Origin of the sequence: Motilimonas pumila (assembly GCF_003596335.1) — a bacterium.
In the GTDB taxonomy this organism is placed as follows: domain Bacteria; phylum Pseudomonadota; class Gammaproteobacteria; order Enterobacterales; family CBDFNC01; genus Motilimonas; species Motilimonas pumila.
In genome coordinates this window covers 57,672-115,342 of record NZ_QZCH01000011.1, presented here as the reverse complement: position 1 = coordinate 115,342, position 57,671 = coordinate 57,672, and the positions used below count along the sequence as shown (strand labels likewise).

The 57,671-nt window shown below is 45.7% G+C and carries 48 protein-coding genes (1 of these 48 only partly in view); 27 read left to right on the top strand and 21 right to left on the bottom strand.

Annotated features, from left to right (window positions below; translation table 11 throughout):
* The 4 genes from D1Z90_RS10210 to malT all read right to left on the bottom strand — a co-directional run.
* Positions 1-320, bottom strand: partial view of a MalM family protein gene (locus D1Z90_RS10210; protein WP_119910647.1) — the start only. It extends 607 nt beyond the left edge of the window; the window shows 320 of its 927 coding nt (coding positions 1-320); its start codon is at positions 318-320; its stop codon lies beyond the left edge, outside the window.
* Positions 321-390: 70 nt separating this feature from the next.
* Positions 391-1,677, bottom strand: coding sequence for a maltoporin (locus tag D1Z90_RS10205; protein ID WP_232525235.1), 1,287 nt, complete (start codon positions 1,675-1,677; stop codon positions 391-393).
* A 101-nt stretch (positions 1,678-1,778) separates the two neighbouring features.
* The gene (gene malK / locus D1Z90_RS10200) at positions 1,779-2,930 is read right to left on the bottom strand and encodes a maltose/maltodextrin ABC transporter ATP-binding protein MalK (protein WP_119910668.1); all 1,152 of its coding nucleotides are present in this window, start codon (positions 2,928-2,930) and stop codon (positions 1,779-1,781) included.
* A gap of 353 nt (positions 2,931-3,283) precedes the next feature.
* The gene (gene malT / locus D1Z90_RS10195) at positions 3,284-5,980 is read right to left on the bottom strand and encodes an HTH-type transcriptional regulator MalT (RefSeq protein ID WP_158587100.1); all 2,697 of its coding nucleotides are present in this window, start codon (positions 5,978-5,980) and stop codon (positions 3,284-3,286) included.
* A 314-nt stretch (positions 5,981-6,294) separates the two neighbouring features.
* On the opposite strand from malT, the gene malE reads away from it, so the two are divergent.
* The 3 genes from malE (at position 6,295) to malG (ending at position 9,990) form a co-directional block, all read left to right on the top strand.
* Positions 6,295-7,479 carry a maltose/maltodextrin ABC transporter substrate-binding protein MalE gene (malE, locus tag D1Z90_RS10190; RefSeq protein WP_119910644.1) on the top strand — a complete coding sequence of 395 codons (1,185 nt, stop codon included), beginning with the start codon at positions 6,295-6,297 and terminating at the stop codon, positions 7,477-7,479.
* A gap of 64 nt (positions 7,480-7,543) precedes the next feature.
* Entirely contained in the window at positions 7,544-9,091 is a 1,548-nt protein-coding gene (malF, locus tag D1Z90_RS10185; RefSeq protein ID WP_119910643.1) for a maltose ABC transporter permease MalF, read from the top strand.
* A gap of 8 nt (positions 9,092-9,099) precedes the next feature.
* Positions 9,100-9,990 (top strand): maltose ABC transporter permease MalG, encoded by an 891-nt coding sequence (malG, locus tag D1Z90_RS10180; protein WP_119910642.1) that lies wholly within the window; start codon positions 9,100-9,102, stop codon positions 9,988-9,990.
* Between the two features lie 96 nt (positions 9,991-10,086).
* Here the strand turns inward: malG and bamJ are convergent, their stop codons facing one another.
* Positions 10,087-10,563 (bottom strand): BamJ family beta-barrel-assembly machinery protein, encoded by a 477-nt coding sequence (gene bamJ / locus D1Z90_RS10175; protein WP_119910641.1) that lies wholly within the window; start codon positions 10,561-10,563, stop codon positions 10,087-10,089.
* Positions 10,564-10,808: 245 nt separating this feature from the next.
* Here bamJ and D1Z90_RS10170 point away from each other — a divergent pair, with 245 nt between their 5' ends.
* The 12 genes from D1Z90_RS10170 to D1Z90_RS10115 all read left to right on the top strand — a co-directional run bounded on the left by D1Z90_RS10170 (position 10,809) and on the right by D1Z90_RS10115 (position 26,855).
* A complete protein-coding gene (locus D1Z90_RS10170) occupies positions 10,809-13,592 on the top strand; it encodes a M16 family metallopeptidase (RefSeq protein ID WP_119910640.1) in 2,784 nt (927 codons plus the stop codon).
* A 142-nt stretch (positions 13,593-13,734) separates the two neighbouring features.
* A complete protein-coding gene (locus D1Z90_RS10165; protein ID WP_119910639.1) occupies positions 13,735-17,892 on the top strand; it encodes an AsmA family protein in 4,158 nt (1,385 codons plus the stop codon).
* Positions 17,893-18,159: 267 nt separating this feature from the next.
* A complete protein-coding gene (locus tag D1Z90_RS10160; protein WP_119910638.1) occupies positions 18,160-20,256 on the top strand; it encodes a TonB-dependent siderophore receptor in 2,097 nt (698 codons plus the stop codon).
* 52 nt (positions 20,257-20,308) lie between these two features.
* Entirely contained in the window at positions 20,309-20,923 is a 615-nt protein-coding gene (locus D1Z90_RS10155; protein WP_119910637.1) for a PepSY-associated TM helix domain-containing protein, read from the top strand.
* Between the two features lie 46 nt (positions 20,924-20,969).
* Positions 20,970-21,518: a DUF2271 domain-containing protein gene (locus D1Z90_RS10150; RefSeq protein ID WP_119910636.1), complete on the top strand. Its 549-nt coding sequence runs from the start codon at positions 20,970-20,972 to the stop codon at positions 21,516-21,518.
* Between the two features lie 56 nt (positions 21,519-21,574).
* Positions 21,575-22,414, top strand: coding sequence for a DUF4198 domain-containing protein (locus D1Z90_RS10145; RefSeq protein ID WP_119910635.1), 840 nt, complete (start codon positions 21,575-21,577; stop codon positions 22,412-22,414).
* Between the two features lie 96 nt (positions 22,415-22,510).
* Positions 22,511-22,822 carry a hypothetical protein gene (locus tag D1Z90_RS10140; protein ID WP_198419106.1) on the top strand — a complete coding sequence of 104 codons (312 nt, stop codon included), beginning with the start codon at positions 22,511-22,513 and terminating at the stop codon, positions 22,820-22,822.
* Positions 22,809-23,450 (top strand): DUF6162 family protein, encoded by a 642-nt coding sequence (locus tag D1Z90_RS10135; protein ID WP_119910634.1) that lies wholly within the window; start codon positions 22,809-22,811, stop codon positions 23,448-23,450. Before D1Z90_RS10140 ends, D1Z90_RS10135 begins: the two co-directional genes overlap by 14 nt.
* On the top strand, positions 23,440-24,348 hold the full coding sequence (locus D1Z90_RS10130) for a metal ABC transporter solute-binding protein, Zn/Mn family (RefSeq protein ID WP_232525234.1): 909 nt from the start codon (positions 23,440-23,442) through the stop codon (positions 24,346-24,348). Before D1Z90_RS10135 ends, D1Z90_RS10130 begins: the two co-directional genes overlap by 11 nt.
* The gene (locus D1Z90_RS10125; RefSeq protein ID WP_119910633.1) at positions 24,345-25,082 is read left to right on the top strand and encodes a metal ABC transporter ATP-binding protein; all 738 of its coding nucleotides are present in this window, start codon (positions 24,345-24,347) and stop codon (positions 25,080-25,082) included. Before D1Z90_RS10130 ends, D1Z90_RS10125 begins: the two co-directional genes overlap by 4 nt.
* Entirely contained in the window at positions 25,082-25,963 is an 882-nt protein-coding gene (locus tag D1Z90_RS10120) for a metal ABC transporter permease (RefSeq protein WP_119910632.1), read from the top strand. Before D1Z90_RS10125 ends, D1Z90_RS10120 begins: the two co-directional genes overlap by 1 nt.
* Position 25,964: 1 nt before the next feature.
* On the top strand, positions 25,965-26,855 hold the full coding sequence (locus D1Z90_RS10115) for a metal ABC transporter substrate-binding protein (protein ID WP_119910631.1): 891 nt from the start codon (positions 25,965-25,967) through the stop codon (positions 26,853-26,855).
* On the opposite strand, the gene D1Z90_RS10110 is transcribed toward D1Z90_RS10115, so the two are convergent.
* Both D1Z90_RS10110 and D1Z90_RS10105 read right to left on the bottom strand, forming a co-directional pair.
* Positions 26,850-27,176, bottom strand: coding sequence for a carboxypeptidase-like regulatory domain-containing protein (locus D1Z90_RS10110; protein ID WP_119910630.1), 327 nt, complete (start codon positions 27,174-27,176; stop codon positions 26,850-26,852). The two genes, D1Z90_RS10115 and D1Z90_RS10110, sit on opposite strands and share 6 nt — an antisense overlap.
* Positions 27,173-27,754: a hypothetical protein gene (locus tag D1Z90_RS10105; protein ID WP_119910629.1), complete on the bottom strand. Its 582-nt coding sequence runs from the start codon at positions 27,752-27,754 to the stop codon at positions 27,173-27,175. The genes D1Z90_RS10110 and D1Z90_RS10105 overlap by 4 nt, the downstream gene beginning before the upstream one ends.
* Positions 27,755-27,926: 172 nt before the next feature.
* Here D1Z90_RS10105 and D1Z90_RS10100 point away from each other — a divergent pair, with 172 nt between their 5' ends.
* From D1Z90_RS10100 to D1Z90_RS10090, 3 genes are all read left to right on the top strand, one after another.
* Positions 27,927-30,293, top strand: coding sequence for a DNA polymerase II (locus D1Z90_RS10100; protein ID WP_119910628.1), 2,367 nt, complete (start codon positions 27,927-27,929; stop codon positions 30,291-30,293).
* 348 nt (positions 30,294-30,641) lie between these two features.
* A complete protein-coding gene (locus D1Z90_RS10095) occupies positions 30,642-32,435 on the top strand; it encodes a hypothetical protein (protein ID WP_119910627.1) in 1,794 nt (597 codons plus the stop codon).
* 375 nt (positions 32,436-32,810) lie between these two features.
* Positions 32,811-33,242 (top strand): GNAT family N-acetyltransferase, encoded by a 432-nt coding sequence (locus tag D1Z90_RS10090; RefSeq protein WP_119910626.1) that lies wholly within the window; start codon positions 32,811-32,813, stop codon positions 33,240-33,242.
* Positions 33,243-33,335: 93 nt separating this feature from the next.
* Here the strand turns inward: D1Z90_RS10090 and yjeH are convergent, their stop codons facing one another.
* Positions 33,336-34,607, bottom strand: a complete 1,272-nt coding sequence (yjeH, locus tag D1Z90_RS10085; RefSeq protein ID WP_158587099.1) for an L-methionine/branched-chain amino acid transporter — start codon at positions 34,605-34,607, stop codon at positions 33,336-33,338.
* Positions 34,608-34,782: 175 nt separating this feature from the next.
* On the opposite strand from yjeH, the gene D1Z90_RS10080 reads away from it, so the two are divergent.
* Positions 34,783-35,118 carry a hypothetical protein gene (locus D1Z90_RS10080; protein WP_119910624.1) on the top strand — a complete coding sequence of 112 codons (336 nt, stop codon included), beginning with the start codon at positions 34,783-34,785 and terminating at the stop codon, positions 35,116-35,118.
* 55 nt (positions 35,119-35,173) lie between these two features.
* Here the strand turns inward: D1Z90_RS10080 and D1Z90_RS10075 are convergent, their stop codons facing one another.
* From D1Z90_RS10075 to yciH, 4 genes are all read right to left on the bottom strand, one after another.
* A complete protein-coding gene (locus D1Z90_RS10075) occupies positions 35,174-35,908 on the bottom strand; it encodes an SDR family NAD(P)-dependent oxidoreductase (protein ID WP_332835980.1) in 735 nt (244 codons plus the stop codon).
* Positions 35,892-36,296: a thiol-disulfide oxidoreductase DCC family protein gene (locus D1Z90_RS10070; protein ID WP_119910623.1), complete on the bottom strand. Its 405-nt coding sequence runs from the start codon at positions 36,294-36,296 to the stop codon at positions 35,892-35,894. Before D1Z90_RS10070 ends, D1Z90_RS10075 begins: the two co-directional genes overlap by 17 nt.
* Positions 36,297-36,305: 9 nt before the next feature.
* Entirely contained in the window at positions 36,306-36,809 is a 504-nt protein-coding gene (locus D1Z90_RS10065; RefSeq protein ID WP_119910622.1) for a DUF3429 domain-containing protein, read from the bottom strand.
* 146 nt (positions 36,810-36,955) lie between these two features.
* On the bottom strand, positions 36,956-37,267 hold the full coding sequence (yciH, locus tag D1Z90_RS10060; RefSeq protein ID WP_119910621.1) for a stress response translation initiation inhibitor YciH: 312 nt from the start codon (positions 37,265-37,267) through the stop codon (positions 36,956-36,958).
* A gap of 232 nt (positions 37,268-37,499) precedes the next feature.
* On the opposite strand from yciH, the gene D1Z90_RS10055 reads away from it, so the two are divergent.
* Positions 37,500-38,348, top strand: coding sequence for a spondin domain-containing protein (locus D1Z90_RS10055; RefSeq protein ID WP_119910620.1), 849 nt, complete (start codon positions 37,500-37,502; stop codon positions 38,346-38,348).
* Between the two features lie 72 nt (positions 38,349-38,420).
* Here the strand turns inward: D1Z90_RS10055 and D1Z90_RS10050 are convergent, their stop codons facing one another.
* The 6 genes from D1Z90_RS10050 to D1Z90_RS10025 all read right to left on the bottom strand — a co-directional run bounded on the left by D1Z90_RS10050 (position 38,421) and on the right by D1Z90_RS10025 (position 45,006).
* Entirely contained in the window at positions 38,421-40,643 is a 2,223-nt protein-coding gene (locus D1Z90_RS10050) for an immune inhibitor A domain-containing protein (protein WP_119910619.1), read from the bottom strand.
* A 141-nt stretch (positions 40,644-40,784) separates the two neighbouring features.
* The gene (gene arsJ, locus D1Z90_RS10045) at positions 40,785-41,999 is read right to left on the bottom strand and encodes an organoarsenical effux MFS transporter ArsJ (RefSeq protein WP_119910618.1); all 1,215 of its coding nucleotides are present in this window, start codon (positions 41,997-41,999) and stop codon (positions 40,785-40,787) included.
* A 33-nt stretch (positions 42,000-42,032) separates the two neighbouring features.
* On the bottom strand, positions 42,033-43,046 hold the full coding sequence (locus D1Z90_RS10040; protein WP_119910617.1) for an ArsJ-associated glyceraldehyde-3-phosphate dehydrogenase: 1,014 nt from the start codon (positions 43,044-43,046) through the stop codon (positions 42,033-42,035).
* Positions 43,047-43,056: 10 nt separating this feature from the next.
* Positions 43,057-43,551: a phosphatase domain-containing protein gene (locus D1Z90_RS10035; RefSeq protein WP_119910616.1), complete on the bottom strand. Its 495-nt coding sequence runs from the start codon at positions 43,549-43,551 to the stop codon at positions 43,057-43,059.
* 75 nt (positions 43,552-43,626) lie between these two features.
* The gene (arsB, locus tag D1Z90_RS10030; protein ID WP_119910615.1) at positions 43,627-44,640 is read right to left on the bottom strand and encodes an ACR3 family arsenite efflux transporter; all 1,014 of its coding nucleotides are present in this window, start codon (positions 44,638-44,640) and stop codon (positions 43,627-43,629) included.
* Positions 44,641-44,661: 21 nt separating this feature from the next.
* Complete coding sequence (locus D1Z90_RS10025) at positions 44,662-45,006, bottom strand: metalloregulator ArsR/SmtB family transcription factor (protein WP_119910614.1); 345 nt, start codon at positions 45,004-45,006, stop codon at positions 44,662-44,664.
* Between the two features lie 355 nt (positions 45,007-45,361).
* On the opposite strand from D1Z90_RS10025, the gene D1Z90_RS10020 reads away from it, so the two are divergent.
* The 5 genes from D1Z90_RS10020 (at position 45,362) to D1Z90_RS10000 (ending at position 50,267) form a co-directional block, all read left to right on the top strand.
* Entirely contained in the window at positions 45,362-45,616 is a 255-nt protein-coding gene (locus D1Z90_RS10020) for a FeoA family protein (RefSeq protein ID WP_119910613.1), read from the top strand.
* Positions 45,613-47,925, top strand: coding sequence for a Fe(2+) transporter permease subunit FeoB (gene feoB, locus D1Z90_RS10015; RefSeq protein ID WP_119910612.1), 2,313 nt, complete (start codon positions 45,613-45,615; stop codon positions 47,923-47,925). The genes D1Z90_RS10020 and feoB overlap by 4 nt, the downstream gene beginning before the upstream one ends.
* Positions 47,900-48,145 carry a FeoC-like transcriptional regulator gene (locus D1Z90_RS10010; RefSeq protein ID WP_119910611.1) on the top strand — a complete coding sequence of 82 codons (246 nt, stop codon included), beginning with the start codon at positions 47,900-47,902 and terminating at the stop codon, positions 48,143-48,145. Before feoB ends, D1Z90_RS10010 begins: the two co-directional genes overlap by 26 nt.
* Positions 48,146-48,177: 32 nt before the next feature.
* Positions 48,178-48,738: a phosphodiesterase gene (yfcE, locus tag D1Z90_RS10005; protein ID WP_119910610.1), complete on the top strand. Its 561-nt coding sequence runs from the start codon at positions 48,178-48,180 to the stop codon at positions 48,736-48,738.
* 104 nt (positions 48,739-48,842) lie between these two features.
* Positions 48,843-50,267: a BCCT family transporter gene (locus tag D1Z90_RS10000; RefSeq protein ID WP_119910609.1), complete on the top strand. Its 1,425-nt coding sequence runs from the start codon at positions 48,843-48,845 to the stop codon at positions 50,265-50,267.
* A gap of 51 nt (positions 50,268-50,318) precedes the next feature.
* On the opposite strand, the gene D1Z90_RS09995 is transcribed toward D1Z90_RS10000, so the two are convergent.
* Genes D1Z90_RS09995 through nagB form a run of 3 tightly spaced genes read right to left on the bottom strand, consistent with a single transcriptional unit; the run spans position 50,319 to position 53,508 of the window.
* On the bottom strand, positions 50,319-51,554 hold the full coding sequence (locus D1Z90_RS09995) for an ROK family protein (RefSeq protein WP_119910608.1): 1,236 nt from the start codon (positions 51,552-51,554) through the stop codon (positions 50,319-50,321).
* 1 nt (position 51,555) lies between these two features.
* Entirely contained in the window at positions 51,556-52,692 is a 1,137-nt protein-coding gene (gene nagA / locus D1Z90_RS09990) for an N-acetylglucosamine-6-phosphate deacetylase (protein WP_119910607.1), read from the bottom strand.
* Between the two features lie 15 nt (positions 52,693-52,707).
* On the bottom strand, positions 52,708-53,508 hold the full coding sequence (nagB, locus tag D1Z90_RS09985) for a glucosamine-6-phosphate deaminase (protein ID WP_119910606.1): 801 nt from the start codon (positions 53,506-53,508) through the stop codon (positions 52,708-52,710).
* A gap of 667 nt (positions 53,509-54,175) precedes the next feature.
* On the opposite strand from nagB, the gene nagE reads away from it, so the two are divergent.
* Both nagE and glnS read left to right on the top strand, forming a co-directional pair.
* The gene (gene nagE / locus D1Z90_RS09980; RefSeq protein WP_232525239.1) at positions 54,176-55,603 is read left to right on the top strand and encodes an N-acetylglucosamine-specific PTS transporter subunit IIBC; all 1,428 of its coding nucleotides are present in this window, start codon (positions 54,176-54,178) and stop codon (positions 55,601-55,603) included.
* Positions 55,604-55,766: 163 nt separating this feature from the next.
* Positions 55,767-57,440 (top strand): glutamine--tRNA ligase, encoded by a 1,674-nt coding sequence (gene glnS / locus D1Z90_RS09975; protein ID WP_119910604.1) that lies wholly within the window; start codon positions 55,767-55,769, stop codon positions 57,438-57,440.
* Positions 57,441-57,671: the final 231 nt, after the last annotated feature.

Sequence of the window (57,671 nt, the reverse complement as noted above, 5' to 3'; positions counted from 1 at the left end):
TTGTCTTGGCCATAAGTAGCCAGTATATTACCACTGGCATCTAATACATAAGCCGTTGGGGCAAAAACCGATTTATAGATGTTTGAACGCAGTCTTACCTGATATTGCCCGGATGGAATGTTAAAGGCGTGATAGTGGCTACTGCCCAGAGGGAGGTTAGCACTGGTTGTATTCACGTCGAAGGTGAGGGTGCGTTTATTGTCTTCTAGCGTTATCGCTTGAGCGTTGAGTTGGGAGAAGTTTGCTGCCTGAGCTGGCACAAAAACAGTGGTGAAACTCAATACACCCAATAAGGCTAAGCCTTGGATTGTTTTTCTCATCGCGAGTCCTTGTCATTATGGTAAGTCGCTGGGCCGCCGTAGCGACGGCCCAGCTATACAGCATAGTCAATTACCACCAAGCTTCCATTTGCAAGCCAAAGGTCACTTCGTCTTTGTTACCATCGTTGATCTCAATGTCTGAATTTTTGCCATAAGTCGCAAATGCGCGCAGCGCTGGGCGAGCCCAGATACTAGGGCCTGCTTGCCATTGCTGTGCTAAGGTCACTTTTGTTAGGCTGTTATCTTCACGAGTAGGATCCGCAGAAATGGCCGATTTTTTCCATGAAACGTCATCATAACCTAGCTCTAGTAAGGTACTCATGGTATTGCTCCATTTGTACATGGGGCGAATACCTATGCTCCACCAATCGCGGTTATCGGTACCATAGCCTTTGTCGTCTAGGTCTGTTTTCTCATACAGCATCACATACATCATTTCCCAGTTGCTACTGAGCTCAATGGCACCATGGTCAATAATGCGCCATGCATTGCCCGAGTTAGTTTTTGAGATAGTAGAACCATCAGTCATGCCTTCTTGGTTACCAAAGCCCATCAGTGAGCCTGAAAAACCATTGCCTGCCATGGCGTCAGATGCATATTGTAATACCAGCTTATTAAAGCCATTCATCACGGGTAAAGTGTGTTCTGCGGTAAGCAAAAAACCGTCTTTTGCAAAGTCGCCGTGCAGTTTATTGTCATCTGTATCAGAATATTTGGCGTAATTGATACCCAGCTCTAAGGCGCCAAAATTACCCAGTTGAATGTCCGAGAAGCGTAAATCCAAGTTATTACCGGTAAAGCTAGAAGCTTCAGACCATTCGTTGCCGATTTCACTATTACCGCCAGTGTCTTGAGTGTTTCTTAACCAAGCAAACGACATTTTTGCGCCGCCAAGGTTAATGTTCTCGATACCGCCACCAGGCGCAGAAGTATTCCAGTAGTAGAAATCTATCATGTGTACGTCATGACGACGATAGAAGCGTTTACCAGCCCAAATACTGGCACCGGGTAAGCTTTCTATTAGGTTATCGCCAATTACAAACGCTTCGCGAAAAGCGGGGTCGGTGGCTTCCCAGTCGTTGGCTTGGTCAATGCTAAAGGCCATGTTGGTGTCTAAATAAAAGCGTTTGCCGTCTTCGTTGTAAAGTTCTTGACCAAATTTAAGCTCGCCGTAGGTTTCAGTTTCATTACCTAGGCGGTATTTACTGGCTGCGCCTTGGGCTTGCATTGGCACTTGGTCGCCGCCGCTGCCACTTGAGCCTATGCCTGAGCGTAAATAGCCGTGGAAGTCGACCGCAACAGCTTGTCCGGCCATCAGTGCTGCAGAAACTGCAGCTGCAAGAGGTAGTATTTTCATTGTTTCATTTCCCATTTTTGGTGATGTAACACGATCATTCCTTGCAGATTTCGCTGCGCTCGTGCTTTGGTTTTCGGTTCACAGGTCCCATTTACGGGGTGCTATACGCCGACTTCCTTGTAGCTGCGCTGACAGGCTGTGCCGTCTTCTCGAAACAGGTGGCACCTGTGAGCGGGAAGGGCAAAGCGAAACTGCGCGCCTTCGCTGACATCCACAACATCGGGGTAGCGCACGATAAGTTTGCTGTCGATGTCTTTGGAGGCCAGGTAGATTTGAGTTTCATGGCCGAGCTGTTCTACGACCTGAACCTCTCCTTTTAATTCTGGACCAACGATATTTTCGCTGGCGGCTAATACTGAATTCGCCTCGCCGCTAAACGGCGAGGTATCGATATGCTCGGGGCGAATACCTATGGATACACGCTCACCCTCATGCAGTTTGTCAGGGTGCACTTGCACTGTGATGAGCTGCTTATTACAGAGTTTTAGTTGCACTTCACTCTGGCCAAGCTTTTCAACCGTGGCGGGAATGAAATTCATCTTTGGTGAACCGATAAAGCCCGCGACGAAGCGGTCGGTTGGGTAATGGTATAACTCTAGCGGCGAGCCTACCTGAGCAACGCGGCCACCTTCTAATACCACAATGCGATCTGCCATGGTCATTGCTTCTACTTGGTCATGGGTGACGTACACCATGGTGGCGTTGAGACGTTTATGCAGCTTAGAAATCTCTATGCGCATTTGTACCCGCAGTGACGCATCTAAATTTGAGAGTGGCTCATCAAACAGCAATACTTTGGGCCGATTAACCAAGGTGCGGCCGATCGCAACACGTTGCTGCTGACCGCCGGATAATTCTTTGGGTTTACGATTCAAAACATGCCCAAGCTGTAAAATGCTTGAGGCGTATTCCACCCTTTCAGCGATTTCTTCGGGATCCGTTTTGGCCAGTTTCAGCCCAAAAATCATGTTCTCTTTGACGCTTAGGTGGGGGTAAAGCGCGTAAGATTGAAACACCATGCTGATATGGCGTTTTGACGGCGGTATATCATTCATACGCTCGCCGTCGATGTATAAATCCCCTGAAGTAATGTCTTCTAGGCCGGCTATCATGCGCAGTAAGGTGGTCTTACCGCACCCAGAGGGACCGACAAAAGCGACAAACTCCCCTTGTTGGATATCTAAATCAATGTCTTTTTGGACCACATTTTTACCGTAGGCTTTGCACACCTTTTTTAACGTGACACTTGCCATCTCATCCCCTTTTGCTCTGTGCTGGTAGCGTTTATAGCCTTGCGCATCAATACCAGACAGTGTGGGGCTTACCTTGTGTTTTGACATCCTCCTGTGCGGGGGCGTAGGCATACAAATCAGGGGGGATGAGACATAAGTGAGATGTCTATCACGATTTTTTGAGGTTGTTCGTTGTGATCCTCTAGCTAAATATTGCTTATTGACTTAGGTAACATCGGGGGAGGGTTCGCTTTGAAGCTTGATAAGTATTGTGGCTGCTCAAGCTTCCTTTTCAATAAGGACGCTGCCATTGTTATTGAGCACCCAAGGTGGCGTTCTTAACATGCCACCCATTTACTTTGCCTCAGTAGTTTTTAATATGCTAACGATAGCAGTTGATTGCTAAGGTTGATCGCTTCTTCGCGGCCAGATAAGCCAAGTTTTTGATACAGGTTACGAATATGGGATTTTACGGTAGTAGGGGCGACATCCATGGTTTTTGAGATTTTATCATTGGTATAGCCGTGATGAATAAAACCCAGCACCTGCCATTCTCGTGAAGTGAGAGGAATATTTTTGACCAACGAGGGGACTTGAGGGTGATCTAATATTTCACTGACTTTATTTGCCTCAAATGGCGTAATAAGATCCTCTTTGGCTTGGTACTGGGCTAAATCTAGCAGCTCAGAGATTTTGTGTTTCACGGCTTTGGTGACGCTTGGCTGCTGCTGCAGTTCATCCATCAGCGGCAGCAGTGGTTGGCCATGGCGGATAAAGCAGGTGGTTAACCCCGTAAACAATGAAGCTTCTAAGGCGGTTATCACAGAAGCTTTAGCGGCGTCTTTATCACCCATTTGCACGCAAATACTGGCCAGCAGTATGTGGTTACGATTGATATCGACGTGCAGCTGACAACGCCGCGCGTCTTTGATGATTTCTCGACATAACGATTGAGCTTGGCTCAGTTGCCCCAATTGCATCATGGCGCGAATGCGGTTTCGCCAGTGACATTGGTCAAAACGATTGAAAGCACTGGCGGGCTCTGGCGCGCTAGCTAACCATTGCGCCAAGGCACAATGATCCCCTTTACTGCGCCAATATTTAATTCTGGCATAGTTGGCGTTCGCCACCCAGTCGCTGTGATATTGCTTGTTATGCAATAAATGTTCGATACGCTCAATGAGTTGATGACTGGCACTGTCATCGCCGCGCTCTAACGCAATTTTTGCTTGCAATGAATAGCAAAACAGCAACCATTTATCGCCGTAGGCAGATGCCACTTCAAGGGCTTGCTCGCTCAAAGCTTGTGCTTGTTCAAATTGATAGTGTTGATAAGCCAGTAAGGCCTTAAAGTGTAACGCAAACGTATATAAAGGTAATTGGTCAAGGTGATGGGATTTAATCAGTTGCTCTAATTGCCCCAGTAACTGCTCAGCAGCGTCTTTTTCGGCTTGAGCGTAGAGGATTTCAACTTGCTGGTACATTGCCCATGCTGCCGTTTGATATTGCTGGTGGCGCAATGCACTCTGCCTGACATTTTCTTGTTGCTTGTACGCTGCCGCCAGTTGCCCTTGGCAATGAAAAGCCTCGCCAATAACAGATTGGGCCGCTAATCGGGTATGAGAGTCGCCTTCGTTAAGCTGCGCCATCGCTCGGTTGGCTTTTAATAATGCGTCATCCACTTTGCCTTGGCTGATTGCCACTTGCGCCTCAAGGGCTTCAAATTTTGCGCTGAGCTCTGCTGGAATAGTTATTTTGTGGCGTTGGAACCAATTTCTGGCCTGCGTTAATAAAGGTTGCACTTGGTCGTTTTGATGACGAACTTGGTACATCCATGCTTTAAGTAATACCAATTGTGGGTGGTTTAAAAAAGCGTCTCCCAATAAATCAAAGCAAAGATCTAAGCCAGAGACTTCACCTTCGTGGAAAATTAACCAACCTGCTTGTAGCAGCAAGTCTGTGACTAACTGTTTGTCTTGGGTATACAAAACGTGGGGTAATGCATAGATGGGCATATCACGTTGTAACCATATCTTGGCTATTTTTAGGTCGTCATGTTGTCGCTGTGGGCATTTGGCTTTTTCATGAAGTAAGAAACCTTTAAATAATGCGTGAAAGCTAAACCATTGTTTTTGCACATCTCTGGCGACCAAAAACAGGCCGTCGGTTTCCATTTTTTCCAGCACTTGCTGACCGTCATTGCGACCGGTTAAATGATTGACCATTTCGGCGTCTACTTGCTTGAGTGGGGCAATATCTAACAGTAATTGCTGTTCGTCGTCAGTTAAGGGGGCAAAAACTTCATCTTCAAGGTAGTCCCATAAATGTGCGTGCTGGCTTTTGGCAATTTGCTCGGCGCATTGCAAAAAGTGTTCTGGATTTTTGGCGGTGAGCGCAACCAATTGCAGCGCCGAGGGCCAGCCCTCTACTTTGTTTTTGAGATCTCGCAAACTTTGACTGGATACTTCAAAGTTAAGCCGTAAAGCGAAAAAGGCCGTGACTTCTTTTAAGTCAAACGCCAGCATTTCAGGGTGAATTTCGATGAGTTGTTGCTTTAAACGCAGACTCGACAGAGACAGAGGCGGTCGATTGCGGCTGGTGATCGCCACCTTCCAATTGGTTGGCATGTATTTAATCAGCAACTTCATGGCTTGATGAATTTCGGGTTGCGTGATGCAATGGTAATCGTCTAAAACCAGAGTGAGCGGTACTTGGCTTTGGCCGATTTCATCCAATAATTGTGTGATGAGTGTGGTTAAGTTGGCAAAGCTGCGTTGTTGTAGCATTTGCAGCGTTTTTTCACACGCCTGTTGGCTGCTGTTGTAAATAGTTTGAATCAGATAACTGGCAAAGCGATAAGGATCATCATCGAATTTATCGAGGGCGTACCATGCCAGATTGGGCTGCTGGTTACTCCATTGCATGATAGTGGACGTTTTACTGTATCCTGCAGGGCCACAAACCAGAATCAGTTTAGTTGCATCTGTGTGTTGCAACGCCGCGGCAAGCCGAGGCCTTGAAACCAATGATTGTAGGTTTTGTGGTTGGTTTATCTTCGACGCTATGAACATTGACACACCTGCTTTTACCATTAGTCTGACCGAAACAGAGCAGTAACATCCTTATTACGCTTTTTATTTATAGCAGTAAAACCGCTATTGAGTTGAATAATTACATTTTAATGAAAATTCCCCCTATGTTTTTGTGAGGTAACGCACTGTGAAACACTGTGTTACAAACGTTTTGTAAGTCAGTTTCAGTTTTGGGGGCAGCGGGGGCGTAAAATGCTCACTGGGGGCGTAGAGGGAAGGAGGATGACGCTTTAATGTACCTGACTTAGTGTGTCCGATGAGAATTTAACCCTTTATTTTGAAGGACACGCACCATGAAAAAAACACTCAGTATGATCGCCATTTCCAGCTTGGTGGCGCTCAGCGGGATAAACCTTGCACACGCTAAAATGGAAGAAGGCGTCATTAATATCTGGATCAACGGTGACAAAGGCTATAACGGTTTGGCCGAAGTGGGTAAGAAGTTTGAAGCGGACACGGGTATTAAGGTGGTCGTGGCTCACCCTGACAAAATGGAAGAGAAATACCAACAAGTGGCGTCTACAGGGGACGGTCCGGATATTGTATTTTGGGCTCACGACAGATTTGGCGGTTGGGCGCAAGCCGGGCTGTTAGCACCGGTAAAACCTTCCGCAGAATTTAAAGCGAAATTTGAAGACTTTACTTGGGACGCGATGAGCTTTAACGGCCAATATATTGGCTACCCTGTGGCGGTTGAGTCTTTGTCACTAATATACAACAAAGATTTACTGCCTGAGCCCCCCAAGACATGGGAAGAAATTGCTGCCATCGACAAAACACTGAAGGCAAAAAATAAGTCGGCCATCATGTGGAACCTACAAGAACCTTTCTTTTCGTGGCCGCTTATTGCGGCTGACGGCGGCTACGCCTTTAAAGCGAAAGAGGGGGGATACGATGTGAAAGACACGGGCGTCAATAACAAAGGCGCGCAAGCCGGCCTGCAACATATTGTCGACATGGTGAAGAATAAGCACATCAGTGCTGATGTGGATTACGCCATTGCCGAATCTGCTTTCAACAAAGGTGAAACGGCCATGACCATCAATGGACCTTGGTCTTGGGGCAATATTGATCAAAGTGGCATTAATTATGGCGTAACTGTTCTGCCTACCTTCAACGGTAAAACCGCGAAACCTTTTGTAGGGGTGTTAACGGCGGGCATTAATAGCGCAAGTCCGAATAAGGATCTGGCACAAGAGTTCATCGAAAACTATCTGTTAACCGATGAAGGTTTGGCCAAAGTGAATGCGGATAAACCTCTTGGTGCGGTTGCTCTGAAGTCTTATCAGAAAACACTGGCCGCCGACCCGCGCATTGCGGCTACCATGGAAAATGCGCAGCACGGCGAAGTGATGCCAAATATTCCGCAAATGGCCGCGTTTTGGTATGCCGAACGCAGCGCGATTATTAACGCGGTACAAGGTCGTCAAAGTGTGGCAGATGCAACGAACGATGCGGCAGCTCGTATCGTTAAATAATTTGCCTTATCGCCTTTGGCAATCTTGCCAAAGGCCCTCTGTTTGATTGCAAAATGGGGTCATTATGCCTTCAAGTGATGCTTCTTCTGTTTCTTCCACTTGGCTTAAATGGGGCATTTTAAGCTTAGTGTCTATCATCGCGGGCTACGCGATTGTGTTGATGTACGCCAAAGGTGAGTCGTCTTTTGCTTTGCTCACTTTAGTATTGGTGACCGCCGGAGTCATCGTTTTCGCGCGAAAAGACACGTATGCCCATCGTTATATTTATCCCGGTATTGCAGCGGTAGTGTTATTTATTATCTTTCCTTTGCTTTACACCGTAGGAATAGCGTTTACCAATTACAGTGGCACTAATCAGTTGTCCTATGAAAGGGTACAGCAACAATTTCTAGACCGAACCTTTGCTGACGAAGACTATAAGTTTCAATTTCAGCTTTACCACGCCGGCAATGATCAAGTGCAATTTTACTTTAGCCAAGGTGACCAAGGCTTGGTGTCTGAGCCTGTCACTTTAAACAAAGGTTTAACTCAACTTGCCATCTCGCCCACCGATGTAGTGCCGAGCGGCGAAAAAGCAAAATTGCGTTTGGTGACGCAGAACCGAAGATTGCTCAGTAAGTTAGAAGTTGTTACGCCTGACGGTACCTCGCTGGCGATGAGTGGACTGCGACAGTTCGCCGCGAAAACGTCGCTCTACTTGCTTGACCAAGACGGCGAAAGCTTGATCAATCAGCAAGACGGCAAGGTCATCAAGCCCAACTTTGACATCGGTTTTTATCAAGCGGTTAATGCGCAAGGTGAATTTGAAGGAAATCAGTTGGCGCCGGGCTTTATCGTTAGTGCCGGTTGGTTTAACTTTGAACGTATTCTCACTGATGAGGGCATACAAGGCCCCTTTATTAAGATCTTTATTTGGACGGTGATTTTTGCCGGCTTAACTGTGCTATTTACACTGGCCGTCGGCATGGTGTTAGCCAGTTTAGTGCAATGGGACGAACTAAAAGGCAAAGCGGTCTATCGCATGTTGCTTATTTTACCTTATGCGGTACCGGCGTTTATTTCCATTTTGATTTTTAAAGGCCTCTTTAACCAGAGTTTTGGCGAGATTAACCAAGTATTGGAAGGGCTATTTGGTGTGCGAGTGAATTGGTTTACCGACCCGTACCTTGCCAAAACCATGATTTTAATCGTGAATACTTGGCTGGGTTATCCTTACATCATGATCTTGTGCATGGGGCTGCTTAAGTCCATTCCTGCGGATTTATACGAAGCGTCAGCCATTGATGGCGCTGGGCCGGTACACAATTTCTTTAAAATCACTTTTCCTTTGATGATAAAACCCTTAACGCCGCTGCTGATTGCCAGCTTTGCCTTTAACTTTAACAACTTTGTATTAATCCAACTGCTCACTAATGGCGCGCCGGATATTATCGGCTCTTCCACGCCAGCAGGGCATACCGATTTATTAGTCAGTTACACTTATCGTATCGCGTTTGAAGGTGGCGGTGGTCAAGACTTTGGCCTTGCCAGTGCTATTGCAACGTTGATCTTCTTGATGGTAGGTGGACTTGCGTTACTTAACTTAAAAGCCAGCAAAAACCAATTGGCGTAGGGGGCTGTATGGCAGTTGTAAAATCGAAAAATGAGAAGTATCGGGTGTGGTTAGCACACGGACTGTTATGGCTATTTTTGGCTTTAATATTGTTCCCATTGCTGATGGTGATTGCAATTTCATTTCGAGAGGGGAATTTTGCGTCGGGTTCGCTCATTCCGACCAACCCCACGTTAGACCATTGGCGCTTAGCGTTAGGCATTGCTGTAGAGAATAGTGACGGCTCAATCACCCAGCCGCCGTTTCCGGTATTACTTTGGTTGTGGAACTCGGTCAAGGTTGCCGCAGTGACGTCTGTACTGGTGCTTATGTTATCTACCACTTGTGCGTATGCGTTTGCTCGTATGATGTTTAAGGGTAAAAAGTTGCTGCTAGAAAGCATGCTGATTTTTCAGATGTTTCCTGCGGTGTTGGCGTTGGTGGCTTTGTATGCTTTGTTCGACAAAGTGGGGCAGTATATTCCGTTTCTAGGCTTAAACACCCACGGCGGGTTGATTTTTGCTTATTTGGGCGGCATTGCGCTGCACGTTTGGACGATTAAAGGGTATTTTGAAACCATCGATAAGTCCCTTGAAGAAGCTGCCGCGCTTGATGGCGCAACACCTTGGCAAACTTTTAGAATGGTATTACTGCCCTTGTCAGTCCCGATATTGGCCGTGGTATTTATTTTGTCGTTTATCGCCGCGATTACGGAAGTGCCGGTGGCGTCAATATTGCTGCGAGACGTGGGCCAATATACCTTGGCGGTGGGCATGCAGCAGTATTTATACCCGCAGAACTATTTGTGGGGTGACTTTGCTGCGGCCGCGGTGTTGTCAGCTATTCCTATCACCTTGGTGTTTTTACTGGCGCAGAGGTGGTTGGTGGGCGGCTTGACGGCCGGCGGTAACAAAGGTTAAAGACGCATTCAGATACAAAAAAGCCAAACCGTTCGGTTTGGCTTTTTTGTATTAGCAAAGCTGTATTATTTAATGCACGTTCTTTCTACGCTCACATTATTGATCGATGGCAATCAGCTCTATATCAAAAATCAAGGTGCTGCCTGGGGCAATTTTGCCTGCCGCACGACTGCCGTAAGCTAAGTTACTGGGGATAAAAAAGCGGGTTTTCTCACCCACCACCATTAATTGCACCCCTTCGGTCCAACCTGGAATGACTTGGTTCAAGCGAAAGGTTGCTGGCTCGCCGCGATCCAGTGAACTGTCAAATACTTCGCCGTTGATCAAGGTGCCGTGATAATGCACCGTCACTTTCGAGTTGGATTTTGGGTGGCTTGAGCCAATGCCGGCTTTTAACACCTTGTATTGTAATCCCGACTCTGTGACTTTGACCCCAGCATTGTCTTGGTTTTGTTTTAGAAAAGCGCTACCTACAGCGACGTTTTTTTCTGTTTCGGCTGGATCGTGTGCACCGCGAGTGTAATAAAAAAACAATGCGGCGATAAGAATGACGCCAGTAACAAGTTTGAACACGGTAAAATTTCCTTGCAGTGTTAAGTGGCCAGTATATTACGTTAGTTTACTGTGGAGTAAAAACGCCTAACGCAATGATAAGAGTATAATTCATCAAATTAAAATAAATTGACATAATATGTCTTTGGCGTTATCGTTTTCGTCGCTGTTTAAAGTTAACTCAAAAGCATCAATAACGTATTCAAATCAAGAGCCATTTTCATTTGGCCAAAAGCACCGCTCTCATCAATGTTAAGGATAATGCAATGAAAAAACGTTCCTGGATGATGGTGCCACTGTTCTTGGTGGCAACATTGCTCTTTGCTTGTAATAAAAACGATGAGCTTTTGGTTAACGACCCCAATTGGTTTCAAGGCGAGCTAGAAACCGGCTTGCGTTATCATGTTTACCCGATGCAAGATACCAATAAACGCACCCAAGTTTATTTATATGTTGGTGTGGGCGCGATGGATGAAACCGAGCAACAACAGGGTTATGCCCATTTACTCGAGCACATGGCGTTTAATGGCACCCAGCATTTTCCTGGCCATGAGATAGCGGCCTTATTTCGCCAAGCAGGGTTGAATTTTGGCAATGACTTAAACGCTTGGACTAGCCATAAAGCCACAGTGTATACCTTGAGTATTCCTGATAACCAACCGGAATTACTTGATAAAGTGATGCTTTATTTAGCGGATGTCAGTTATCGCATGACGCTTGATGAAGCTGAAGTGGCAAAAGAAAAAGGCGTGGTAAGAGGCGAATACCATCAGCGCATTAAGCAAGAAAAAGACATTGTCAGTGCTTTTATGGAAAACTTTGCTGGCGACACAGGTTACACCTTAGCGCGGATATTGGGTACGCAAGAAAGTATTAATGGGGCCGACAAAGCGGGTTTGGATGAATTTTATCGCGCTTGGTATCAACCTCAGAATGTGCAATTACTGGTGGTGGGTGATGTTAAGCCTAAGCAAGTCACAGCGTCAGTGAAGCAACACTTTAAAGATTTTAAGCAAACAGCCAAACTACCAAAGCGCAGCCACCCTGAACCACCGCCTTTTTCCACTGAAAGTGTTGCTTTTAGCAGTAAACGAATCTTAAAACACTCTGTATCACTCAACTTTGATTTAGGTGGTGCGCCAGTGAAAGTTCAAGGTGATGTAAAACAACTTTTTTTCAAAAACTTTGTTAATTTTGCCGTTTCGCAACGTTTAGAGCGAGTCAATGAAGATAGCGGCCATTTTCTCTTCGCAAGCAGTTATCTTGGTGCTCCTGACTTTGTCAGTCAAAGGCAGTTACTTTCTACATCAACTGAACACCGTTTAGGCGAAACCAATAAGGCTTTGGCTTTTCTTAGCTCTGAAATGGCCAGGTTAGGGCAGCATGGCATTACCCGAGAAGAGTTTATCGAACTTAAGCAAACGTTCGGAAAATCTGTTACCAGTTTTGAGCAACCCCTTGATAGTGAAACGATTGTTAATAGCGCCATTGATGGTCTTATTCACGGAACAAAATTCGTCAGTTCCGCCCAAATGAAACCCATGTTTTTAGATTTCCTGCAAGAGCTTGAGTTAGATAAAGTCAACGCATATTTACATCAAGTAGTACAAACCCCGCAGCTTTCTATCAGCTTTGTTAATGTGGCACCCGTGCCGCTAAAAAAATACGAGCAGTTGATGAAAGAGCAGATTACTGCTTTACAATCACCTTATCAATATCAGCCTAAGGCGCCGAGGCAGTTATTACTTGCCACTCTCCCTGAAGCGGTTGCCCCACAAATGACCCTTGCAATGCCAGAGATTAAAGCCGAAAAAGTGACTTATGGTAATGGTGTTGAGGTGATTTTAAAACCGAATGTGGGCGAAAATGGTGACGTTGCCATTCGTTGGTCAGCGCCGGGTGGCATTCGTTCATTAGCGCCGCAATTACTCACTGCTGCGGTGTTACTGGGTGATATTTATAGCAAAGCCGAAGTCGATGGTGTCAGCCCTGCGCAAAGAGAGCGCATGTTCATCGATCACTTAACGTCTATGTATCCTTTTATTGGCGTAACGCAGCAAGGTTTTAATCTGGAGACAAAAGCCGAACAAATGGCATTTGCGTTATCCGCTATCAATGCCAGTGCAACCAAGGCAATTTTGCCGCTCGACCACTTTGAGCAGGTTAAGGGGATTGAAACCACAAACATGCGCAGTTATTTGAATCGTGCGGATGGCCAGCTACGTCATGAAAATAATCGCGTCTTATTTCCTAATAACCCGTATGAGCAGTTGTTGCCCTTATCGCATTTAAGTCGGCTTTCGCCATCACAAGCAGAGCAAGTCTACCAACAGCTGTTTAATAGCCCTAACGGCTACAAACTCACCATAGTAGGCGACTTTGACAGCGAAAAAGTGAAACCCTTACTTGACCAATTTATTGGCAGCATGCCTAAGGGCGAACTGCATACCTTTACCACGAAGCAGTCGGACTATTTGAAAGGCAAGCAAGCTTATACGCGTCAGGGGAATTTGGAAGACAGGGCTAATCTGACGATTCGCTTTCTCAGCGCCGCACAGCAGCCGAGTTTAAAGGGAATTTATGCCGCAGATTTAATCGGTCGCCTCCTGCGACAGAGCTTGAATACCCAAATCCGAGAAGAATTGTCAATGACATATGACGTTAACGCTTATTGTCACCATGATGAATCAGGCAAAAACTACACCTTATGCGGGATTAGTCTTATCACGGCCAAACAAGACGGAGAAAAAGCCATGCAAGCTTTGCACGCTGAGCTATCTAAGATAGTGGAAGCTGGCATTAGCCAAACGCAATTGGCGATGCATAAAAAAGCCCTGCATCAAGACATGCAAGAGAGCTTTGAGCAGCCAGGCTCATTGGCGAACTTTTTGCAACGTGATTTGATTTATGGTTTCGAGGTCGGGGCCGTGCTTGATAGCCAAGGCATCTTAAATCAAATCGACACGGATTATATCAATCAATACCTGCAGCAACGCTTCACTGATGCAGGCCAACTTTCATTGGTGAACTTACCTCAAGATTCCAAGTAGTTTGTTTATTGAAATTGTGCATAAGCTCATAAAGTGAGCTTATGCACATGTTTTGTATAGCTTTATTTGATAATAATTACGAAAAATATAGCAATGCCATTTATACTCAAGAAAGTATCAATGAGCTTCGAATATCGCCGTCATGAAACCAGACTTTTGCCAATTAAATACCGACGCTGCCGCTAACCAAAATAGTCCCCAACAGCCTACACAGGCTAACAACGCAGGGCCTCGTGGTTTGCTAAGCGCTCTGATGTACCTCGGGTTTGGTTTGTTGGCATGTTTTTTATTGATCGTGTTGATACAGCCCAGGATCAGTTTAAATATAGTACACCAACAGGTTGAGCAAGCTGGTGAGCAGGCGTTAGGGCGCGAGCTGACCATGGCCGGAGATACCTTTTTGAAGTTGGGTTTAAGTCCGACTTTAGAGCTGAATGACATTACCATTGCTAATGCGGATTCTTTTGAAGGTGACTTTGCTCACCTAGCGCACGCCTCCTTACAAGTCCATTTATTGCCACTGCTAAAACAACGCATCGCTGTAGGTCACGTAGACATTGCCAACATGACGTTAAATTTGCAGCGCTATGATGATATAAATAACTGGACATTTGCGATGGCGCAGCAAGGTAAGCTTGAGCCTAGTCAAACCAACACAGAAGCAGAAAGTGAGGTTACTGCGAAAGCTTCACGCTGGAAATTACAGCAAGTTGATGGCTTAACTATCAAAGCGCTCGTGGTTAACCAACAGGTGGATGAGCAAACACCGTTGCAATACCAAATTGATCACCTGCATTTAGCGGCGTTAAGTGGCGAGGGTTTATCGCTGCAAGGACAAGGTGCGTTTGCCGGCATTCCTTACCAGCTGAGAGCGAATGCCCAAGTGATCAAAGACCAAATCGCTTATCAAACCGAAGTCACCATAGGCGCTGCAGTGCTAAGCTTGAATGGCGATTTTAATAAGCAAACCCGGCTGGGCGACAGTGAGTTGAGCCTGCATGTTCCCAGCGTGCAGCATTTGCCACCCGCAATGGCAACCAGCATGGGGCCATTATTACCTATTAAGGCCAGTGCTCAACTACAAACCCAGCGCGGTCTTGCGCAGTTAACCGTTAGTCAGCTGGATTTTGCCGGTACCCATATGGAAGGCTTGTTAGATGTAAACATTCAGCAATTACCGTATCAGATTGGTGGCCACCTCAATGCCGATATCATCAATATTGGTCATTGGTTAGACCAAGATACCGAAGATGATAATTTCGCGCAGCCTGTCGCACCAGATAAGTCAGCCATCACAGCAGGTCCTTTAGTGCAGGCTAAAGCGCGCAAGCAACAGCAACTAGCAAGGCAAGAGCAGGCGCAAATTATAGCCCTTATTAATCAAACAATGGCCAAACTAGACGTTAACTTGGCCTTTTCGCTTGAGCAGTTAATCGGCTTAGATGTGGCGGTGAATGACGCTGAATTAGCGCTGAAATTGAAAAATAACCAATTAAATGCGCCGTTAAGGCTGTCGTTGGCGCAGGTGCCTTTTAATGGCGAATTAGAAGTGAAAGCTAAAGAAAAGCAATTGCAGGCCACCTTAAACTTGGCAACCCAAGACTCAGAGGTCGGCCAACTGGGCCAATGGCTGTTAGGGGTTGAGGGTGTAGCAGGTAAAGTCGAACAAGCGCAGCTATCCGTCTCAACTCGAGGTCGTCATCTAGCTCAGCTTTTAAAGCGCACTCGCTTAACTTTCGATCTTTATCAAGGGCACTTGGTGTACCCTGGTCAACAGCCGGTTTCTTTAGAGTTATCACAAGCCAAATTGGCGATGGGTTTTCATCGTGCCACTATTATGACGATGGAAGGCCGCTTGATGGCTTTGCCATTTTCACTGAATGTGATGGCTGATGCGCCTAAGCAATTGCAGAAAAATGAACCTTGGCAGGTCAAGATTGACTTTAAAGGCCCTGAAACGGAAGTCAAGCTAGTAGGCGCTGCTGCTGATAAGAGTATGCAAGACAGTGAGTTATCTTTGCATGCCAAAGTTAACCGTTTGGGTGCTATTGCGCCTTGGCTTAACATTAACCCTGACAGTGAAGAGCCACTCGAGATGTCAGGGGTATTGCGCTTGTCTCAAGGTCAGTGGCAGTTTGATTTACCGCAAATGCTTGTCGGCAAAAGCAAAGGGGAGCTGGCTTTTAAGTTCACCCCTCAACAAACGGCAAAAGTAGCAGCTGTAACGTCACAAGGGGCTACTACTAACACCCACCTAGCGTTAGAAACGAAGCTGAAAACGTTAGATTTACCTGGCTTAAAAAAGTTGGCTCCGGCGGCCATTGATGCGGCGGATAAAGACGTGGCTCAAGCCGAAAAGTCAAGCAGTGATGGCGTAGGGCTGGCCCTTAGTATGCCCATTTTACCCAGTAAAGTGAGGATTATGGACGCAGATATTGGTCTACATATTGAGCGTATTTTATTGGCTAAACATCATGTTGATAACTTGATCATCAAGGGCAAGATAGAAGATGGTTGGCTAACGCAAACACCATTTTCTTTTGCCGTGAGCGGTAATCGTTTTGCAGGTGATATGAGCTTAGATCTTCGTACTGAAAAGCCGGCGTTTAAGTTAGATTTAACGGCCAACAAACCCCGCTTGGGTCAAGTGCTGAACGATTTAGGCGTGGTAGATGATTTATCATTAGACTTAAATAAAATGGCTTTGACCGCGAGTTTTGAAGGTGCCAATGTCGCGCAAATTCTCGCATCAATGCAAATTAAAGCTGGCCTTTACGGTGGTCAGTGGACCCTAACTGACAGCAACACCGGCGCCCAAGCTGAAATTAAACTGTTTCAAGGGGAATTGACCGCAAATAAAACAGCGCCGTTATGGCTAAACTTAAACGGTCAGTTAAAACAGCAGGATTTTAATCTCGACTTGCGAACAGCATCAATTGCTGAGATAGCGAAAAAGCCGCAGCTAGTGCCACTCAATATGTCGGCAAAATTGGCTGGCATTGTGCTTACCGCCAGCAGTCAAGTTGCGCTGCCTATCAATAAACACAACCTCAATTTGGCCTTAGAGGCCAGCATGCCCAATTTACAAGAGCTGAATAAATTTAGCGCTATTGAATTACCCCCTTATGGTCCCATTGCATTATCCGGTCGGTTTAAAACTACGCCGCAAGGTTATTTTATTGAACAATTGGATCTTGCTGTGGCACAGAGTGAGTTGTCCGGTCAAATAGGACTCACGACGGCCAGCGCTAAGCCGCAATTTAGCCTTGCGTTGACGGCACCTTCTATTCAGTTAAATGATTTTAAAGCCCAGGGATGGTCACTCTTTGGCCACGATGGTGATAGCGACGAGCACGACGCCGACAAACCGGCGCAATCTAGTCCCCCTAAAGATGCGCAACAAAATGAGCCAGGCAATGCCATTTTATCGCCACAGTCACTGCAACAATTTGACGCCAAGGTGGCGATTAACGTTGAAAAAGTATTATCAGGGCAAGACCCGTTAGGCGATGGTCATTTACGGTTCAAACTTGCCAACGGCAAAGCTGAGTTGCAGGGCTTAAATTTAAATATTCCAGGTGGCCAGCTCGAGGTTAAGGGGCATTTATTCTACCAAGGTGAACAAGCCAATACTTGGCTTAATGCCGAAGTAGAGAATTTTGAATACGGCGTAATGGCGCATCGTATTGATCCTAAGTCGACCATCTCTGGTTCAATTTCTTTGGATGTTGACCTCAATGCCAAAGGCTCAGATCCAAAGGTCATGATGGAAAGTGCAACCGGACATTTTCATGTACAGGTGGTCCCTCGCCAGATAAGAGCGAACATCTTTGATATTTGGGCGGTGAGCCTAGTGTCGACTATTTTGCCAAAGGTTGTGCCTGAGAAGAAATCAGACATTAATTGTATCGTAGGGCGGTTTAATTTTGAGCAAGGCATGATAAACGAAGACATCATTTTAGCGGATACCAGTAATATGCAGGTTTTTGCTCAAACCCAGATTAATCTTGCCACAAAAGACTTAAGAGTTAGGGCAACGCCAAGAGCAAAAACGGCGCAGCTCTTTTCGCTGGAAACGCCAATTGAAGTAAGTGGCAACATTGATGATTTTAAAATCAAGGTTGCTTCCGGAGACTTATTTGAAACCTCTTACCGCTTTATCACTAGCCCTTTAGTAGCACCATTAAAATGGATTGCAGACGCGCCGGTGAACAAGTCTGGCCAACCCCAATGTCAACTCGCATGGCAAGGAAAGCTTAAGCAATCCGGTAGAAAAAAAGCCAAAGTCAAACAGGACTAACGGGCAAATTACTTAATAGTTTCTGCCTAATGATACAGGCCGAGCGCCAGGCTTGTCATTGGCCAAAAATCAAAATTAGAGTTATCCACTATTAAAATCATCTATAACGGTAAAATTAACCAATATTAATGATCTTTTTATGTTAATTGCATGTTGCTTGCGCATTAAATGAGTGCGCTTTGTGTGATACCTGTCACGCTAATTGTAAATATTACTTTTAATGAGAATTAATATCAATATCATTCGGGCCATTCTAATGGAGTACGAATGAATATGAAATTAACTATCATTGCATCTGCAATTGTCTCAGCGATAATTGCGCCGAGTGTTTTTGCTGAATCAGAAACGGGTCAAGTGTCGGACAAAGTGGTTGTGACAGGTGAGAAATTCACCGCTTACACGGCTGATACCAACACCAGTATGAAGATTGAAGTAGACCAACTTGACACCCCAGGTCAGGTAACTGTGATCAACTCTGAATTGATTGATGATCAACGTGCAAGCTCTCTGAGTGAAGTGCTGGCAAACGATGCAAGTATTTCTGTCGGTAATACTACCTCTCGTAACCGAGAGCGTTTCTCGTTGCGTGGTTTTGAACTTGGCAGTAGTTCAGGTTTTTTAAGGGACGGTCGAGTGCATTGGTCGCATTATCGCCAACCGATAGAGTTGTTAGAGTCAGTAGAAATTTTAAAAGGCCCTTCAGGCTTGTTATACGGTAAATCATCGCCAGCGGGTATCGTCAATATGGTCAGCAAAAAGCCGACTCATGAAACCCAGATTAATTTCTCTCAAGACTTAGGCTCCAACAATCATACTCGTACCATATTTGATATCAGCGGCTCGCTAAATGAAGCTGAAACCGTTCGTGGGCGCTTCATTACCAGTAAAGAAAATAAAGATAATTGGCGGGATTACTTAGACGGTCAAACCGGTGAAACCGACCGTTTTATTGGCGCCATGATGTTAGACTTTGATCTGACCGAGAGCGTGACTTTAGGTTTGCATTATGACCGCACTGAAGACACAGGCAATGTTGACACGGGCTCGCCTGTTGACGATAACGGCAAGCCTATTAACCCTAAACACTCTTATGATGCGTCTTGGTCTGAAATTGAAAACGTTTCGGAAAACATGGGCTTTGACGTTAATGCAGCGCTTAATAGCGAGTGGAAACTTGCCACCGGATACAACCATCAGAAATTCAAACGTCATGATGTTGAATCTGGCATGCCGACCCGAAATGACGATGGTAGCTTAACCTATGGCGGCTTTGATCGTAAAGATCATTGGAAATTTGATACGGCGTATTTCGACGTAACGGGTGATCTAGAACTGGCGGGCATGCGCCACCAAATTTTAGTCGGTGCAGACGCGCTGCGCTACTCTTACGAACGCGACCAATACAGCATGAATAAAGTGACGGTCAACCCGGGTGAAACGCCAGTGCCAAGTGTCAACCCAGATCGTCGCCGTACTTCGAACAGTAACTACGAGTCATACGGCTTTTACGTCCAAGACCTAGTGAGTTTTAACTCTCAATGGCAAGGTTTAGCCGGCGTACGTGTCGACCATTATGTCAACGACGACAACGAATCACAAACCAACTTCTTACCTAAAGTGGCGGTAATGTATCACCCAATGAGTAACGGTACTATTTACGCTACCTACTCTGAGAGTTTTGAACCGCTAGGCACAGTTACTTCATCACCCGATGAGATAGATCTTAATGACGGTAAGCAACTAGACCCAGTGAAAGGGCGTTTGTATGAATTAGGTACGAAGTGGAACTTACTGGATGAAAAGCTGTTTGTATCCAGTGCCGTATTCCAAATTACCGAAGACAATACCGTCATTGTTGAAGACCGCGATCCAGGCCTTTGTAGCACGCCAAGTTGTGTTGAGACCACCCAAAATGGCTCTCGCACTCACACTGGTGTGGAGTTAGCGGTAAGCGGCAGCGCAACTGACGACTTACACCTGTTCTCTACCTTTATGTATTTAGATGCAGAGTTCGATAAACATCAAAACCCTGACTTGGAAGGCAAACGACCGGCTGATGTGCCAGAGTTTAGCGCCAGTATTTGGGGTAAATATGACATTACCAACAATACCGGTTTTAACTTAGGTGCTTACTATGTCGGCTCTCGTTACGGCGACGATATGAATACCTTCAAAAAAGACGCCTATACCCGTGTCGATGCCGGTCTGTCTCATCATTATCAATACGACCAAGACTTGGCTTTTGTGATACGCGCTAAAGTTGAAAACGTGTTCAATGAAGATTACCTATTAGGCGGCGATCAACGTGCGGTTGTGGTAGGTGAAGAGCGTAACTATCTGTTAAGCCTTGAAATGAAATACTAGAGGTTTACAAGTACGCGCTGAAGCCATTGCTTAGGCGCGTACTGGATTGTATATGAAACGATTACAGCAAAAAGGTTTTCAAACTTGGTCACGCAGGATCCACGTTTATAGCTCCATGTGTTTGTTGCTGGCGGTGGCATTTTTTGCCATTACGGGCATCACGCTCAACCGCGCCAGTTGGTTTACGGGAGAACCCGATATAACGTTGGTCGAACACACATTTCCTCGTCAGCTATTTGATGAGCAATGGCAATTAGACCAACCGCAACTGATGGCGTATTTACAGCAGCAGTTTGCCGTCTCAGGCCAAGCTTCGAGTATCAGTGTTTTGCTCGACAAGGTGTCAGAGTCAGACATTGAAGGTGAAGTGAGCTTAGATTTTAAAGGGCCGGGCAGCAATACATCTGTGTTTATCGAATTGCCGAGCTTACACGGTGAAGTTGAGACCATAGATTACGGCACAGTAGCCTGGTTAAACGACCTGCATAAGGGGCGCAACACGGGGCCTGCTTGGCATTGGTTTATCGATCTTTGCGCCGTCATCATGTTGCTGTTTTTGGTCACTGGCATCTTTTTACTTTTACCCAAGAAAAAAACATTGCGCAGCGCCATGCTGTGGTTGGGCTTTGGCTCAGTGGTGACCTTGGCGTTTTATGGTTTTGTGTAACCACTGGTTACCACATGCTCAACGAGCATGTATTTAGGAGAACAATATGCATTTTTCTGATGCGCGTTTCATTCATCGCGGGTTTGTCATTATGGCGCTGTTTGTGGCTGCATTCACCATGCCAGCAGCGCAAGCTGAGCCTTTACCTACAGGGGCAACGTTCAGTATTGCACTGACTTTACCTGAGTTAAATACCACCATGTATGCACGTCCTTACGTCGCTATTTGGGTGGAAAATAGCGAACGTAAAGTGGTGAAAAACATCAGTTTGTGGACCGGTCGCCAAACCGAGTGGTTAAAAGATATTCGCACCTGGTGGCGAAAATTTGGCCGTTATCACGTCACTGACATTGATGGTTATTCTTCTGCTACCAAACCAGCAGGCGATTATACCATTCGTTGGGACGGCAAATCGGAGCAAGATGACATCATTGCCCAAGGCGATTACACCCTTTTTATTGAAGTGGTGCGTGAGCATGGCGGCAGAGACGTTTTAAAGCAAGCCATGACGTTGGCAGACAAAAGCCAGAGTTGGCAACTACCAGCGGCTGCGGAAGTGGGGCCTGTCACTATCCATTATCAAGTTGGGCAATAGCTAAAAACACTGGCCTAGCTTCAACATAAATCCTGTAATTAAGCGAAGAGAAAATAATGAAAACAATATTTAAACGCCTTAGTAGCCTTGCTTTTATCATTAGCGCAAGTGCATGCGTATTGCTGCCGTCAATGGCTTCTGCCCATCCTAGCTGGGTACTACCGTCGCATTTTAGCGTGTCTAAGCAAGAAGGGGATTGGATTACGTTTGATGTTACCGCCTCTCACGGTACCTTTGTGGCGGATAAACCTGCCAGTGCTGAAGGCACTTATGTGCTCATGCCTGATGGTCGCAAAGAACGACCTGCCTATACGGTTAAAGGCAAGCGCCGTTCTGTGTTTGACTTTTTCTTTGTTGAGCAAGGCACCCATAAGGTGGTGGCGGATAATCCTGCTATGTACTTAACCACGTTTAAGTCTGGCCGACGTGACGCGGTGAAACGTATTCGCGCGAATAAGTCTGACCGCGCTCAAATGTTGCCTAAAGATGCCAAAGATGTGGTGTCGATGAAGTATCAGCGCCGCGCAGAAACTTACATCACGGTGAATGCACCTTCAGAAAAAGCGCTGGCTCCGAGCAATAAAGGTTTCGAAGCCCTTCCTGTTACCTTGCCTGGCGACATGGTCGAAGGTGAGCCTGTGGTATTTAAATACTTGTTTAATGGGCAACCCGCCAGTGGTTTAGAAGTGGAAATTCGACGCGAAGGTACCTTGTACCGCAATCAGCAAGAAGAGGTTATTTTAACCGCAAACGAGCAAGGTGAAATTCGCTTTACGCCGAAAGCTGCAGGGCGCTATTTGTCCATTGCTGTGCACAGCGACAAAGTTGAAAATGATCCGTTAGCCGACCAGCATCGCACCATGTTAAACATCACCTTTGAAGTGCAGCTTAACTAACCTTCGCCACCTGTATGATCTACACCAAAAAAGTCTGCTGCATTACAGCAGACTTTCTGAGTGTTTGCCTTTGCCAAGTTTTGGCTGGAGTAAAAAATGAAAAAATGCTGGCACCCCTTGATGTTGTTGACGCTTTGTTTGCCTTCATTGGCGTGGGCACACTGGGGCACAATGGAGTGCACTAAGTTGTCTTCTGAGCAGCTGCAATGTCAAGTTGGCTGGAGTGATGGTAGCGGCGCAACGAATTATGACGTGATGCTATACGACTATGACGATCAGCTGTTGCAACAACAAGTGTCTAACGAGCGTTCCTTAGTGCAATTTTCTGTGCCTGAGGGTGACTATTATATCGTGTTTGACCCCGGTCATGAGTTTGCAATTGAGGTAGACGGCGTTGATATCAAATAATGCAACTCATCAAGCAGCGACGCCTTCTGAGGGGGTGACGGTTAAAGTTAAGCCTGCCAATGGCTCGCAAGAGAGTCTGTTTGTGGGGCTGTGCATTGGCGCCATTTTGCTTATTGCAGCAGGCGCCTTGTTATTTTTTTTACCCGCGCCACCTGCGCCTGCATTACTCGCAGGCGATATCGCGTCGTCGCAATTAAGCAATGGCCAAAAAGCATTGTTAACCGAACTCAATACCGCAGCACAAGATATTCAAATGTGGCGACAAGGTGAAGAACGTTGGCCCAGTGCCAGCGAGTTAGCTCAAGAGTGGATTGCACCGTTTAACCAAGACGCCAGTTGGCGCAGTCGAGGCGGCCATCAATGGCAACACTTATCCCGCGGCGACCAGCAATGGTATTGGTCTTGGCCAACGGTTGAAAGTACACAAAGCTTGGCGGTGACTAGCATGTTATTGCAAGTTTCGCCGCAAGGTGAGTGGCGCGTATGGTTTGCTAAGTCACAGCCTTATTCAACTCTATCAGCCATGGAACAGGCACTTATTTATGCGGCATCGACTCCCGATGTGACCGCTCAACTTAAAGCAGCCGGTTGGCTGCGCGTAATCAACGAGGACCATCGTGCTCATTAAAGTCTGTTTCTTTTTAATCGCGGTTTTCTATGCGAGCTTTGGCCAAGCCAGTGAAAACAAAAAGCTGAATATTGGCATCGCTTTACACCCTTACTACAGTTATGTTGCCAATATCGTAGGGGATAAAGCTAACATTATTCCTCTTGTGGATCATGGTTTTAACCCTCATGCCTACCAGCCTCAGCCAAACGATATGTTACGCCTTCAGAAAATGGATGCGATTGTGGTAAACGGCATTGGCCATGACGACTTCGCCATGAAAGTCATAGCCTCTTCGGCGCGAGAGGACTTGATAGTCATCAATGCGAACCAAGACGTGCCGCTTTTAGCTGCTATGGGCGCGTCAGTTGGGCAGGGTGCTAAAAACCCTCACACCTTTGTGGGGCTGTCAACCAGCATTCAAAAGGTCTATACCATCGCTAGAGCTTTGGCTGAGATAGACCCAGATAATCAAGCTTACTACCTCGGCAACGCCCGCCAATTTGCCAAGCAAATGCGAGCCATTAAACGCCAAGCCATGGCTGAGTTGGTGCAGCTTGATACGCGGCATATTAAGGTGGCGACCACTCACAATGCGTATAACTATCTATTGCAAGAATTTGGCATTGAAGTGGCGACCGTGATAGAACCCGCCCACGGCGTAGAGCCAAGTGCCAGCCAATTAAAAACCACCATTGATAACATCAATCAATCACACATTAATGTGTTGTTTTATGAACTGGATATGCCAAACCGATTTGTCGATACCATAGAGCAAGCCACAGGGGTGCAGTTGTATCGGTTTTCTCACATGACCCACGGTCCCTATGAAAAAGACAAGGTGGTGCAAGAAATGAAGCAAAACGTGAGCACATTAGTGGAAGCGATTAAGTTTGCAGAGCGGCAGGCAAAATCATGAGTGGCGCGATACATTTGCAACACGTGGGTGTGGACTATGGCCAAGGCTGGGTCTTAGAAGCGATCAACCACAGTTTTGAGCCTGGTCAATGTCACATCATCATGGGGCCCAATGGTGGCGGAAAAACCTCATTGTTTCGCTCTGTATTAGGCTTAACGCCTTTTGTCGGTGATATCAGCGTGCAGTGGCCCAGCGGTCGAGTTGGACGCTTAGGTTACGTGCCACAAAAAGCGATATTTGAACAAAGCTTGCCATTAACCGTACTGGATTTTGTGTTACTTAACCTGACCAAGGTGCCATTATTTTTAGCGCCTTTGTGGCCCGGTTTCAAGCAACAACGAGCGCAAGCGCTGGCCAGTCTCACTCGAGTTGGCATGGCGCAACGAGCGCATTTACGCATGGGGCAGTTATCCGGAGGCGAACAGCAGCGAGTATTATTTGCTCAAGCATTATTGCACCACCCCGACGTGCTAATTTTGGATGAGCCCACCACAGGCATGGACGAAGCGGGCGTGCAGTATTTAGAAAATTTGATGCATGAGCTGGTGGCGCAGGGCAAAACCATTTTAGCCGTACACCATGACATTGCCGCTGTGCGCCGAATATTAGCGCGCACGCCAGGTAAAGTGCACATAGTGAATCATCACTTGGTAGACTCAGGTCCTGTTGAAGACGTCTTGACCAGTGCCAAAATTGAAACCTTATTTCAACATTTTAGCGCCAGGAGAGCCTAATGCAGTGGTTATATTCTTTCGCTGAACAAGCCAGCTCAGCTGGCTGGTTACACCCTTCTTTAGCCTATGCATTTATGGTGAATGCATTGGTTGCCGCGTGCCTTCTTGGACCTTTACTTGGCGGTCTTGGCACCATGGTGGTGGCGAAGCGGTTAGCGTTTTTCTCAGAGGCCGTGGGGCATGCTGCCATTACGGGCATCGCGCTGGGCATTTTGCTGGGTGAGTCACCGGACAGCCCTTTTATCGGCTTATTTAGCTTTTGTTTGATTTTTGCGCTGTTATTGCACTATGTTCGCAACCGAACTCAAGTGCCTTACGACACATTGGTTGGCGTATTCTTAGCCATTGCGCTGGCATTGGGCGGCGCTTTGTTAATGTACGTAGCCAAAAAAATCAATATACACCTGCTTGAAAACGTCTTGTTTGGATCCATTTTAGCGGTAGCGGCCAGCGATATTATTATTTTGTTGGTGGTGGGATCTGTGCTGTGTGTGCTATTTATGCTGTGTTATAACCGCATGCTGCTGGCGGCGATCAGTCCTGATATTGCCAAAGTACGTGGCATTGCCGTAGTGTTGCTGGATTACAGCTTTGTACTGATGGTGACCCTAGTGACTATTATTTCGGTCAAAGTGATCGGGGCTATTTTGGTGGGCGCATTATTGCTTATTCCCGCTGCTACCGCGCGTTTATTGTGTCGCACAAATGCCGGTTTTGTTATTTGCTCGGCTGTAATCGCAACGATCAGTTGCTTGCTGGGCACCTTATTACCCATGCGCTTAGATCTCGCAATTCCCTCTGGCGCCGCCATTATTTTGTTAGCCGGCGGGTTCTTTTTAATGGCTAACGCCTATCAAATCCTTTGTAAACGAGGAAATTAAGATGAAATACCTATTTAGCGCAGTGTGCTTATGGCTGAGCTTAGTCTCGCTGCCGGCAGTGGCCAATGATGTATTAACCCATACCCCGGCAACGCAATGGTTGGCTCAATACCTGTTGCAAGGGAGTCCAGTGCAGGCGACTTACCTGCCTCCGCAGCGATATGGCTTAACGCGATTACCGCATTGGTTTTCCGGCAAAGGGGAAGCCCAGGTCGGGTCTCAAGCGGGCGCGGCTAAAGCCGTCATTACAATCGCCAGCGTGTGGCCCCAAGACCCGCTTTTTCCAGCGGCTCGCCAGCACAATATTCAGGTGATTGAAATCGATGCTAGCCAAGCCATCGACCCTTATGCTCGCTCTGTTGCTACAGTAGCAAAGTCTGATGGCACTATGTCGCCTTACGTTTGGCTGAACACGGCAAACTTGGTTGTGATGGCGCATATTATCAGCCAAGATCTCCAGCGAATTTGGCCAGAACATCAGCAGCAAATAGCTGACAATCAGGCCCGCTTAGTCGTTAAAATCAACCAACTGCAATACGATAACAGTGAATGGCTGTTACAAAAGCAGATTGATGCTGTGATCGTATTGTCCGATAAGCTGAACGACTTTGTTGTGGGCAATGATTTAATGGCTGTGGCTCAAGGGCCGGCGTTGACGATTGCTTCAAGTGATGCTGATATTGCGCAACTTAACAACTGGCTACAACAGTACCCTCAGGCTTGGCTAGTGTTGGATAAAGCATTACCGGGCGAAATAGCCAAGCACTTGCCTGCAAATACACAGGTGCTGGTTGTCGACCTTATCGATCGTAAGCAAATTGTCTTGAAGCAAGGCTTACAAAGATGGCAGTTGTCTCAGGGCAAGGTGGTCAAGACCGGTAATAAGCTATAACTGCAATGGCGGCAGCAATACCCGGTATTGCTGCACCGCCAGTGTATCTCGGTAAATCAATTGTTGGCCCCAGTAAACTTCGAGGTAGTAGGGACTCGGCATGAGAGGGATGGCATAAAATATAAATGTACCATAAGGATCGGTGATTGCCGGTCGGCTGCGGCCTATTTCTGGATGTAATAAGAAAACGGTCAACCCTGCAATGGCTCGGCCGTTTGCTGCCGAAGATATTTGCCCTTGAATTTCTGCTTGTGGGTTTTGTCCCCACGCCGCGCCAGTGCTTAAAAGCCAACACACATAGCCTATCAGTATCAGTCTCATCGCGCCGCTCCAAACTGACTGTGGTTGAGATCAGGTAAGGTATCAAGGTTTGGCAACGGCACTATTTTCGACTCCAGCAAACTGGCTTTGGAAACTTTTTGGGTTAAGGTTATTTGCCCTAAATCGGCTTGTTTATTAGCGGTATCGACTTGGATTGTTTTGACGTGATTGTCGTAACCTGGGGCTGATACCACGATTTGTAGAGTATCTAGGCGAGGGTGAAAGGTTTCGACTAACTCGCCTTGGTGAGATAGGCCAGAGCTCCAAGTACCCGTTTTGATTGAGATAAACACGGGTTCGTCAATGCCAGTGGTCGTTCCTGTTACGGTAAGGGTATTGATGTTGGGTTTACCCATTACCACGCTGAAAAATACAAACATTAAACCGATCAAAAAGATGCCTAATGCCGGATACTGGGTTGATATGCGCAATTCTTTTTTATAAGCAATCGTAAAGGCGTCGGGGGTAGCAGTTTTAGAAAGGGAAATCGCGCCTTTGTATAGCAATAAAATACCGCCGGCTACCATGATGACACCGCACAAAGCGCCAGCTAAAAGCAACAGATCAAATGTATTCATGGCTACTCCCTAGCAACAGAGTAAAATCGCCCTGATATATTACGTGGCCGCTCATCGCCGTCGCTACCTTATTAAGTTTAGTATAAATAAGCCGCTTCCTTGAAATTTATCACCGAACAGCAGATGTTTGTTATAGTGCCAAGAGACGTTTCTTGTTATTAAAGGCAATTGATTGCAACCTCTAGCCAGCGGCTTTTTGTTAACCCGCGCCAGCACCTCCTCTTCTCAAGGCGTAGTGAACGAGTTTTGGGTCAAAGGCGAACAGCAGCGATACCGATTATTAACGGCGCCGGAGCCGGTGGTTTTTTTTGTTGAGGCAAGCCAGCAAGACCACCTTGCTGGCTTGCTAAAAGCTTTTCGTTACCAACTTAAGCCTCTCGGTTTAACGACCTTTGACCATCAAGCCGTGATCGGCCTTTACTTTCACTCGGGTTATCAAGCCAACCAAGCGGCGAAGCTTTTACAAGGCGCAAATATTGCGGTTTATGAAAGCGATATAAAGGCACCCGATCGCTATTTGATGGAGCGGTTTATTCAAGGTGGCATGCAGTTTACTGGCAATTTTCAAGCCAAAAACGGCTATGTAGAAGTCACCAATGCACAGCTCAAATCAAGTCCGTTTGAACCGAATTTTAAAACCGTTTCTCTCGATATTGAGTGTTCAGAAAAAGGCGTACTTTACTCCATTGGCCTTTATGCTGATTGGGGTGAGTGGGTTCTGATGGTCGGAGAGCGTGAGGCAACGGCGACTCATGGCAGCGAGGATGTACCTGCCTTTGTTCATTGGTACGAACATGAAACTGCGCTGTTACAAGGGTTTATCAGCTGGCTTAATCACTACGACCCGGACATTATTATTGGCTGGGCGGTCGTCGGCTTTGATATGCGTTTACTCATAAAGCGAGCAATAGCTTGTGGCTTAAGCCCTGAGTTTGGTCGCGCGGGTTCAACTGCGCGCTGGCGTGATAGCCAACAAGGTGCCGGTTTCATGGACTTATCTGGCCGGGTGGTGATAGATGGCATCGACGCGCTCAAAGTAGCGACTTATCAATTTGACAGCTTTTCATTAGAGTTTGTGGCTCAAGCCTTACTTGGGCAAGGGAAAGCAGCGGACGATGTCGACAATCGCATGGCTGAGATAAATCATAATTTTGCCCGCAACAAAGTCGCACTCGCCAAGTACAATTTGCAAGACTGTAAATTGGTATGGGATATTTTTGAGCACACCCATTTGTTAGCGTTTTTACAGCAGCGTACTCAATTAACCGGCCTTGAGCTAGAGCGCAGCGGCGGGTCAGTTGCGGCGTTTACCAATTTGTACTTGCCTAAAGTGCATCGCGCCGGTTATGTGGCTCCTAATTTACCTGCTGATGGCGGTTTAGCGAGCCCCGGTGGATACGTCATGGAAAGCGCACCGGGTTTATACCAAGACGTACTGGTACTCGATTACAAGTCTTTGTACCCCTCTATCATACGCACCTTTAAAATTGACCCTGTGGGCTTAATTGAAGGATTAAAGCAACCCGAGCATGCCATTCCCGGCTTCTTAGATGCCATGTTCAGCCGTGAAACCCACTTTTTACCTGATATCATTCATCAGTTGTGGCAAGCCCGCGACCAAGCTAAACAGCAACAAGACAGCGCGGCGTCACAAGCGATAAAGATCATTATGAATTCGTTTTACGGGGTGTTAGGCTCTGGCGGCTGCCGTTTTTATGATACTCGCTTAGCCAGTTCGATCACCCTGCGCGGTCATGACATCATGAAGCAAAGTAAAGCGTGGATTGAAGAACAAGGCTATCAAGTAATTTATGGTGACACAGACTCGACGTTTGTCTGGTTGAACCAAGCCACTACAGCCGAACAAGCTAATCAAATAGGGCAAGACTTAGCGCAGCTGATTAACCAAAATTGGCAACAAAAGTTAGCCCAGGAATACGATTTAACCTGTCATTTAGAGATGGAGTTTGAAACTCACTACCATACCTTTTTTATGCCGACTATCAGGGGCACGGACAAAGGCAGTAAAAAACGCTACGCCGGTTTAACCGGCTATGGGGACCAAGAAAAACTGGTGTTTAAGGGGTTAGAGACGGTACGTTCTGACTGGACGCCACTGGCTAAGCAGTTTCAAGTAACCTTATACCAACGAATTTTTGCAAATGAAGATCCTTCTGAGTTTATTCGTGAGTGGGTTGAGTCGACTCGTCGCGGCGAACGTGATGCCGATTTAATCTACAAAAAGCGGTTAAGGCAATCTCTTAACAGTTATACCAAAAACATTCCTCCTCACGCCCGGGCTGCGATGCTGGCGGATGACAAAAACCGTAGCCTTGGAAAACCGCTGCGTTATCAGCGCAAAGGCAGTATTGAATATTTGATGACGCTCAGTGGCCCACAACCGATGGAATACATCAGTAGTTTGATAGATTATGATCACTATGTTGATAAACAAATTAAGCCCATCGCTGACGCTATCTTGCCGGCAATAGGTTTGGACTTTGATGCCATCGTAGACGACCAATTAGGGCTGTTTTAATCACTGATGCCAATGATTATTAAAGTCGTTTAAGGCTAGCCATTTTAATTAAATGGTTCTAAGCGTTTTTTAGGATATGGTACCACTTCAAACATTATATGAAATGAGTGCGTTAGATTGAACGCTGTTGCTTGTTTCATTCTTGGCAATGTTGGGAATTAATAGCACCTTTGGCGAAAGGTGAATCGGTTTTTGCTTTGACACTCCAACAGTGCACTCCAATTATTCATTTCTTACTGGCTAAGAACGTGATTTTTAAAGTTGGGTTGAGTTCATGTTTTAATTGTATTTTCTGTGATGGCTAAGTTTGTTACAATTCGGTGGTTTTTATTTTAACAAGGATTTGTTATGTCTCGTTTTGCGTTTTTTATTTTATCATTGGCAACCCTCTCTGCTTGCGGCGGCGGAGGCGGAGGTGGCAGCGACGGGAGTAGCAGCGATAAAAGCTTGAAGTTTTCAAGTCCAGATGAATCTATTGTTGTTCAAGGCCATACTACAGATATGGTGTACTCAACGGTTAGAGTTAGTGCATCTGGAGAAGCAGATGGCTTAGTTTATTTTGGTATTGTAGATGAATCAGAAAGTATGCTGAACTCTGCTTTCATTAATGTCACCTCTGACACTGAAGGATTTTACGAATTACAGTTCAAACCCGGTTATATGATTGGTGATGGAGAAAGTCAAACCTCGTTAAATCTCATGTTCTGTTACGATGAAAATTGTGAAAAACATGTAAAAGGTTCACCGCTAAAAGTTAACGTTTCTTATCTTGTGGATTTGAAAGAACGTTTATCTGCTAGCGATAACGATTTAATACTATCCAGCGAAATCGGTAATAGTGAAGGTGAAAACATTATACAGAAAAAAGCTAATGTATCTGGCCCATACATAGAGCAGTTGTTTTATAAAACCATTCACGAAAAATCTATCGCCACAAGTTTTGTTGAGACCAGAGAAAATGGTGTGATTGACTTAGATCTACAATTGAAATTACCCCATATACTTGGTGAAGGCAGGCATCAAGGAGAGATGTCTTTGCACGCTTGTTATGATGAAGATTGTGAGTATCCCGTCCATGGTAGTCCGGTTATTTACTCCGTTGACTATGCAGTGAAACCAGCAACGATTAATGATACATCGATTGCAGTTAATAGCAGCAAGCGGTTGCCATTTAATGTACTAGACACCGCCTATTTACAAGGCTTAGATGTTATAGCTATGACATCGTCTTTCCCGGATAATGCTGTTTACATTTATGACATTCAAGCAGACCGAACCGATAAATTTCCATTATCTGGTACTCCAAAAGTATTAACTGTAGATAACAGTAGTAAACTTGGTCGAATCGCAATACTACAAGGGAGTTATTATGAACAACAGATTGATATTATTGACTTTAATAAACGAGATAAATCTAACTCTCAAGTTCAAAGTGTTTTCCCGTCTGTAGCGGTACAAAACTTAATTGTTAAAAACGATACTTTATTACTCGTTCCTGACGGAAATTCTGAACCATTATTTCGTATGAGTATTAACACATTTGAAGAGCAAGTGTATGAGGGCTTAGGACATGATTTTAGTCAGAATAAAATAGTTATGAACTATGACGCTGATATGGCTTATACGCTATCAACCAGCTCTCCAAAACGCATTGTCTACACCAAGCTCAAAGAAAATTTGGATTTTGATGGCGAGCATCATGTCTATCATGATGATTATTATAAATATGGCTACTTTTGGTTGGGAAAAAATCATCAGTTTGTTTATGGTGGATACGGAGATATCTTTTCGCTGAAGGAACCTGATGAAAAAATCGGTACATGGATTGGGGGAATTACTAACGATGAAAGCGTTACTGGAAAATTTATTGCGTTTTCTGATAATGGTGACCAGATCGCTGTCACTGAAAGTAATATAGTTAGCAACTGGCAAGATTTTGACTTTTTATCGGAAAGTGAGATAAAAATAATAAATAAAGAAGACAAGCGTTTGTTGAACTCTATTAGTCTTTCAAAGTTGGATAATAAGTTTCACCATGCAAAGTGGTTATACTATAGTAGTAATAATCAGCTTTTCGCTATTTCTCAGGATGCTAGTGAACCAAGCTTGGCAAATACTTTCATTACTAAAGTTTTGAAATAAATAAGATGGTGAGCTGTATATTTTTTAGCTTTATATAGTTACTGTTTATACTGAAACGTTTCGAGTGTATGATAAACATTCATTTTTAAAGTAGGTAACTCTCATGCTTAAAATATACAGTTTAGCCGAATATACTTTTTTAACTGATATATCAGAGTTAAAAAATCACTATAAAGACTCTAGTTTTAGCCTGCTTTCAAAGAGAGTTATTTAGTTACTACACTTTAAAAGCTCCTGAGTGCTGGACTAGAGTGCTGACGCCTATGAGAGTTGGTTCTTCTCCAATAAGTGAAAACGCATTTTGCTTGTGTTAACAATGTGTTCAGTTTTGTCACTTTGTTGAAAAAACACCATACAATTTGATAGGAAATCGAAATGACATCATGCTTACAATGGCAATACCACCTTCAAGATATTGATTGGCAGGCTTTATCGCATTTGTATCACATTGCGCCGTTAGGCGACAAACCGGCCGATAAGCTCGAAATGGTGTTTAGCAACAGCCGCTATGTATGTTTTGTATTTAAAGGGGCAGAGCTTATTGGCGCCGGCCGAGTGTTAGCTGATGGCTATGATTGCGCGTATATTTGTGATGTGGCCATTCATCCGGATTACCATGGTCAAGGTTTAGGCAAGGCCATTATGCAATACTTAATCAACCAATCGAGTGAGCATAAAAAAATCCTGCTTTACGCGGTACCAGGCAAAGAGATATTTTACCAAAAACTAGGCTTTAAAATGATGAATACGGCCATGGCCATTTTTGAGAACGAACCAGCCATGATAGCCAGCGGAGTGATCCGCTGATAGATTCTTGCGTGTTTAATGTGTAAAAGCCGTTAGTTAATATGACGCTGTAAACCAGCGCCGCTTAAGCTTATAACTCCATATATTAATGCATTAAGAAAATCTGCTATCCGCTTTAAAGGAACGCGCTCGTTCCTTTTTATGGCATAAAAACAAGCCGCCCCATACCAAGCCCAGAAATAACAAACAATACCAACCACTGGCTCCCACAAAATAGAGCATGGCTGTACAAAATAGTAGCGAAAATAGCGCAGCCATCCTGCTTCGCCCTTTTAATAACATACTTCCTGCAGCTGCGGCCGCGCAATAAATAAGCACGAATTGAGCATTAGCAAACTGCAGGAAGTCGTCGAAAGACCATTGAAAATAAGCTCTGGCAAGCAGTGTCATGGCGATGCTGAGCACTACTAAGATTAACGCATAGATGGCTGAACCATTGGCCAAACGCGTGTTGAGCCAAGTCTGAGAAGTGTTTTCCCCAAAGCTGGCGAGCATATTTGTAAAACTAATCACGTATAAATTGACCGCACACAAGCAGCCAAGTAACCCCATTAAGGCCACCAACTTTTGTCCTAATGGACCAATGCTATGCTGCGCCAGCAGGGTCACAGAAAGTAAATTCTGCTGTGCACTACCATATACCTGATAACGTAACACGCAGTAACTCAGTAGCATATAAATGGCGGCAGCTATCGCCACGCCAAGTACAACGGCGCGAGGAAAGTCGCGAGAAGGTTGAGCAAAGTGGTTCGCGACGTGGCAAATGGCCTCAATACCTACAAAACACCAAAACATGATTACCATAGCTGCGCCTATCATTGACAAAGAAGGAGCGCGGTTATCTGTTATAGCGGGAGCGTTAGGTAATGACCACAAACAGATGGCCACTACTACACTGATTAAAACCACGCTAATGCTGCATTGAATAAAAGCAGAAGTGGTAAAGCGAAGGCAATTTGCAATAAAGACTAAGACCAGCAGGGTGATTTCAATATAGCTGCTCGCGCTTAAATTTATATCGAATAACTGACATGCATAGCCAGCACCTGTGATAAACACCACAGGCGGGCCAATGGGTGCAATACTGACATACAAGACGCCAATGGCTTTAGCTGCGCGCTGACCAAAAGCTTGTTGCACGTAATAAGCAGTGCCTGCTTGATGTGGAAAGCGCTTACCAAGCGCTGAAAAAGTTACGACGATTGGCATCATGGCCGCAATAATGAGCGCCCAGGCTAATAATGAATAGTTACCTGCCGCGCTTGCGGCGAGAGCGGGAATAATCAGTAAACCTGAGCCCAGCAATGTTGAAAGTAATAAGCTGGCGCCTTGCCATACATTAATTTTGCCCGAAGGTTGCGCCATCCATTGCTCCAAGTTGTGCGGTGACTGAAAGTGTAGGGTATCAATACATAAGATCTGGGTTACCCCGTATGTTAAAACCATGCGGGAAAAGTAAAATGCTCTTAGTCAATGAATCATCAATTAACGATAGACAGCTTAGTATAGAAGCCGCGGCGAAAAATGGAGATATCACCCAATGTTGATGTGTTTGTGGGTATTACTTAAATTCGTATTATTGAAACCTGCCATCTTAAAGCCGCTGCTGGCTGCTTTGTTGATCCTTGCCGCCCTTTACCTCAACATGTCACGCCACGAAGTGATACTGTTTTTACCGCGCTTTGAGAAAACGCGCCGTGTATTTGGTCTTTTCATCCAGCAAATTGCAAATAATATCCCTGCTCCCATCAAGCGCAGACGTCAACAAATATTGGCGAAGCGACAAGCATTATTGGCGCTGGTAAAGGAAAAAATGCGCTTATTTATGCCGTATCAGGCAGGGGAATTGGCGCCTATTCCTGTTGCAAATAAATAAGCGGTTTATCACTCATTTTCACTGAAATGTCTGGATGACATGATACCTTGGTTTACTACCAGTCGATGTTTTTTCCCTGCCAGTCGATGTAGCTGGCTTGTTGGTCTGCAGGTAGTTTGGCGAGGTTTGCCAGTAATTGCTCGGCGACAAAGGCGGGCTTGAATAACGCCTCGGGTGACACGTTTTTTTGAAACGGCTGAGACAGTAGCGTATCTGTTGTACCCGGGTGAAAAGCAACCAGTTTGACTTTTTTTGCCCGACGAGCGTATTCAATGGCGAACGTTTTAACCAACATATTCAGCGCAGCTTTGGAAGCGCGATAGCTGTACCAACCGCCGAGACGGTTATCATTGATACTGCCAACTCTGGCGCTAAAACAGCATAGGTGGCAGCCACTGCTTTGTTGCAAAATGGGCAGCAAGTGTTGCATCCATAATGCTGGCGTGATGCTGTTAGCTTGAAATGACTGCACTAACTGATATTGGTTAATGTGTTCGAGGCGTTTTTCTGGGCTGATTTTGTCGTTATGTAACAAACCATTGAAAATTATCGCGTAGCGAAGCTTATCAAGGTCGGTCTCATGAGCAATGCGTGCGCACACCGCTTCGATGTCGCTTTCGCTGTTGTCACACACCAGAGAAGTTAAGTGAGGGTGTGAAAACGCCAATGCAGTACGACTAACGGCAACGACCCTGTTGCCTTGGGCCAGTTGTTGGTGAGTCAAGCTTTGTGCGATGGCGCTGTTAGCCCCAATGACGAGACAGAGGGTTGTCTCAGTATTTGATATCACAACGGCCAGACTCACATTCTTGCGGTAAACGAGATTGCCCAGTTAACAATTTAGAAATTTTGTAACGGTTTTTGGCAAAAAGCAGGTAACCTTGATCGGCAAACGGCTTTATCAAGGGTTTTCTGAGTAAGCCAACCAGGCACCCTTTGCCCACCAATGACCAGGCTTCATAAGTTACATCTAAACCCAGTAGCAATTTCCCGTCAGCTGTTTCAGCGTGCAGAATATCGTTAGCTTTGGTGACGTCTATGTGGGGAAAGCGCTCAGAGAAATCTTGGGCGTTGATGTCTTCTAGCGAGATGGCATTATCGATGTCACGACGCTTGATATTACGCATTTCGTTTTTGCAAAGGGGACAAAGTCCATCGTAAAAAATTCTTAGCTTCATGATTGTTCCTTAAATCAACAGCAACCAAACGCAATGTAAGGCAATAACGGTAAATGTTAGGCGCACTCGCATGATGTGATAACCCTGAGGAGATTGCTGGGAAGAGAAGTGATTGATTTCCAGCAGCAGTGTCAACGCATACCCAAGTGCCAATATTAGCAATGCAATGCCTTGCTGTTGATACAATAAGGCAAAAAATGCTGCCAAGGCAAAGACATTGCTGTGGATCCGCATAAAATGTGTCTTACTGTTGTCCACTAGATTCAAGGTTCGTCCCCATACGGCGCCTGCCATAAAGCTTAAAATACCTGCCGAGTAGGCGATAAATACTTGGCTGGCGGATAAACCAAATAACGAGGTTTGTTGAACCTGAGCAAAAGTGGCAACGAAAAACGGCACCAGACCGGCGTAACCAAGGGTTTGCCAATTGATGCTAAACCTTTGTTGGTTTTCAATCTGTGAAAACAGTAAAGAGTGACTTTGCTGAGACCGCTTGGCCTTGAATGGCGACATAATGAACTACCTGATAACTGTGTGCTTATAAACACTAACGTTTCAGGGTCAAGAAAAGATCAAATATACCGCGTTCGAAGGGAGACCCGTGCGCTTGGTAACGATAAAGCGCACTGCAATGAGGACTATGTGGTGGGAGCTTACCGTCAGCCGCCAGAAAACTTTACTTTATAGCCCTTCTTTTCAAGCATTTCTTTAGCTAAATCTCGTTGATCGCCTTGCATCTCAATCACGAAGTCTTTCACACTGCCGCCGGTGCCAGAGCGCTTTTTAAGCTCTTTCGCCAGTACCTTTAACGCTTTTTCATCGATACCTAAGCCACTGATACAGGTGACACCTTTGCCCTTACGGCCTTTCGTTTCTCGGCGAATACGCACAAAGCCATCCGATTCGGGAACGGCTGCTTCTGCTTTTTCAGGGGCTATTCTGCCGCTGTCGGTGGAATATACGAGTGCCATATTGGCTCCATTTTGAATTTTGACACAGTGTAAACAACCCTAAGGTGGGTTTCAATGCATGCTTTTCAGGCGATAGTTAAGCATGACAGAGATATTTACTTAATGATTCCGTTGTTAATGCAAGGTACTGTTTTTATTTTGTTATCAACTTGCCTTGTTGGCGTGATAGTTTCGTTATAACTGGCGCTTAAAGTAAATCATGCATCAAGCATATTTTACGAGGAGCGACACCATGAAAACCCTATTACCACTTACCCTTATCGGCCTTTTTTCAGCTAGCGCACAAGCTGCTGAACTGGATATCACCATCACTAATGCCACCGGCGGCATTGCATTTACGCCTTTGGCTGTGGCTACCCACCAAGCGGGCATTAACATATACCAAATTGGGGCTAAGGCTTCTGGCGGCTTAACTGCGTTAGCAGAAGGCGGGAATACGGCGGGAGTGATTTCAGAAATCAACCAATCCGGGTATGGATACGCCAAGCAATATAACCCCGAAGGCGGTTTAACCCTGCCGGGTCAAGGGTATCAATTTTCTATCGACACCATGGATTACGAGTATTTATCTTTGGCCGCCATGTTGCTACCAAGTAATGATGGTTTTGTTGGCCTTAATAGTTGGAAAATTCCCACCAAGGCGGGCTCATATACCATTAAACTGAATGGTTACGATGCTGGCACTGAGCTCAACGATGAGATTGTCAATGGTGGTGGTGCGCCCGGAGTTGCCGGCATCCCCGCTGCGCCGACAGGCATGCAACAAACCGGTGCCGAGATGTACCCATATTTGAGTGAAACTGGCTACGTACATATCCACCCGGGCATCGTAGGCGACACCGACAGCCAAGGCGGTTATTCAGATTTAGACAGTCGGGTACACCGATTTTTAAACCCGGTAGCGAACATTACCATTACAGTAAAACAAGACGCAGTCATGGCTTGGGATGGTGAGCAAGTCGAATACCAAGTAGATGAACAAGTGACTTACATGGACGTAGTTTACAAAGTGGTACATGCACATACTTCCAGTCCAACTTGGACCCCAAGTAATGTGTGGTTTTTTGAAGCAATAGAATAATCGTTGTTGATTTGGCAAGGAAAAGTAAAGCCACCTACGTGGCTTTACTTAATTACTCAGTGATAACAGTGATTACCACATTTTCTTAATGTTGATGGTTGCGTTTAAGCCATCATCAGTTTGGTCAGCTACGTTAATCACTAAACCATGGTGTGGAAGTTTCGTACCTGTAGCAGGACGAACGTAATTTGAATAGTCATCCCAATCGGCAAATTGTGAATTAAAGTTGCTATGGGTATCACCAAAGGTACCTTTAACATAGATTTCCGGTGATGGTTGCCATTCATAGTTTGTCGCATCCGCAATGTGTGGCTGAGTGTTGAAAGCCGCGTCTTTTACTTGGGTTGCTGAGTTAGCTACGCCAGAGAAAGAATAAAGGTACTCATTGCTATTGGCATCGTAGACGTCTTCATTATATTGAATAGGGTCTCTATTTGCGTCAACAACAGACAACCAGCCTTCGCCAGGATGATTCCCTGTCGAGTTATCACCACGCATGTATACATCCAGGTACGAAGTGTCTACGTACCAAATTACAAGACCAGGAGCATATTCGCCAACAGAAGTGTATTTAAGTGCCTCATCAACACCAGTGTGGGCACGCCATTCTAACAAGTAATAATGATCATAAGATTCTACGCCAGTACTGACTTTGAAGCCGTCAAGGAAAAAGGTGTGATCGACGTAAGATTCACTTTCAATATATGCTAACTGTTGTCCGTCAATAGAGAGACTGAAGTTATCAATACCGACCCCTTTACCTTCGTCAGCACCATAGTTTTTGTATTCAATGTATAGATCAACATATTCACCTTTATAGCCAGATAAGTCTACTTCAGCATCTACCCAACCTTGAGTGCTAAAGTCTACTAATTGATATGATTCACCTGCTAGTTGAATTGGTAGTCGATAAAACTCACCCTGGAAATAGGCAGTTGCAAACACTTGTGATTGGGCATCGGTGATGTCAATATTTAATTTTAATTTCACAGTTGCCGAAGCGGTCGCACCAGTCAAGTCAAGTGGGGCGCCAAGGTAACGCCATGTATTGTTCTGATTAGGGCTAATAAAAGATGTTTCTCCAAAAGGCTGAACGCCTTCTATTTGCTTTTCTGGTAAGTCAATCCTTACTACTTGATTACCCGCTTTTTGAAGTGCGGCGGCGCTTAAAGTAACATCCATTCCTGTATGGTCTAACTGGTCTAAATGCAGATTAACGCCTTTTAACCAATTACCACCAAGGGTTGATTGCAGGAACTGTCTAGCAAATGGACTGTAGCCAGTTGGCTGGGTGCCACTAATAAAGCCTGAATACCCCCCTTCGGCCATAATAGACCAATTACCAACGGTACTGCCCGGTACACCTTGTTCGTCAGAAGAGTAATCCACGTCATATTCATCAGGTAAGCCAAGGTCATGTCCGAACTCGTGTGCTACCACACCAGCTGCAGCATCAACCGGCTGAATGGTATAGAAGAATGCAGATACGCCAGGTTTAAGCTCCACTGGGGCAAAATTATCTACCGCCCAACGATGAGACCATATGGCATCGGCAGGCCCTCCTGCTGCTTCATCAATGGCTGCATGATAAATGCTAACATAGTCAATCACGCCGTCACTTTCTTCGAAGTTACCGTCTCCATCGAGGTCATATGGGTCAAGTTGATCGTAATACGCCATATCAAAACTTGGATGATTCACTGCTTGCGATAGCGCTTCAAGAACGAGTTCTCTCGGTGCAACATCATCTCCGCGCTCATCATTTGCACCATAATACGCCATTGGATGTTTTGCCTGATACCAACCAAAAACATTTCCTTGAATGTCATAACTGCCGCCCGATTGCTGGTTAAGGTAGTTTCGCACTGATATCAGTGGCTCGCCGTTTGGGCCAGAATAAGTATCTTTAGCAAACAACATTTCTTGGTAATGCTCAGAAGGAAAACCAGCATAATAATTGATGGTATCAGTAGGCTGTATGTCACTGGCTTTGTTATCAGGAAATTCAATTAGAATAGCTAAGATATGGTCCTGCCTGGTTACCGTCTCTATTTGGGCTTGCTCCGGCTGAGCTAGCATGAGTGGCACTGTGCTGTTGATATTCGCATTGATAAGTTTTTGACGAATAATGGATTTCTTCTTTCCCTCTATGGCAGAAACTTGACTTGCAGGGCCTTGTTGCTGACTAGATTTAGACAAGTTTTTAGCGTGCTTTGGCTGATGATGATTTCCGTGAGCATATACAGCAGTACTCACGCTAAGTGCCAAAAAAGATAAAGCAAGTGACTTAAACATAAAACCTCAATTGATTTAATTTTGAGATTTTAAGATATAGATTTAAAATGAAAAATAAAATAACCGGAGTGACTTAATATATTTATCAATATTGAGTTTGCGATTTTAATCAGCTTTTGACAATAAGCGTATTTATTTTTTTTAATTATTGTGTTTTGACAAAAGTATAGAAATTGCGCACGTAATAATCAGTAAAATAAACGCTATCCATAAACACGCGCTGAGGCCGTAAATTTGATATACCCAGCCGGATAAAACGGTCCCAATTAAGCGGCCCATGGCGTTGGCCATATAGTAAAAGCCAACATCCAGTGATACGCCGTCTTCTTTGGCAAAACTAACGATTAAGTAACTGTGTAGTGACGAGTTAACCGCGAACACGGCGCCAAAGACCAACAAACCCAAGGGCAAAACGTACAAGTTTGGCAAGGGGCTATTTAACGCTAAGGTCAGTAATAGGGTGACACACGCTAATACAGCGGCCCAAATCAGCGCCGCATATTGTGAAGGCGGTTGGCCGCTTTGTTTCCCAGTTATTTTGGGGGCCTGCGCTTGCACTATGCCGTAGCCAATGACCCAAGCCGCCATAAAGCTGCCCACTAAGGTATGACTCCAGCCAAATTCACTGGCCATATATACGGGCACTGCAATCACAAACCATACATCCCTTGCCGCAAACAGACACATGCGAGCACCGGAAAGTACGTTAATTGCGCGGCTTTTTGAAAAGATATCTTTAAACTTAGGTTTGTTTTTAGCTTTGCCTATGTCTTGTTTAAGGCTGACGATACTAAACAGCCAAACCAAGCTCAGGCCTGCCGCCATAATGGCAATGGCCCAGGTGAAACCAAACAATGTCAGCAGCGCCCCGCCAAGGAAAAAACCGACCCCTTTTAAGGCATTTTTTGACCCCGTGAGCAGTGCCACCCAGCGATACAATTGACTCTCTGCGTCTTTAGGCACAAGTTGCTTCACCGCACTTTTGGCGCTCATTTTGTTGAGATCTTTGGCAATGCCAGACAATGCCTGAGCAGCCATCACCAGCACTACGCTAAGGTACTCACCGGGGACTAATAGCATGGCTAAGGCAATTATCTGCAAGCCTAAGCCCAGATTCATGGTTTTATTTAAACCAATCCGAGCGCCTAACCAGCCGCCCAGCAAGTTGGTTACAACACCAAAAAACTCATAAAACACAAACAGCATGGCAATGGCAAAAGGGTCATAACCTAGCTGGTGAAAATGCAGCACCACCAACATCCGAAGCGCGCCGTCGGTCAGGGTAAATGCCCAGTAATTACCGGTCACAATCAGGTATTGTTTTATGGCTGTGGGCAGCTGACTCAATGTGCGCATTGCTAAGCTCTCTGTGTTTCTTTGCTCTTGGGGTTATTTAGTCAGGTCGAGTTGACCGACTTTACGCATTAATTCTGCGGTGCGATTGGCATAGCCCCATTCGTTGTCGTACCACACATAAAGTTTCAGTTGCGTGCCATTGATGACCATGGTTGAAGGCGCATCAATAATTGATGAGCGCGGATCGGTTTTATAATCAACAGAGACTAACGGGCGCGTTTCAAACCCAAGAATGCCAGCCATCTCATTGGCAGCGGCCGCCGCGAGCAGCTCATTGACGGCTTCTACAGTGGTGGCTTGCTGTAATTCAAATACACAATCAGTCAGTGATGCGTTTGCCAGTGGCACTCGCACGGCATGGCCATTTAAGCGGCCTTTGAGCTCAGGAAAGATGTGAGTGATGGCAGTAGCAGAGCCTGTGGTAGTGGGGATCAAACTGGTACCACAAGCACGTGCACGGCGAAGATCTGCGTGCGGCGCATCCAAAATAGTTTGGGTATTGGTAAGGTCATGGATCGTGGTCATGCTGCCATGCTTAATGCCCAGATTTTCATGGATAACTTTGACCACAGGCGCAAGGCAGTTAGTGGTACACGATGCGGCCGTGACAATTTGATGGCTGGCTGGGTTATAGTCTTGGTCATTCACACCCATGACAATATTTAACACGCCGTCCTCTTTGACAGGTGCCGTTACTACCACACGCTTAACGCCTTGATCTAAATAAGCTTGTAATAGAGATTTTTTACGCATGACACCAGAAGCTTCAATGACCACATCACAATCAGACCAATCGGTGTCGGCAATGGCAGCATTTTGGCTACAGTGAATGGTTTGTTCACCCACTGTAATGGTATCGCCTTTGGCACTGGCTTCAAATTGCCAACGACCATGAATGGAATCAAAGTTTAACAGGTGAGCCAAAGTGGCAGCGTCGCCAGCAGGGTCGTTAATTTTGATAAACTCAACATCCGGCCACTGCCAAGCGGCTCGTAGTGCTAAGCGTCCCATGCGGCCAAAGCCATTGATACCTACTTTAATTGTCATGTCTAAATTCCTATTTTGCAGCGAGTTGTTTGAGGTAGTTTAAGTGACTGGTCAATTGCAAAGATTTGGGTTTTACCGCCTGTACCTGCGCGATGGCTTGTTCCAGCTCAACCCCGATCTCCAGTAACAAAATGGCGGCCACCAAACCGGTACGACCATTGCCGCCTTTGCAATGCAGAGCCAAGTTTTGCCCTTGCTTAAGCGCGGCGATAATTGCGGCTTTATGCTGGGTAAAGGCTTGCTCAAAGTCCGCCAATGGCGCCTCGTCATCTTCAACGGGGAGGTGGAACCACATTAAGTCTTGTGAAAGGGTTTCATTCCCAAGCTCTGTCACTTGGTGTTTGGCTAATTCTTGACTCTGCATCATGGTCAAGATGCCGCTGGCCCCCGCGGCTTTAAGCTCGCTGATGGCTTGCTTGAGCGAGGCATCTTTGGTGCCTGGGCAAGGCGTTAATAATAGCTTGGCGCCAGTATCTAATGGTAATTCTGTGATCGGGTGAGCCATATATGTCACTCTACTTTAATGGTTTAGTTAATGCCTTGATAAACAGGGCGATAATATGAACAAAAATGAATGCGCTTAATCAAACCAGTGCCGGGTTTTGTTGGCAAAGGCCACTAACGAAAGCATCACGGGCACTTCTACCAGTACGCCAACTACGGTCGCCAAAGCGGCGCCAGAGTGCAAACCAAATAACGCGATGGCCACGGCGACGGCTAATTCAAAAAAGTTTGAGGTGCCTATCATGCAGGCTGGGGCGGCGATGTTGTGTGGCAGTTTTAGCCATTTTGCTGCGCCGTAAGACAGCGCAAATATGCCGTAGGTTTGCAGCATTAAAGGAATGGCAATCAGAAAGATATGAAAAGGTTTTTCTAAAATGGTGGTGGCTTGGAATGCAAATAACAACAACACGGTGCCAATTAAACCAACCATAGACCAAGGCTTAAACTGCGCCAGCACTTTCTCATAGCGTGATTGGCTGTGGGCTAACAGCTGCTTTCTAACCAGAGCCGCGATGACTAGTGGCAATATTACGTAAAGTAATACCGACCATAATAGGGTTTGCCAAGGCACAGTGATGTCACTGACGCCTAATAAAAAACCGGCAATCGGCGCAAAGGCAAAAATCATTATGATGTCGTTGATAGAAACCTGCACTAAGGTGTAATTAGCGTCCCCTTTCGTGAGTTGACTCCAGACAAACACCATGGCGGTGCAGGGCGCGACCCCAAGTAATATCATGCCTGCTATATATTCACTGGCAGTACTTGGGTCGACCCATTCGACAAACAGTACCTTAAAGAACAACCAACCTAATACCGCCATGGTAAAAGGTTTAATTAACCAGTTGATCGTGAGCGTGAGTAATAAGCCTTTGGGCTTTTTGCCAACGTCTTTCACTGCAGCAAAATCAATTTGCAACATCATGGGAAATATCATGACCCAGATCAGCGCCGCAATCACAATATTGATTTGACCAATTTCAAAGGTGGCGAGCCAAGTGAAAGCGGGTGGGTATAAATTACCAAGCGCAATGCCGACGATGATGGCAATACCTACCCAAACAGAAAGGTAACGTTCAAATAATCCCATGTGAGATCCTTAATTGGTTGGTTAGCAGCAGTTGGCTTTTCGGACAGGGCGATCGCCCATTTGTACCAAGTTGTTCAGTGGGGTCGCCAGAAATTGCGGGTTATCTGATAACGCTGACGCAATACAGGCTCTGGCCCACTCAGGTAATGCTGGATTAATGGCGTAAAAGACCCATTGGCCTTGACGACGGTCGGTGAGAATTTCAGATTTGCGTAATTGGGCGAGATGCCGCGATATTTTAGGCTGACTTTGCTGCAAGGCTTGAGTCAGCTCACACACGCACATCTCTTGTTCATGTTCGATGAGCAGTAAAGATTGCAATCGAGTTTGATCGGCCAGTGCTTTAAAGAAAATAACCGGGTCCATAGTGAGGCTCCAAATTTCATATACTTGATATAATATTCGTTTTTTCATATATGTCAATTTTCATATATGTTAATTTTCATATATGTGGTTTTTCACATATTAAGCCTTGCCTATGTAATAGCAGCTAACCTAGTGACTTGAAGTTAAATGGATATTTGTAATGTCGACTAAAGCCTTAATGAAAGGGAGCTCGTAAGGGGACGAGCATTAACTTTAACAACACTTGAAGCGGTGAACCCAACGAGGCCTGCTTTCGGCCTTAATAGCGGTTTATTGATATAGCGCAAACAGAGCCAGGCTGCTAACTTTTACAATAGGTAAAAATAACAATGATTCTCATTTGTAAGGTGTAGCAGTGAAACTGAGTGAACTAAAACCCGGTCAGCGGGCAAGCATTGTCAGCTTCGATGGCATAGATACGGGTAGCCGTAAAAAGTTATTGGCGATGGGGCTTATTCCTAAAGCGAGCATTGAAATGCTGCGCCACGCGCCAATGGGTGGCCCTTTGCAAATCAGGACTAAAAGTATTTCTCTGGCTCTGCGCCAAGAATTTGCGCAGCAAATTGCGGTGGCCTTGATCGAACCAACTCAGCAAGGGGTAAATGCATGAGTATCACATTAGCTACAGTGGGTAACCCAAACAGCGGTAAAACCACATTGTTTAATGGCCTTACCGGCGCAAATCAAAAAGTGGGTAACTGGAGCGGGGTCACCGTAGATAAGAAGACCGGTCATTTTAACGTTGGTCAGCAAAGCTTCAGCGTCACTGATTTACCTGGGATATACAGCTTAGATGATAATGGCGACAGCAGCTCGATTGATGAGCGAATTGCATTTGAGTATGTCAGTCAGCAAGCGGTTGACCTTATTGTTAACGTGGTTGACGCTACCGCGATTGAGCGCAGCTTGTATTTGACGATGCAGCTTAAAGAGTTGGGTTTACCTATGATAGTGGTGCTCAACAAGATGGACTCGGCCAAGAAAAATGGTTTGAGTATAAATACTAAAGCCCTGAGCAAGCAGTTAAATTGCCCCGTAGTGGCGCTGGCCGCGCGTCAGGCATCACAAGTGGACGGCTTTAAAAATGCGTTGCTCGCGTTCAGCCAAGAGTTAACCAGTATTCAATCTGAGCCAGCTTTAACCCTTGCTTATGGCGATGATCTAGAGCAAGCCTTGGACGCAATAGCTCCTTTACTGACCGACTTACCTATTGCGATGGCAAGGCGAGGTTTAGCATTAAAATGTTTAGAGCTGGATGCCACAATACTCAAACTGTTGAATACCGATGCCGTTAATCAAGTCTATCAAGTTCGTCGTCATTTAGAGCAACAATGTGACATCGACTTACAGCTAGCTGACGTAAGGTACAGCGCCATATATCAAGCTTGCCAGCAAAGCGTTAGCGAAGCCGGTAAGTTGTCACTGCAAACAACCGAGCGCATTGACCGTTGGGTATTGCACCCTGTCTTAGGCGTGCCTATTTTTCTTGCGGTGATGTATTTACTGTTTATGTTCAGTATTAACATCGGCAGCAGCTTTATCGACTTTTTTGATATCAGTTTTGGCGCCGTATTTGTTGATGGCTTTGGTTTGTTACTGAGCAACCTTGGCAGCCCGGTGTGGCTCACTACCATTTTAGCCGGCGGCATTGGCGCGGGTATTCAAACCGTGGCCACATTCATCCCTGTAATTGCTTGTTTGTATTTGTTTTTAACCTTACTCGAGAGCTCAGGCTACCTTGCGCGTGCGGCTTTTGTGGTGGATAAGTTAATGCAAAAAATGGGGCTTCCTGGTAAGTCATTTGTGCCCATGATAGTGGGGTTTGGCTGTAGCGTACCTGCCATTATGGCCGCTCGAACCCTTGACAAAGAGCGCGAGCGTTTACTGACCAGTATTATGTCGCCATTTATGTCATGTGGTGCGCGTTTGCCTGTTTATGCGCTATTCGCCGCGGCATTTTTTCCTTCTCAGGGGCAAAACTTGGTATTTGCACTGTACTTGATTGGTATTTTAGCCGCGATATTTACCGGTTTGGTGTTAAGCCGCACTTTACTGCCAGGTAAAACGGGCAACATGATTTTAGAATTACCGGATTACGAAGTGCCTAAACTAATGCACGTTTGGATCAAAATGTGGCATAAGCTTAAAGCGTTTATTTTTGGTGCCGGTAAAACCATCGTGGTAGTCGTTGCCGTGTTGAGCTTTGTTAACTCTATTGGTACCGATGGCTCATTTGGCAATGAAGACAGTGAGCAATCTGTACTGAGCATCACAGCGCAAGCCGTGACGCCAATATTAGCGCCAATGGGAGTGACGCAAGACAACTGGCCGGCGACGGTAGGTGTGTTAACCGGTATTTTCGCTAAAGAGGCCGTGGTAGGTACGTTGAACAATTTGTACAGCGCTCCGGAATCAGAAGATGGCGCGGAATTTAGCTTAATCGAAAGCCTACAAGAAGCGGTTGCGAGCATTCCCGCTAACCTATCAGGTTTGAGCTTTTCTGATCCTATGGGCATTGAAGTTGGTGAAGTCGGCGATCTCTCTGAGGCGGCAGCTGAGCAGGAAGTGAACGTCAGTGTATTCAGTAATATGCAAGCCAAGTTTGATGGTAAAGCGGGAGCATTTGCTTACCTACTATTCATCTTGCTTTATACGCCTTGCGCTGCTGCTATGGGCGCACTGGTGCGCGAAATTGGTCGTAATTGGGCCATTTTCACCGGCGTATGGACAGGCGCAATGGCCTATGGCAGCGCTGTGTTAGTCTATCAAATAGCCAGCTTTCAGGCGCACCCTGGCAGTTCATTGGCGTGGATCGCGGCCATTATCGCAATTACTTTGGCCACGATTGCCGTAATGCGACGAAAAGGGGACTTGTTAGCGATGGGAGGTCAAATTGATCCTGCAAAAGTTACAAGCTGAGTTAAAGCGAAAAGGGCGCTTAAGTCAGCAGCAGTTATGCCGTACGTTTCGAGTATCGCCAACGGGGCTCGACGCCATGTTGGCCATATTGATAAAACGCGGCCATGTTCATAAGTCGATGGCTTCAGAGGCGGACACTGGTTGCCAATGTCAGCCACAACGCCAAGTTTGGTACAGCTGGCATGACGCAGCACAAATTGCGACGCTGGAAATCCGCTAAACTGTGAACATGATGACCGAGAACCGCATGATATGAAACTTTTTGTCATTTCAGACATCCATGGCGCGGCAGCTTCGCTGCGTCATGCACTTGAAGCTTATGAGGGAAGTGGCGCCGATCATTTGATTATTTTGGGCGATATGTTAAATCATGGTCCGCGCAATGCTTTGCCCCATGATTACGACCCTATGGCGGTGGTGGCCCAGCTCAATGCATTATCTGACGCCATCATTGCAGTGCGAGGAAATTGCGACAGCGAAGTTGACCAGAGTTTGCTGCAGTTTCCACTTGATGCAAGTTATAACCAAATTCCCTGGTTTGGCAGAAAACTGTTTTTGACCCACGGCCACCTTTACAGTACCGAGTGTTTGCCGCCATTGCGTGGCGGTGATGTTTTTTGTTTTGGCCACGTGCATGTGCCAGCTGCAAAGCAACAAGGTGAAATATATCTATTTAACCCGGGCTCTATTGCGATCCCTCGCCAGAGCTACCCTGCGAGTTACGGCATCATTACTGCTGATGCACTTGAAGTAAGGGCGCTAGACTCTGGTGAAATATTGCAACAATGCAGCTTGGTTCCTCAAGTAAAATAACCTCGCCTATCTCCCCCTAATAGTCCTTAAACGACTATGCTAAGTATTTGAATTGCCGCGTAGATAGTTCGTGGTAAACCTGCTGTGTTGTGTAAGGATTGAGAATGGCCCCTTCAAAAACCATCGTCTGTTGCGTCATTGCTGCTGTTATTTTCATTAGCTTTCCAGATACCAGCATTTTGTTGGTTTCGAACATGACACACTTTGCGACCCATGATTTAGGGTTGGCTTATGTGCTGTTTACCTCATTTTTAGTGCTCGTTTGTGCCTTACTCATTTGTTTGCCGATTGGTAAAATCGTGATTGGCGAGCGTTCCCAACCTGAGTTTTCTTTTTTTAGTTGGCTTTGCATGCTGTTTGCCGCTGGTATGGGGTCTGGGCTGGTTTTTTGGGGCGTAGCTGAACCGCTGTCGCACTTTGCCCATGGCCCTGAATTTGCCAAAGGTATTGCCGATCCCCAAGCGCGTGTCCTCGCGCTCACGTATTACAACTGGGGCATACATGCTTGGAGTATCTATGCCATTGCCGCGGTTGTGATGGGGTGGTTTGCCTTTAATAAAGGCCGCTCGATGAATGTTTCTGCCAGTTTTGATGCTAATACGCCTGGCATTAAAGGCTTTGATATTATTGCTGTGATCGCCATTTTATTTGGTATCGCCGGCACTTTGTCAAACAGCATCGCCTTGGTTGAAACGGGAGTCGGGCAGTTGCTGCCAGAGCAAACCCTAGGGCAAACATTTCGAGTGGGTATTTTGATTGTGGTGGCTGTCGGGTACACGCTATCTTCAGTGTTGGGTTTAAATAAGGGCATCAAGTACTTTAGCGCTTTTAACATCAGTTTTATGATTTTGATGTTGATATGTGTGATGATTTTTAGCGCGCCGTTAAGCGTATTACACACTGTGTTTGAATCAGTTCTCTCGTACCTGCAGCTTTTGCCTCACATTATGTTCAGCATTGATGATGCTTCTAAAGAGTGGACCGCGGGGTGGAGCGTAACATACTTTCTGTGGTGGATTGCCTGGGCACCTTTTGTGGGGCCCTTTATTGCGCGTATTAGTCGTGGCCGCTCTATACGTCAGATTGTCACTTGCACCGTGCTTATCCCAACCTTTGCTTCGATTTTATGGTTTAGCAGCTTCACCAGTGGGGTGTTTGAACTCAGCAACTTTAATGAGCTGGTGGCCGCGACATCGTCAGATTATACCCAAGGCTTATTTATGTTTTTTGCCCAAATGCAATGGGGCCATTGGTTATCGTTTGCGGCGGTACTGTTACTGGTGACCTTTGTCATTTCCAGTGTCGACTCGGCTATTTATGTAATTGCGATGTTAACTGCAACCGACAGCCTCAAAACCAAGTTGGTTTGGAGTTTTATTTTGATTGCGTTGGCTATCACCTTGTTGTTTAAAAATAACCCTGACCTCAACAAGCAAATTGCGATTGTGGGCGCTGTGCCGTTTACGCTTATTCTGGGTTTACAGGTGCTAGCTTTTATTCGCAGCGTTTACCAGCAGCAAGCCCAGTAACCCCCAGGAAAGTGAAGAGCTTGTGAAAGCAAGGCTATGTTCGGCTTAATTCTAGGGATTGATGTGGTAGGTTGGCTTGTCTTCCATGATGGTTTGCAGCAGTGAACCATCAAGTAAAACTCTTTTAACAAGCGCAAAACCACCGGCCGTGGGCTGCTTTTGAAATTTTGCAGCAATGATCGGTAAGTGTTGATGAAAGCTTGGTAATGACTGATGTTTAATGCATTGCTCGATAGCCGGAATGATCACTTGCTCAGCGGCCATAATTTCACCCGCCAGTAGCACCTTTTCAGGGTTAAAAAGATTCACCATGATGGCAATTGCTTGGCCGAGGTGTTTGCCCACGTTGACTAATACAGAACTTGCTAAAGCATCACCTTGGGTAGCGGCTTGGCAAATGGAAGCAATGTTAATTTCTTGCTCTGCTAAGCAACTTGGTCGTCCTGCGGCCAATAAGGTTTTAACTTGTTCAACGATCGCGTCGTTTGAAGCAACGGTTTCTAAACAGCCATAGTTGCCGCAGTGGCAAGGTTTGCCCAGAGGATCAATTTGAATATGGCCGATTTCACCGACATTACGATTGCTGCCTAAAAATACTTGGCCGCGAGAAATAATACCCGAACCAGTGCCGTGATGAACGCTGATAAGAATTGAGTCTGCGCAATCTTGAGAATTGCCAAAATAATGTTCAGCCAGCGCCATCGCGCGGGTATCGTTACCTATATATGCAGGAATATTAAAGTACGCGGTTAAATACTCTCCCAAGGGGCAGTCGCGCATTTGATACCTTGGGGTATAGATAACATGGCCTGTTTGTGGGTTGATTAAACCGGACATGGTCACGGCAATGGCCAGTAACCGTTTATTATTATGGCTGTATTGGTCAATGAAAGCTTCAAGCGTTGACGTTAACAGGTCGATCAATGCTTGCTGTTCGGTGACTTGTATGGGTAATTGTAAACCTGCCTGTTCTTCACCGGCTAAGTCGTACAAGGTTAACGTTAATAGTCGTCGCCCAATTTTAGCAGCCACGAAATGAAATTTGTTTTTTTCAGTAGTGAGGGAAATCGCTCGGCGGCCACCCGTGGAAGCTTGCTGAGCCACTTCTTTAATTAAGTCGTGGGCCAGTAACTGGCGAGTGATTTTAGTGACGCTGGCCGGTGCAAGCTGGCTTAGCTCGGCTATTTTCACCCGAGAGATGGGACCTTGTTGATCAATTAAGCGGTAAACAGCGGCGCTGTTTACCTGCTTGATCAAATCAACATTCGCGATTTGCCCTTTATGCATATTACTTTTGCTTGTAAATGCCGTTGACTACGGTGCCAGTTACCTGGTAATCCGCGTCAAAGATAGCCAAGTTAGCAACTTTACCCGGGGCAATTGCACCTAGCTTATCGTCTGCTTTAATGGCTTTTGCGGCGTACAAGGTGGCCATACGGATAGCTTCATCCAGTTCAATGCCAACGTGTTTAACCGTGTTTTCCACTGACTCCATCATGGTGACTGCGCTGCCACCTAAGGTACCGTCGGCGCCAAAACATTTACCGTCTTTGTAATAAACAGTCGTGCCTACAAAATCAAATTGATCAATATTGGCACCAGCTGGCGCGGTTGCGTCAGACACTAATACCAGTTTTTCGCCCTTGATTTTTTTCGAAATGCGAACATTTGGGTAAGCAACGTGGAAACCATCCACGATAATGCCGGTGTAAACATCGTCATTGTCGTAAATCGCGCCCAGTACTCCAGGCTCACGACCTGTCATCGGCGACATTGCATTGAATAGGTGAGTCGCAAAACGCGCGCCAGCATCAATAGCCGCTTGTGCTTGCTCGTAGGTTGCATTGGTGTGACCCAAAGAAACCAGTACACCCGCTGCCGTTAGTTGTTTGATAACCGCTAATGGCGTATTTTCAGGCGCTAAGGTTACCTTCGCCACGATATCTGCGTTTTCACAGATAAGGTCAATCATGTCTTGTGATGGTTCACGGATGAACTCAGGACGATGAATGCCTTTTTTCTCAAGGCTGAGGTATGGTCCTTCTAGGTGCAACCCTAATACTTCATTAGGTGTTGCATCCATGTATTCACGACCCACTTTAAGTGCCGCTTTCATGTCTTCGTCAGAAGAGGTGATAAGCGTCGGTAGGTAGCTGGTACAACCTGACTTCAGATTAGCTTGTTGCATGATTTGCAACGTTTTTACCGAAACGTCGTCATTAAACATCACGCCGCCACAACCATTAAGCTGTAAATCGATAAAACCTGGCGCAAGGTTTGCGCCTTTTAAATCCACTGTGTCGATACCTGCTGGCAAATCGCCAGCAGCTACGATGGAGTGGATAGCGTCACCGTCAACCAAAACCGCGTGCTCAGTTAACACGGCTTCAGTGGTGTAAATTGTACAATTCGTTAATGCGTACATGTCCACTCCGGTAGGTTATAGGTTACCTAGGTTGTCTACTTCAAGCTCTTTGAAGTATTTCAGTGTTTTCACTTTTAGTTCCATTGTTGCTGGCTCGTCACAAGCAATAATAGATTTAGGGTGTAGCTGCAGTGCAGAAACAGTCCATAGGTGGTTTACGCTGCCTTCAACTGCCGCTTCAAGCGCTTGCGCTTTGTTATGGCCAGTTACCAGAATTAATACTTTCTCAGCATCAAGTAGTGTACCAACACCAATAGTCAGGGCCAGTTTAGGTACTTGGTTGATGTCGTTGTCGAAGAAACGAGAGTTTGCAATACGCGTATCAGGCGTCAGTGTCTTGATACGAGTGCGTGAAGCCAAAGAAGATGCTGGCTCGTTAAACGCGATGTGACCGTCGTTACCCACGCCGCCCATGAATAGGTTAATTTTACCGTAGCTTGCAATCTTGTCTTCGTAGCGCTGGCATTCTGCTTCTAAATCTTCCGCATTACCATCAAGCAAGTTAATGTTCTTTTCTTGGATGTTGATGTGGTTGAAGAAGTTGTTGTACATGAAGCTGCGGTAGCTTTCTGGGTGATCCGGTGCAATACCTACGTACTCATCCATGTTGAATGTAACCACGTGCTCGAAACTTACTTCGCCAGCCTTATTAAGTTCAATAAGCCGCTTGTAAGTGTTCAGTGGAGTACCACCTGTAGGACAACCAAGTACAAAAGGACGGTCAGCAGTAGGTGCGAATTTGTTGATGGCGTCAGCAATGTAGCGAGCTGACCATAGGCCTACGTCTTTTGCGTTATCAAGTGGGATAAGTCTCATGACAAAAAGTCTCCAGTATGTAAAACAATCTAAGGGTGAATAAGTTTTTTAGTAGCGTAAATTAAGTTGCCCGATTTGGCCAGTAAAAATGCGTAAAAAAGCCATAAAAAAACCTAAAACCGCATTTTTATAAACAATTAATTCGCGTTAAGAAGAAAGTTTCGTGGTGAATAAGAGTTATTTGTATTTGCGACTAAGTAATGGGCATGAGATTAAGCCTGTGTTCAGCTTAGTTGTGATTCACTAATGCTAACGAAAATGTCAACAAGTTTGCTGTGAGTATTAATGCTAGGCCAGACGGAATTCACTTGGAATGATCTAGGTGCAGGATTTTGTGTTCTGGTGTTGCGATACGCTAGATAAATTGACTCCAGTTTCAAGCTATTAAAGGCTTTAGGATATTTTTATTAAATCAATTTTGCGGCATAAAGCACAGTTATGGAGGCGATTTCAAGACTCAATTGACCCTGATCACAAAAGTTTTGATTATTAATTTGCGAAGCGAAATAAATCCCTTAGACTGCCCGACATGCTAATTTTAGGTGGGTGAAATTAGTTAAAAAAATACAAATGAGCCTGCGATAAATTCATACACAAATGACCTATTGGAAAGGAGAGGTAGATTGTGAATATTCTTGGTTACTTACAAAAAATAGGCCGTGCACTTATGGTGCCGGTCGCAGTATTGCCGGCAGCGGCAATCATGATGGGTATCGGTTACTGGATTGACCCAGTAGCATGGGGCGGCAATAGTGCACTTGCGGCATTCTTAATCAAAGCCGGTGCGGCAATCATTGACAACATGTCATGGTTATTCGCGGTAGGTGTTGCTTATGGTATGTCAAAAGATAAAGACGGTGCAGCAGCGCTTGCTGGCTTAGTGGGTTTCTTCGTTGTTAAAACCTTGCTTGACCCTGGCGCGGTGGCACAAATTAGAAGCATTCCTTTAGAGGAAGTTCCTGCAGCATTCGGTAAAATTCAAAACCAATTTGTGGGTATTTTAGTGGGTGTGTTAACTGCTGAAATCTACAACCGCTTTAGCCACGTAGAGCTACATAAAGCGCTGGCATTCTTCTCTGGTAAACGTCTTGTACCTATCATCACTTCTCTGGTGATGATCGTAGTATCTTTCATCCTGATGGCTGTATGGCCTGTTATTTACAACGGTCTAGTAAGCTTCGGTGAAGGCATCCAGGGTCTTGGCTCTACTGGTGCTGGTATCTACGCATTCTTTAACCGTCTACTTATTCCTGTTGGTCTACACCACGCACTGAACTCAGTATTCTGGTTTGACGTAGCGGGTATTAACGATATTCCTAACTTCCTAGGCGGTGCTAAATCAATCGCTGAAGGTACAGCTACTGTTGGTGTAACAGGTATGTACCAAGCTGGTTTCTTCCCAATCATGATGTTTGGTCTTCCTGGTGCAGCGCTAGCTATCTACCACGCTGCGAAGCCTGAAAACAAAGAGCGTGTTGCTTCAATCATGATTGCAGCCGGTTTTGCATCTTTCTTCACAGGTGTCACTGAGCCACTAGAATTCTCATTCATGTTCGTTGCGCCAGTACTTTATGTTATCCATGCATTGCTAACAGGTATCTCTGTTTTCATCGCGGCTAACATGGAATGGATTGCAGGCTTTGGTTTCTCTGCAGGTCTTGTGGATATGGTACTTTCTAGCCGTAACCCACTGGCGAAAGATTGGTACATGTTGATCCTACAAGGTCTAGTATTCTTCGCTATCTACTACTTCGTGTTCCGCGCAGTCATCGCCAAGTTCGACCTAGCGACTCCTGGTCGTGAAGAAGGTCAAGATGATGCCGGTGCTGCAGCACCAGAAGCAAGCGCAGACAAGCGTGAGTTAGCTCAGAAATACCTAGCTGCGCTAGGCGGTGCTGATAACCTAACTGTGATTGACGCATGTATCACACGTTTGCGTCTGACGCTAAAAGATCGCAGCGTTATCGATGAAGCTGAACTAAAAGGCCTAGGTGCAATGGGCGTAGTTAAACTGGGTGATAACAACCTACAAGTTATCCTTGGTCCACAAGCTGAAATCGTTGCCGGCGAAATGAAATCTATCGCGGGTCAATAAGGTTAAAGTAATCTGATAACATCAGATTTGTAAAAAGGGAGCTTAGGCTCCCTTTTTTGTGCCTTAAATTTTGGCTAATCGCACCTTAGTAGTTGTCTTCCCAGCTGTAATCAGAGATTATATCCGGCTATATCACTGTGACTAATCTAACTCGAGGTGTTCAATGTCTCAGGCGGAAACTCGCCCAACCAACTTTATTCGTCAAATCATTGATGAAGACATTAAAACCGGTAAACACGGCGGCCGTGTGCATACCCGTTTTCCTCCAGAGCCAAATGGTTATCTGCATATTGGCCATGCTAAATCCATTTGTCTAAATTTTGGCATTGCCCAAGATTACGACAATGCGCTGTGTAATTTGCGCTTTGATGATACTAACCCGTTAAAAGAAGACATTGACTACGTTAACGCTATTCAACGTGACGTAGAGTGGTTAGGTTTTAATTGGCATGAAGCCGTGCGCTATTCTTCCGATTACTTTGAGCAACTGTATCAATTTGCCGTTGAGTTAATTGAAACAGGCAAAGCTTACGTGTGTGAGCTTAGCGCTGATGAAACCCGAGAGTACCGTGGCACATTAACTGAGCCGGGTAAAAACAGCCCTTATCGCGATCGCAGCGTTGAGGAGAACCTCGATTTATTCAAGCGCATGCGTGCAGGCGAATTTGAGGAAGGCAGCAAAATGTTGCGAGCCAAAATTGACATGGCTTCGCCTAACATGAAAATGCGCGACCCGGTGATTTACCGCATCCGTTTTGCTCACCATCATCAAACCGGTGATAAGTGGTGCATATACCCTATGTATGACTTCACTCATTGCATCTCGGATGCTATTGAAGGCATTACGCATAGTCTGTGTACTTTAGAGTTTGAAGATCATCGTCCTTTGTACGATTGGGTTCTGGATAACATCACTACGCCTTATCATCCACAGCAGATTGAATTCTCGCGTTTAAACTTAGAAAGTACGTTGACGTCTAAACGTAAACTCAATGCGTTAGTAACTGAAGGCGTGGTATCGGGTTGGGATGATCCACGTATGCCAACCATTGCCGGTATTCGTCGCCGTGGTTATACACCTGCCGCTGTGGTTGAGTTTTGTAAGCGTATTGGCGTAACTAAACAAGAAAACACGGTTGAAATGGCCATGTTAGAAGCGTGTATTCGGGAAGACTTTGACGCCAATGCCCCTCGTGCCATGGCGGTGCTTGAGCCCTTAAAGTTGGTTATTGAGAACTATCCTGAAGGGCAAATAGAAACCTTGGCTGGCTCTAACCATCCAAAAGACGAGTCCATGGGTAAACGCGAGTTACCTTTTAGCCGTGAGCTTTACATTGACCGTGATGATTTTCGTGAAGAAGCAAACAAAAAGTACAAGCGCTTAGTGCTGGGTAAAGAGGTGCGTTTGCGTAACGCATATGTGATCAAAGCGGAACAAGTCATCAAAGATGAAAATGGCGAAATCACTGAAATTCGTTGCAGTTACGATCCTGACACCCTAGGCAAAAACCCGGCAGACGGGCGCAAAGTCAAAGGCGTGATCCACTGGGTAAGCGCAGCGAAAAACCACCTAGCTGAGGTCCGTGTGTATGATCGTTTATTCACTGTAGCCAACCCTGGCGTGGCAGAGGATATTCACGAAGTACTCAACCCAGAGTCTTTGGTGGTTAAACAAGCTGTGGTTGAATACTCCTTGGGTGATGCCAAACCTTTGCAAGCTTACCAGTTTGAGCGAGAAGGTTACTTCTGCTTAGACAGCGTTGATGCCAGCGACGGTAAGCTTGTGTTCAACCGAACGGTGTCGCTGCGAGACACTTGGGCCAAAATGGCGCCATAATTCTTCCCCCTTCTATTCCAGCAAATAAAACGCGGCTTATTAGCCGCGTTTTTTTTTGTCCAGTGAACTACCATTATTGTTGGTTGCCCCATTACCTTGATGTTTACTAAGCTTTTTTGTTCGTAACGATAAAAATTAATTGATAGACAATCAGCGGGCGATCGCCGTTAATGCGGCTTCGTCAATAAGACGTTATACCCAAGGTAGCAGCTAAACTGTTAAATATTTTCT

Excerpts from the sequence above, each read along its gene's own strand:
- D1Z90_RS10040 (WP_119910617.1), bottom strand. The coding sequence starts at position 43,046 with ATGACAATTAAAGTAGGTATCAATGGCTTTGGCCGCATGGGACGCTTA.
- malK (WP_119910668.1), bottom strand. The coding sequence starts at position 2,930 with ATGGCAAGTGTCACGTTAAAAAAGGTGTGCAAAGCCTACGGTAAAAAT.
- yjeH (WP_158587099.1), bottom strand. The coding sequence starts at position 34,607 with ATGGCGCAACCTTCGGGCAAAATTAATGTATGGCAAGGCGCCAGCTTA.
- D1Z90_RS10065 (WP_119910622.1), bottom strand. The coding sequence starts at position 36,809 with ATGTCGCCATTCAAGGCCAAGCGGTCTCAGCAAAGTCACTCTTTACTG.
- D1Z90_RS09995 (WP_119910608.1), bottom strand. The coding sequence starts at position 51,554 with ATGCATAAAGGGCAAATCGCGAATGTTGATTTGATCAAGCAGGTAAAC.
- D1Z90_RS10205 (WP_232525235.1), bottom strand. The coding sequence starts at position 1,677 with ATGAAAATACTACCTCTTGCAGCTGCAGTTTCTGCAGCACTGATGGCC.
- D1Z90_RS10125 (WP_119910633.1), top strand. The coding sequence starts at position 24,345 with ATGAGTGGCGCGATACATTTGCAACACGTGGGTGTGGACTATGGCCAA.
- D1Z90_RS10070 (WP_119910623.1), bottom strand. The coding sequence starts at position 36,296 with ATGAAGCTAAGAATTTTTTACGATGGACTTTGTCCCCTTTGCAAAAAC.
- D1Z90_RS10095 (WP_119910627.1), top strand. The coding sequence starts at position 30,642 with ATGTCTCGTTTTGCGTTTTTTATTTTATCATTGGCAACCCTCTCTGCT.
- yciH (WP_119910621.1), bottom strand. The coding sequence starts at position 37,267 with ATGGCACTCGTATATTCCACCGACAGCGGCAGAATAGCCCCTGAAAAA.
- D1Z90_RS10165 (WP_119910639.1), top strand. The coding sequence starts at position 13,735 with ATGAAACCAGACTTTTGCCAATTAAATACCGACGCTGCCGCTAACCAA.
- D1Z90_RS10055 (WP_119910620.1), top strand. The coding sequence starts at position 37,500 with ATGAAAACCCTATTACCACTTACCCTTATCGGCCTTTTTTCAGCTAGC.
- feoB (WP_119910612.1), top strand. The coding sequence starts at position 45,613 with ATGAGTATCACATTAGCTACAGTGGGTAACCCAAACAGCGGTAAAACC.
- D1Z90_RS10000 (WP_119910609.1), top strand. The coding sequence starts at position 48,843 with ATGGCCCCTTCAAAAACCATCGTCTGTTGCGTCATTGCTGCTGTTATT.
- D1Z90_RS10110 (WP_119910630.1), bottom strand. The coding sequence starts at position 27,176 with ATGAGACTGATACTGATAGGCTATGTGTGTTGGCTTTTAAGCACTGGC.
- D1Z90_RS10080 (WP_119910624.1), top strand. The coding sequence starts at position 34,783 with ATGTTGATGTGTTTGTGGGTATTACTTAAATTCGTATTATTGAAACCT.
- arsJ (WP_119910618.1), bottom strand. The coding sequence starts at position 41,999 with ATGCGCACATTGAGTCAGCTGCCCACAGCCATAAAACAATACCTGATT.
- yfcE (WP_119910610.1), top strand. The coding sequence starts at position 48,178 with ATGAAACTTTTTGTCATTTCAGACATCCATGGCGCGGCAGCTTCGCTG.
- nagB (WP_119910606.1), bottom strand. The coding sequence starts at position 53,508 with ATGAGACTTATCCCACTTGATAACGCAAAAGACGTAGGCCTATGGTCA.
- D1Z90_RS10170 (WP_119910640.1), top strand. The coding sequence starts at position 10,809 with ATGAAAAAACGTTCCTGGATGATGGTGCCACTGTTCTTGGTGGCAACA.
- nagE (WP_232525239.1), top strand. The coding sequence starts at position 54,176 with ATGGTGCCGGTCGCAGTATTGCCGGCAGCGGCAATCATGATGGGTATC.
- D1Z90_RS10035 (WP_119910616.1), bottom strand. The coding sequence starts at position 43,551 with ATGGCTCACCCGATCACAGAATTACCATTAGATACTGGCGCCAAGCTA.
- D1Z90_RS10120 (WP_119910632.1), top strand. The coding sequence starts at position 25,082 with ATGCAGTGGTTATATTCTTTCGCTGAACAAGCCAGCTCAGCTGGCTGG.
- malG (WP_119910642.1), top strand. The coding sequence starts at position 9,100 with ATGGCAGTTGTAAAATCGAAAAATGAGAAGTATCGGGTGTGGTTAGCA.
- D1Z90_RS10090 (WP_119910626.1), top strand. The coding sequence starts at position 32,811 with ATGACATCATGCTTACAATGGCAATACCACCTTCAAGATATTGATTGG.
- D1Z90_RS10160 (WP_119910638.1), top strand. The coding sequence starts at position 18,160 with ATGAATATGAAATTAACTATCATTGCATCTGCAATTGTCTCAGCGATA.
- D1Z90_RS10115 (WP_119910631.1), top strand. The coding sequence starts at position 25,965 with ATGAAATACCTATTTAGCGCAGTGTGCTTATGGCTGAGCTTAGTCTCG.
- nagA (WP_119910607.1), bottom strand. The coding sequence starts at position 52,692 with ATGTACGCATTAACGAATTGTACAATTTACACCACTGAAGCCGTGTTA.
- glnS (WP_119910604.1), top strand. The coding sequence starts at position 55,767 with ATGTCTCAGGCGGAAACTCGCCCAACCAACTTTATTCGTCAAATCATT.
- D1Z90_RS10150 (WP_119910636.1), top strand. The coding sequence starts at position 20,970 with ATGCATTTTTCTGATGCGCGTTTCATTCATCGCGGGTTTGTCATTATG.
- D1Z90_RS10145 (WP_119910635.1), top strand. The coding sequence starts at position 21,575 with ATGAAAACAATATTTAAACGCCTTAGTAGCCTTGCTTTTATCATTAGC.
- malT (WP_158587100.1), bottom strand. The coding sequence starts at position 5,980 with ATGTTCATAGCGTCGAAGATAAACCAACCACAAAACCTACAATCATTG.
- arsB (WP_119910615.1), bottom strand. The coding sequence starts at position 44,640 with ATGGGATTATTTGAACGTTACCTTTCTGTTTGGGTAGGTATTGCCATC.
- D1Z90_RS10025 (WP_119910614.1), bottom strand. The coding sequence starts at position 45,006 with ATGGACCCGGTTATTTTCTTTAAAGCACTGGCCGATCAAACTCGATTG.
- D1Z90_RS10105 (WP_119910629.1), bottom strand. The coding sequence starts at position 27,754 with ATGAATACATTTGATCTGTTGCTTTTAGCTGGCGCTTTGTGCGGTGTC.
- D1Z90_RS10140 (WP_198419106.1), top strand. The coding sequence starts at position 22,511 with ATGAAAAAATGCTGGCACCCCTTGATGTTGTTGACGCTTTGTTTGCCT.
- malF (WP_119910643.1), top strand. The coding sequence starts at position 7,544 with ATGCCTTCAAGTGATGCTTCTTCTGTTTCTTCCACTTGGCTTAAATGG.
- D1Z90_RS10050 (WP_119910619.1), bottom strand. The coding sequence starts at position 40,643 with ATGTTTAAGTCACTTGCTTTATCTTTTTTGGCACTTAGCGTGAGTACT.
- malE (WP_119910644.1), top strand. The coding sequence starts at position 6,295 with ATGAAAAAAACACTCAGTATGATCGCCATTTCCAGCTTGGTGGCGCTC.
- D1Z90_RS10155 (WP_119910637.1), top strand. The coding sequence starts at position 20,309 with ATGAAACGATTACAGCAAAAAGGTTTTCAAACTTGGTCACGCAGGATC.